At 61.2% G+C, this 57,671-nt stretch carries 50 protein-coding genes and 1 pseudogene (2 of these 51 only partly in view); 17 read left to right on the top strand and 34 right to left on the bottom strand.

Annotated elements, in window-relative coordinates; genetic code table 11:
- Nucleotides 1–191 carry the final stretch of a cyclic peptide export ABC transporter gene (locus tag NE850_RS08905; protein WP_310698648.1) on the top strand. It extends 1,576 nt beyond the left edge of the window, so 191 of the gene's 1,767 nt are visible here — the last part of the coding sequence; its start codon lies beyond the left edge, outside the window; the stop codon is at nucleotides 189–191.
- A gap of 67 nt (nucleotides 192–258) precedes the next feature.
- On the opposite strand, the gene NE850_RS08900 is transcribed toward NE850_RS08905, so the two are convergent.
- The 7 genes from NE850_RS08900 to NE850_RS08870 all read right to left on the bottom strand — a co-directional run bounded on the left by NE850_RS08900 (nucleotide 259) and on the right by NE850_RS08870 (nucleotide 7,290).
- Nucleotides 259–1,368 (bottom strand): iron-siderophore ABC transporter substrate-binding protein, encoded by a 1,110-nt coding sequence (locus NE850_RS08900; protein WP_310698647.1) that lies wholly within the window; start codon nucleotides 1,366–1,368, stop codon nucleotides 259–261.
- On the bottom strand, nucleotides 1,365–2,186 hold the full coding sequence (gene fhuF, locus NE850_RS08895; RefSeq protein WP_165189226.1) for a siderophore-iron reductase FhuF: 822 nt from the start codon (nucleotides 2,184–2,186) through the stop codon (nucleotides 1,365–1,367). The genes NE850_RS08900 and fhuF overlap by 4 nt, the downstream gene beginning before the upstream one ends.
- The gene (gene fhuB / locus NE850_RS08890; protein ID WP_007178207.1) at nucleotides 2,183–4,297 is read right to left on the bottom strand and encodes a Fe(3+)-hydroxamate ABC transporter permease FhuB; all 2,115 of its coding nucleotides are present in this window, start codon (nucleotides 4,295–4,297) and stop codon (nucleotides 2,183–2,185) included. The genes fhuF and fhuB overlap by 4 nt, the downstream gene beginning before the upstream one ends.
- Nucleotides 4,294–5,160: an ABC transporter ATP-binding protein gene (locus NE850_RS08885; protein WP_007178208.1), complete on the bottom strand. Its 867-nt coding sequence runs from the start codon at nucleotides 5,158–5,160 to the stop codon at nucleotides 4,294–4,296. Before NE850_RS08885 ends, fhuB begins: the two co-directional genes overlap by 4 nt.
- Entirely contained in the window at nucleotides 5,157–6,179 is a 1,023-nt protein-coding gene (locus NE850_RS08880; protein ID WP_007178209.1) for a TauD/TfdA family dioxygenase, read from the bottom strand. Before NE850_RS08880 ends, NE850_RS08885 begins: the two co-directional genes overlap by 4 nt.
- Nucleotides 6,180–6,252: 73 nt before the next feature.
- On the bottom strand, nucleotides 6,253–6,492 hold the full coding sequence (locus NE850_RS08875; protein ID WP_007178210.1) for an MbtH family NRPS accessory protein: 240 nt from the start codon (nucleotides 6,490–6,492) through the stop codon (nucleotides 6,253–6,255).
- Between the two features lie 126 nt (nucleotides 6,493–6,618).
- Nucleotides 6,619–7,290, bottom strand: a complete 672-nt coding sequence (locus NE850_RS08870; RefSeq protein ID WP_007178211.1) for an RNA polymerase factor sigma-70 — start codon at nucleotides 7,288–7,290, stop codon at nucleotides 6,619–6,621.
- A 409-nt stretch (nucleotides 7,291–7,699) separates the two neighbouring features.
- On the opposite strand from NE850_RS08870, the gene NE850_RS08865 reads away from it, so the two are divergent.
- Nucleotides 7,700–9,385: a collagen-like triple helix repeat-containing protein gene (locus NE850_RS08865; protein ID WP_310698646.1), complete on the top strand. Its 1,686-nt coding sequence runs from the start codon at nucleotides 7,700–7,702 to the stop codon at nucleotides 9,383–9,385.
- A gap of 79 nt (nucleotides 9,386–9,464) precedes the next feature.
- Nucleotides 9,465–10,733 carry an isoprenylcysteine carboxylmethyltransferase family protein gene (locus tag NE850_RS08860; RefSeq protein WP_165189235.1) on the top strand — a complete coding sequence of 423 codons (1,269 nt, stop codon included), beginning with the start codon at nucleotides 9,465–9,467 and terminating at the stop codon, nucleotides 10,731–10,733.
- Nucleotides 10,734–11,084: 351 nt separating this feature from the next.
- Here the strand turns inward: NE850_RS08860 and NE850_RS08855 are convergent.
- From NE850_RS08855 to NE850_RS08765, 19 genes and pseudogenes are all read right to left on the bottom strand, one after another.
- A pseudogene (locus NE850_RS08855) lies at nucleotides 11,085–11,291 on the bottom strand (IS3 family transposase); the annotation flags it as partial.
- Between the two features lie 12 nt (nucleotides 11,292–11,303).
- Nucleotides 11,304–12,497, bottom strand: a complete 1,194-nt coding sequence (locus NE850_RS39435) for a transposase (RefSeq protein WP_405044810.1) — start codon at nucleotides 12,495–12,497, stop codon at nucleotides 11,304–11,306.
- The gene (locus NE850_RS08845) at nucleotides 12,475–13,749 is read right to left on the bottom strand and encodes a polysaccharide pyruvyl transferase family protein (RefSeq protein WP_165189249.1); all 1,275 of its coding nucleotides are present in this window, start codon (nucleotides 13,747–13,749) and stop codon (nucleotides 12,475–12,477) included. The genes NE850_RS39435 and NE850_RS08845 overlap by 23 nt, the downstream gene beginning before the upstream one ends.
- An 81-nt stretch (nucleotides 13,750–13,830) precedes the next feature.
- Complete coding sequence (locus NE850_RS08840) at nucleotides 13,831–15,609, bottom strand: ABC transporter ATP-binding protein (protein WP_232064387.1); 1,779 nt, start codon at nucleotides 15,607–15,609, stop codon at nucleotides 13,831–13,833.
- Between the two features lie 121 nt (nucleotides 15,610–15,730).
- Entirely contained in the window at nucleotides 15,731–16,969 is a 1,239-nt protein-coding gene (locus NE850_RS08835) for a glycosyltransferase family 4 protein (RefSeq protein WP_165189255.1), read from the bottom strand.
- Nucleotides 16,966–19,335, bottom strand: a complete 2,370-nt coding sequence (locus tag NE850_RS08830) for a DUF4838 domain-containing protein (protein ID WP_232064388.1) — start codon at nucleotides 19,333–19,335, stop codon at nucleotides 16,966–16,968. The genes NE850_RS08835 and NE850_RS08830 overlap by 4 nt, the downstream gene beginning before the upstream one ends.
- Nucleotides 19,332–20,141 (bottom strand): glycosyltransferase family 2 protein, encoded by an 810-nt coding sequence (locus NE850_RS08825; RefSeq protein WP_232064389.1) that lies wholly within the window; start codon nucleotides 20,139–20,141, stop codon nucleotides 19,332–19,334. Before NE850_RS08825 ends, NE850_RS08830 begins: the two co-directional genes overlap by 4 nt.
- A 61-nt stretch (nucleotides 20,142–20,202) precedes the next feature.
- Nucleotides 20,203–21,288, bottom strand: coding sequence for a glycosyltransferase family 1 protein (locus NE850_RS08820; RefSeq protein WP_165189261.1), 1,086 nt, complete (start codon nucleotides 21,286–21,288; stop codon nucleotides 20,203–20,205).
- A gap of 3 nt (nucleotides 21,289–21,291) precedes the next feature.
- Nucleotides 21,292–22,128 carry a glycosyltransferase family 2 protein gene (locus NE850_RS08815; protein WP_165189264.1) on the bottom strand — a complete coding sequence of 279 codons (837 nt, stop codon included), beginning with the start codon at nucleotides 22,126–22,128 and terminating at the stop codon, nucleotides 21,292–21,294.
- Complete coding sequence (locus tag NE850_RS08810; RefSeq protein ID WP_165189267.1) at nucleotides 22,125–23,387, bottom strand: hypothetical protein; 1,263 nt, start codon at nucleotides 23,385–23,387, stop codon at nucleotides 22,125–22,127. The genes NE850_RS08815 and NE850_RS08810 overlap by 4 nt, the downstream gene beginning before the upstream one ends.
- A gap of 104 nt (nucleotides 23,388–23,491) precedes the next feature.
- Nucleotides 23,492–25,720 (bottom strand): polysaccharide biosynthesis tyrosine autokinase, encoded by a 2,229-nt coding sequence (locus NE850_RS08805; RefSeq protein WP_165189719.1) that lies wholly within the window; start codon nucleotides 25,718–25,720, stop codon nucleotides 23,492–23,494.
- Nucleotides 25,721–25,755: 35 nt separating this feature from the next.
- Nucleotides 25,756–26,808: a polysaccharide biosynthesis/export family protein gene (locus NE850_RS08800; protein ID WP_232064391.1), complete on the bottom strand. Its 1,053-nt coding sequence runs from the start codon at nucleotides 26,806–26,808 to the stop codon at nucleotides 25,756–25,758.
- Between the two features lie 654 nt (nucleotides 26,809–27,462).
- Nucleotides 27,463–27,918 (bottom strand): protein tyrosine phosphatase, encoded by a 456-nt coding sequence (locus tag NE850_RS08795; protein WP_165189272.1) that lies wholly within the window; start codon nucleotides 27,916–27,918, stop codon nucleotides 27,463–27,465.
- 143 nt (nucleotides 27,919–28,061) lie between these two features.
- Complete coding sequence (locus NE850_RS08790) at nucleotides 28,062–29,594, bottom strand: mannose-1-phosphate guanylyltransferase/mannose-6-phosphate isomerase (protein WP_165189275.1); 1,533 nt, start codon at nucleotides 29,592–29,594, stop codon at nucleotides 28,062–28,064.
- A gap of 549 nt (nucleotides 29,595–30,143) precedes the next feature.
- Complete coding sequence (locus tag NE850_RS08785; RefSeq protein ID WP_310698645.1) at nucleotides 30,144–31,556, bottom strand: hypothetical protein; 1,413 nt, start codon at nucleotides 31,554–31,556, stop codon at nucleotides 30,144–30,146.
- A gap of 63 nt (nucleotides 31,557–31,619) precedes the next feature.
- Nucleotides 31,620–32,336, bottom strand: a complete 717-nt coding sequence (locus NE850_RS08780; RefSeq protein WP_165189281.1) for a carboxypeptidase regulatory-like domain-containing protein — start codon at nucleotides 32,334–32,336, stop codon at nucleotides 31,620–31,622.
- 18 nt (nucleotides 32,337–32,354) lie between these two features.
- The gene (locus tag NE850_RS08775) at nucleotides 32,355–34,733 is read right to left on the bottom strand and encodes a YjbH domain-containing protein (protein WP_165189284.1); all 2,379 of its coding nucleotides are present in this window, start codon (nucleotides 34,731–34,733) and stop codon (nucleotides 32,355–32,357) included.
- 20 nt (nucleotides 34,734–34,753) lie between these two features.
- Nucleotides 34,754–36,133: an undecaprenyl-phosphate glucose phosphotransferase gene (locus NE850_RS08770; RefSeq protein WP_310698701.1), complete on the bottom strand. Its 1,380-nt coding sequence runs from the start codon at nucleotides 36,131–36,133 to the stop codon at nucleotides 34,754–34,756.
- 600 nt (nucleotides 36,134–36,733) lie between these two features.
- Nucleotides 36,734–37,606: an EAL domain-containing protein gene (locus tag NE850_RS08765; RefSeq protein ID WP_232292849.1), complete on the bottom strand. Its 873-nt coding sequence runs from the start codon at nucleotides 37,604–37,606 to the stop codon at nucleotides 36,734–36,736.
- Between the two features lie 432 nt (nucleotides 37,607–38,038).
- Here NE850_RS08765 and NE850_RS39430 point away from each other — a divergent pair, with 432 nt between their 5' ends.
- Nucleotides 38,039–38,317 (top strand): transposase, encoded by a 279-nt coding sequence (locus NE850_RS39430; RefSeq protein WP_165189287.1) that lies wholly within the window; start codon nucleotides 38,039–38,041, stop codon nucleotides 38,315–38,317.
- 145 nt (nucleotides 38,318–38,462) lie between these two features.
- Here NE850_RS39430 and NE850_RS08760 read toward each other — a convergent pair whose 3' ends face one another.
- On the bottom strand, nucleotides 38,463–39,857 hold the full coding sequence (locus tag NE850_RS08760; RefSeq protein WP_310698644.1) for a sensor histidine kinase: 1,395 nt from the start codon (nucleotides 39,855–39,857) through the stop codon (nucleotides 38,463–38,465).
- On the bottom strand, nucleotides 39,847–40,524 hold the full coding sequence (locus NE850_RS08755; RefSeq protein ID WP_310698643.1) for a response regulator: 678 nt from the start codon (nucleotides 40,522–40,524) through the stop codon (nucleotides 39,847–39,849). Before NE850_RS08755 ends, NE850_RS08760 begins: the two co-directional genes overlap by 11 nt.
- Before the next feature lie 272 nt (nucleotides 40,525–40,796).
- Here NE850_RS08755 and NE850_RS08750 point away from each other — a divergent pair, with 272 nt between their 5' ends.
- From NE850_RS08750 to NE850_RS08720, 7 genes are all read left to right on the top strand, one after another.
- Nucleotides 40,797–41,816 carry an ABC transporter substrate-binding protein gene (locus tag NE850_RS08750; RefSeq protein WP_007178236.1) on the top strand — a complete coding sequence of 340 codons (1,020 nt, stop codon included), beginning with the start codon at nucleotides 40,797–40,799 and terminating at the stop codon, nucleotides 41,814–41,816.
- Between the two features lie 42 nt (nucleotides 41,817–41,858).
- On the top strand, nucleotides 41,859–42,653 hold the full coding sequence (locus NE850_RS08745) for an ABC transporter ATP-binding protein (RefSeq protein WP_007178237.1): 795 nt from the start codon (nucleotides 41,859–41,861) through the stop codon (nucleotides 42,651–42,653).
- Nucleotides 42,654–42,669: 16 nt separating this feature from the next.
- Nucleotides 42,670–43,533: an ABC transporter permease gene (locus tag NE850_RS08740; RefSeq protein ID WP_007178238.1), complete on the top strand. Its 864-nt coding sequence runs from the start codon at nucleotides 42,670–42,672 to the stop codon at nucleotides 43,531–43,533.
- 359 nt (nucleotides 43,534–43,892) lie between these two features.
- A complete protein-coding gene (locus NE850_RS08735; RefSeq protein WP_007178239.1) occupies nucleotides 43,893–45,326 on the top strand; it encodes a tetratricopeptide repeat protein in 1,434 nt (477 codons plus the stop codon).
- A 98-nt stretch (nucleotides 45,327–45,424) separates the two neighbouring features.
- Nucleotides 45,425–45,907 (top strand): glycoside hydrolase family 108 protein, encoded by a 483-nt coding sequence (locus NE850_RS08730; protein WP_007178240.1) that lies wholly within the window; start codon nucleotides 45,425–45,427, stop codon nucleotides 45,905–45,907.
- Nucleotides 45,907–46,596 carry a hypothetical protein gene (locus tag NE850_RS08725; RefSeq protein WP_007178241.1) on the top strand — a complete coding sequence of 230 codons (690 nt, stop codon included), beginning with the start codon at nucleotides 45,907–45,909 and terminating at the stop codon, nucleotides 46,594–46,596. The genes NE850_RS08730 and NE850_RS08725 overlap by 1 nt, the downstream gene beginning before the upstream one ends.
- Before the next feature lie 217 nt (nucleotides 46,597–46,813).
- Nucleotides 46,814–47,131 carry a DUF4148 domain-containing protein gene (locus NE850_RS08720; protein WP_007178242.1) on the top strand — a complete coding sequence of 106 codons (318 nt, stop codon included), beginning with the start codon at nucleotides 46,814–46,816 and terminating at the stop codon, nucleotides 47,129–47,131.
- A gap of 380 nt (nucleotides 47,132–47,511) precedes the next feature.
- Here the strand turns inward: NE850_RS08720 and NE850_RS08715 are convergent, their stop codons facing one another.
- The 3 genes from NE850_RS08715 to NE850_RS08705 form a co-directional block, all read right to left on the bottom strand.
- On the bottom strand, nucleotides 47,512–47,760 hold the full coding sequence (locus tag NE850_RS08715; protein WP_007178243.1) for a hypothetical protein: 249 nt from the start codon (nucleotides 47,758–47,760) through the stop codon (nucleotides 47,512–47,514).
- Between the two features lie 94 nt (nucleotides 47,761–47,854).
- Nucleotides 47,855–49,027 carry an acyltransferase gene (locus NE850_RS08710; RefSeq protein ID WP_007178244.1) on the bottom strand — a complete coding sequence of 391 codons (1,173 nt, stop codon included), beginning with the start codon at nucleotides 49,025–49,027 and terminating at the stop codon, nucleotides 47,855–47,857.
- Between the two features lie 151 nt (nucleotides 49,028–49,178).
- Nucleotides 49,179–50,225, bottom strand: coding sequence for a phytoene/squalene synthase family protein (locus tag NE850_RS08705; protein WP_007178245.1), 1,047 nt, complete (start codon nucleotides 50,223–50,225; stop codon nucleotides 49,179–49,181).
- Nucleotides 50,226–50,580: 355 nt separating this feature from the next.
- On the opposite strand from NE850_RS08705, the gene NE850_RS08700 reads away from it, so the two are divergent.
- From NE850_RS08700 to NE850_RS08685, 4 genes are all read left to right on the top strand, one after another.
- Entirely contained in the window at nucleotides 50,581–52,056 is a 1,476-nt protein-coding gene (locus tag NE850_RS08700) for an ATPase domain-containing protein (RefSeq protein WP_165189305.1), read from the top strand.
- A 6-nt stretch (nucleotides 52,057–52,062) separates the two neighbouring features.
- On the top strand, nucleotides 52,063–52,413 hold the full coding sequence (locus NE850_RS08695; RefSeq protein WP_007178247.1) for a response regulator: 351 nt from the start codon (nucleotides 52,063–52,065) through the stop codon (nucleotides 52,411–52,413).
- A gap of 282 nt (nucleotides 52,414–52,695) precedes the next feature.
- Complete coding sequence (tehA, locus tag NE850_RS08690; RefSeq protein WP_007178248.1) at nucleotides 52,696–53,718, top strand: dicarboxylate transporter/tellurite-resistance protein TehA; 1,023 nt, start codon at nucleotides 52,696–52,698, stop codon at nucleotides 53,716–53,718.
- 98 nt (nucleotides 53,719–53,816) lie between these two features.
- Entirely contained in the window at nucleotides 53,817–54,695 is an 879-nt protein-coding gene (locus NE850_RS08685; RefSeq protein ID WP_007178249.1) for a LysR family transcriptional regulator, read from the top strand.
- A gap of 4 nt (nucleotides 54,696–54,699) precedes the next feature.
- Here NE850_RS08685 and NE850_RS08680 read toward each other — a convergent pair whose 3' ends face one another.
- Both NE850_RS08680 and NE850_RS08675 read right to left on the bottom strand, forming a co-directional pair.
- Nucleotides 54,700–54,954, bottom strand: a complete 255-nt coding sequence (locus tag NE850_RS08680) for a hypothetical protein (RefSeq protein ID WP_007178250.1) — start codon at nucleotides 54,952–54,954, stop codon at nucleotides 54,700–54,702.
- Between the two features lie 47 nt (nucleotides 54,955–55,001).
- Nucleotides 55,002–55,505 (bottom strand): lecithin retinol acyltransferase family protein, encoded by a 504-nt coding sequence (locus NE850_RS08675; RefSeq protein ID WP_007178251.1) that lies wholly within the window; start codon nucleotides 55,503–55,505, stop codon nucleotides 55,002–55,004.
- A 469-nt stretch (nucleotides 55,506–55,974) separates the two neighbouring features.
- On the opposite strand from NE850_RS08675, the gene NE850_RS08670 reads away from it, so the two are divergent.
- Both NE850_RS08670 and NE850_RS08665 read left to right on the top strand, forming a co-directional pair.
- Nucleotides 55,975–56,262, top strand: coding sequence for a hypothetical protein (locus NE850_RS08670; RefSeq protein WP_007178252.1), 288 nt, complete (start codon nucleotides 55,975–55,977; stop codon nucleotides 56,260–56,262).
- A 5-nt stretch (nucleotides 56,263–56,267) separates the two neighbouring features.
- On the top strand, nucleotides 56,268–57,038 hold the full coding sequence (locus NE850_RS08665) for a PP2C family serine/threonine-protein phosphatase (protein WP_007178253.1): 771 nt from the start codon (nucleotides 56,268–56,270) through the stop codon (nucleotides 57,036–57,038).
- Nucleotides 57,039–57,062: 24 nt separating this feature from the next.
- Here NE850_RS08665 and NE850_RS08660 read toward each other — a convergent pair whose 3' ends face one another.
- Nucleotides 57,063–57,671, bottom strand: the 3' portion of a protein-coding gene (locus NE850_RS08660; RefSeq protein WP_007178254.1) for a sigma-54-dependent Fis family transcriptional regulator. It continues 747 nt past the right edge of the window; 609 of the gene's 1,356 nt are visible here — the last part of the coding sequence; its start codon lies off the right edge, out of view; it ends in the stop codon at nucleotides 57,063–57,065.

Genomic DNA, 57,671 nt, shown 5'->3' with positions numbered 1-57,671 from the left:
TGTTCTACGAACAACTGTTGCCGGAGCTGCGTTCGCGCGGCAAGACGGTGCTCGTGATCAGTCACGACGACCGCTATTTCCATCTCGCGGATCGTGTGCTGAAGCTGGAGAACGGCAGCATCGTCAGCGAGACGCATGGCTCGGCACAAGTGGTGCAGAACCCGTCGGCGGCCAACGGTACGATGGGTTGATGAGGTGAGCGCTCCGCATGCTGGGCGCCGTTTGTTCCGGCGCTCGGCTTGTTGAAGCGAGACTCGCCTACTTCTTTACTGCAGGCGCCGGCAGGGACAGCAACGTATCCGTCATCGTGTCGGCGAGTCGCAATGCGGACATCGGGCCGCCGAAACCCCAGATATTCCGTTCGACAAGTCCGACGCGCCCCGAACTACGAGCCGGCACGAAACGCCAGATCGGCGAATCGAGTTTGGTGGCGAGCGGAACGTTCTTGTCCGTCGCGCTGACGAACAGCACGGTCAGCTTCGGCTTCTTCAACAGATCTTCAGAACTGACGTACGCGGTGCCTTCGCGAGTCGCTTCTGCCGGCCACAGGTTGAGCCCGAGCGCATGCGCGACACCCGCCGCCGTGCTGTTGCCGGTGAATGCCCAGTAGCGGTCCGGCAAACCCAATTCCTGCAGCCACGCGACCTGTTCGCCGCGGTGGCCCGCTTCGGCGAGGCGCTGGGCGTTGCGGGCAAAACCTGCATCGACTTGGGCCTCGACGGCAGTTGCCGCCTCTTCGCGTCCCGTCAGGCAGCCGATGGTGCGCAGAATCTTGCGACTCCAATCGAGTTGTGTAACGTGGGCGCCGTCTTCGGTAAAGTTCGGGCCGTATTTAAACAGCACGGTCGGCGCAATGCGTTCGAGCGCTGCAAAAATCGGCGCATGCCGCAAGCCGACGCCGAGAATCAGATCGGGCCTCGCCGCCGCGATTGCTTCGAGACTCGGTTCCTGCCGTGTGCCGACATCGGGCACCGACGCGAGACGCGCGTTGTCGTAGCCGATCCACACCGGGTAATACTCGGGATCGGCCATGCCGACCGGCGTGAGGCCGACCGCCGCGAGATCTTCAGCGAACATGAATTCGAGCACGACGATGCGCTTGTGCTGTGCGCGTAGCGATGGACTCGCTTGCGAGACGATCGGGTTGTCTGCGAGCGGTGTGCAGGTTTGCTGCTGTGCTTGTGTGATGCGGGCGCGAGATGGATTACTTGTACCCGCTGCGGGTGCAACGCTTTGACTGCCTTGCGCGAACGCATACGAACCGGAGAACAGTGCGGCCGCCACCGCAACGCTAACGCAAAGCTGCCTGAAACATAGGGGTTTCCTGGTCCGGCGCGACCGTGGCGCTGATATTCGCAATCTCGTCATTGCGGCGCAGCCTGCAATGCGATTTCCGCATCGCTCATCGTCAATAGCAAGGGGCAGCGTCCACACAGTTGCGTCTCTCCAGGAATTTCATAACGTACGCAGCACACCCGCCGTACGCTGAACGGGTTCGGCAAGCTCGCGGCGCGCGGCTTCGCCTGACGCACCGGCAGACGCAGCGGATTCGCCTCGCCATTGGCGGCAAGCGGACCAAACAGCCACGCGATGTCTTCGCTCAGATCGAATTGCGGCGCGCATTGTTCGAACAGGTAGTCCAGCAGATTGCCGGCGTTGCTCCACAACACGCGCGGCGCGATTCGGGTCATTGTGCACAGCGTTTCGATCACCGTATTCAGGTGATCGACGAGCGGTGCATAGCGGCGTGCCGGGTCGCATTCAACCGGCTGCAACGCGGCACGCGCGAAATATGCGGCGATGGGAAGACCGTCGCGCAGCACGATATGCGTGTTATCCGGCGACATGGCAAGCGGACGGCGCAGCAACGCTGCGGCGACGAATCCGGCGGTCGCCGCGAAGCCGAAGTAGTACTTGGTCCATTGCGACAGCAATGCGCGTGCATGCGTTTCGCGCTCGCCGCCGTAGAGCGTGACCATAGCATCGAGCAATTCGGTGCGACGGCCAGCCAGTTCGCTAGCGGGGATCACGGCTAGCGAAGCAGTCCGGTCATCGGCGAGGATCGGTTCCTCTACGGGGTTCGGCGTGCCGAGCCACACGTGCTCGAGATAATGCGCGATCGACTCCGGCGCAAAACCCGCGAAGCATTGCGCTCGCTCGTCGTCGTGGTGGGGTTGCCGCGTCACCGTTTGCCCCGCTTCTCGCGCCGAGCCTCCACGATCAGCAGTGCCAGCAGATAGGGCGCGCCGATCAGCGCGGTCAGCACGCCAGCCGGAATCTCACGCGGCGCCAGCAACGTGCGCGCCGCGATATCGGCCACCACCAGCACCAGCGCTCCACACGCCGCCGCCAGCCACAAGCGTGTGCGATGAGCACGCGCACCGAGCATCGACGCCAGATGCGGTGCCATCAAGCCGATAAAGCCGACCGGCCCCACGGCGGCCACCGCGGCGCATGCCGCCAGCGTCGCCACGCTCAGCACCAGCGGACGCAACACGCTGATCGGCAAACCCAGCGACGCGGCCTGGTCGTCGCCTAGGGCAAGCAGATCGAGCGGCCGCGCGAGCAACGCGAACACCGGCACGGCCAGCACGCACCACGGCAGCAGCGTCGTCACTTCGCCCCAACTGCGCCCATAGGTACCGCCGACCAGCCACACCACGAAGCGCGCGGGCTGCACGCTTTGCTGGGTGATGAGCCATTGCGACAGGGTCGTCCACAGCGTGCCGATCACGATGCCCGTCAACGCAACCGCGAGCGGCGCATAGCGATGGCGGCGATTCAGCAGGAGCGTCAAGGCCAACGTGATGCCGCCGCCCGCGAGCGACGCGGCGGCCAGCGTCGAATGTGCGGCGAGCGGCCACATCACGAGCGCCGCGAGCGTCGCGAGGCCCGCGCCTTGCGTCACGCCCAGCACTTCCGGACCGGCGAGCGGATTGCGCACGATGCTTTGCATCAGCACACCGCTCGCGGCGAGCAACGCGCCCGCCAGCAGTGCGCAAATGAGACGCGGCAGACGCAGATCGAGCAGCATTCCCGCAAGCTCGTCGCGGTGATCGAATGCGGCGAGCCAGCGCTGCACGCCGATCGTCGTCGGACCGAACGAGGCGCCCGCGCACACGATCACGATACCGAGCAGCACCAGCGCGCTTGCCGTCAGCGGCCAGGGCCAGGCATCGGCCATGCGCACGAAGCGCGTGCCCGCGCGCGCAGCAGCTCGCTCCTGGCCGGCGTGCAATGCGCCCGACCACGCGGCGCCGCTGCGGATCATCGCGAGCATCAGCGGTGTGCCGACGAAGGCAATCGCCACGCCGGTCGAAAGTGTCGCGTCGAGATCGAGCGCCTGCACGGCACTGTCGGTGACGAGCACCAGCGCGCCGCCGACGAGCGCGGACAATGGCACGAGCGCGGCCAGCCGCGATGCCTTCGCGCCGCGCATCTGACGCAGCAGGTTCGGTGCGATCAGGCCGACATACGAGAGCGGCCCAGCCACACTCACAGCGACGCTCGCGAAGCCCACCGCCACCACCATCGCCGCGAGCCGCGTGGCATCCACGCGAACGCCGGCCGCTGCTGCGGCGTCGTCGCCGAGCGCGAGCGGATCGAGCGGGCGAATCACGAAGGGCAACGCGACCAGCGGCAACACGAGCCACGACGCGGCGGTCTTCAAGCCGGCCGCGCCGGGTTGATAAAGGCTGCCGCTCGCCCACAACGACACACCGACGATGCTCTGCTCGAAGAACGCGAGAATCAGCGTGGTCAGCGCGGAAAACAGCAGCATGCAAACGCTGCCAGCGAGGATGAGCCGCAACGGCGTCGCGCGCCAGCCGCCGGCGGCCGCGGCCACGCACGCTGCCGCGCCGAGACCGCACACGAACAGCAGCGGCACGGACGCCGCGCCGGCCAGCGAAGGCACCAGCATCGCGGCAAGCAAGCCGAGCTGCGCACCGCCGGTAATGCCGAGCAGATCCGGCGAAGCCAAAGGATTGCGCGTCAGCGACTGGAATAAGGTGCCGGCCACCGCGAGGCAGGCGCCCGCCGCCAATGCCGCCAGAATGCGCGGCACGCTCAGGTCGAAGAGCAGAATGCCGGCGAGTTGCGCGGCGTCGCTGCCTGCGGGCGCGGCGAGCCAGGCACGAAAACCGGGTGCAAGACGCATCACGGCCACGACCACGATCAACGCCGACAGCGCGGCGCCGATTGTCGTAACGCGGCTTTTGACGGGCGCACGGTAGCTGTCGCTGTCCACCGACGGCGCATTACGGCGCAGGCGTTTGCGCGCTGCAAGCGTCGTCATGCGGCGAGGTCCTTGCTCGTGGCTTCTTCGTGAAGCGAGGCGGAAGCCGTGTCGAGATCCGCCGCTTCGCCTTCATAGGCCGGCACGCACATCGGCGCGCCTGTTTGCGGGTGCGCGATCTTGAGCATCGGCACGCCGAAGGTCTCGCTCAGGTGACGCGGGTCGAGCATCGCATCGGGCGAGCCTTGCGCGACGATGCGGCCGGCGCGCATCAGCACGATGTCGTCGCTGTAGGCCGCTGCCTGGTTCAGCTCGTGCAGCACCCACACGATCGTGAGGCCGCGCTCACGATTCAGGCGCCGCAACTCGCGCAGTATGTCCAGTTGATGATGGATGTCGAGGTAGGTAGTCGGCTCGTCGAGCAGCACGATCGGCGCCTGCTGCGCGAGCGCCATTGCGATCCACGCGCGTTGCCGTTCGCCGCCCGAAAGCGCGGCGACGTCGCGCGCGGCATCGGCGGCAAGGCCGCTGGTGGCGAGCGCTTCGTCGATTGCCGCATGGTCGGCGCGCGACAGTCCGCGAAGCCAGCCGCCGTGCGCGTAACGACCGTACGCGACCAGTTCGCGCACGGTGAGTCCCGAAGGAATCTGGTTGAACTGCGCGAGCATGGTCAGCGTGCGCGCCAACACGCGCCGCCGGTGCGAAGCGAGCGGCACGCCGTTGACTTCGACACTGCCGGACAGCGCCGGTTGCAAACCGGCGAGCGTGCGCAACAACGTGCTTTTGCCGCAGCCGTTCGGTCCGCACAAGGCCGTGACGCGGCCGGCTGCGATGTTCAGGTTCAGACCGTGGAGCACGACGTGATCGCGATAACCGACCGTCAGCGAATGCGCCGCGAGCGCCGCGCCCTGCGATTTCGTCATGGCGCGGCCGTCCGTTTTTCGCCTTCGGCTTCGCTGTAGCTTCGCGCCATCGCCACCACGACCTTGCGCGGCCCTTCGAACGGGTCGCGTGCATGTGCGCTCAGCATGTTGTCGAGCATAAGCACGTCGCCGGTCAGCCACGGAAACACGATACGCTGCTGATCGAGCACGCCGCGGATTTCCGCGAGTGCGTCCGCTTCGAGCGGTTCGCCGTCGCCGTAATAGACGTTGCGCGGCACGTTTTCGAGGCCGACCGAATCGATCAGCGCTTCCTGCATGTCTTCATCGAGCGACGAAAGGTGGAACAGGTTCGCCTGATTGAACCAGACGTGCTCGCCCGTGCGCGGATGGCGTGCCACCGCCTGGCAGCGCTCGCGCGTACGCAGCAGCAGTTCGCCGTCCTCGCTATCGCGCCATTCGCATTCGATGCCACGCGCGCGGCAAATCCGCTCGACCGTGCGCGGGTCCGCCGAGCCGAACGCCTGCTCCCACGGAAGATCGAGCCCTTGCCCGAAGTTGCGTACGTACAGCAGCTCACGCTTCGCGAAGCGATCGACCAGCGCCGGATCGAGCGCACGGTAGATCGCGCGGCTATCGGCAATCGGCGTCGCGCCGCCTGAACGCGCGGCCAGTGCGCAGTGGAACCAGATACGTAACGGCCATTCGCGCGTGTACGATTGTTCGTTATGCAAAGGAATCGAGCGATGCGGCGGATATTCCGTCGAGGTGTACACCGCGCCTTCCACCTGGCTGCGCGGCGTCGAGGCGAACTCGTAGCCGATCAGCGGATAACCGAACGAGCCCGCGAAGCTTTGAAACGCGTCGATCGAGGCTACCTGGAAACCGGTGAACAGCACACCGCCCGCGCGTTCGAGCGTGTCGTCGACGATCGCGCGCAGCAGCGGTGCCGCTTCTTCCAATGAAATCGCCGCGCCCGCGCGCGGCGAGACGACAGTCGGCAGGCCCGGTTCGATCGTCAGATCGGCGAGCGTGGGCTGCGGCGTCGAAAGCATGGTCATACTCTGGATCCTTTTGCTGAAGCGGCGTGGCCGGGCGCATGCCCCGAGGCCGCCGGATTGCACGGCACGCGCTTCAGGCCGTCCCGTCCATATGCCGGCGCAAGCTGGCCGGGCGCATATCGGTCCAGACCGTCTCGATGTGCGCGAGGCATTCGGCCTTCGGGCCGCGCACGCCCACTTCGCGCCAGCCGGCCGGCACGTCGCGGAAGGACGGCCAGATCGAATACTGTTCTTCGTCGTTGATGACGACCGTGTAGGCGAGATCGTCCGCCTCGCCGGCTGCCGTGCTGGAACTCTGCTGTGCTTGCGTCATGATGAAAGGCTCTGTCGATGAAAGGTCAGGAAGCGCCGGGACAGCGCGCTCGCCGGTCCGGCACGGCGGCGCCCGCATTCCGCGCGCACCGCTTCTATTCAGTTGACGTTTGATGCGCGCGCTTTTTTACCGCCGACGCGCGCGGCCGTTGCAGAACGCGGGACCGGCGACGCCACGATTGCAGGCGTCGAGGCAATCGGCGCAATGCTTCTCGGCGTCGCGCACCATGAAGTGCACCAGCGTTTGCGAGACGTCGAGCGCGCGTGCCGTGCTTTGCAGCGTTTCCTCGCGCAGCCGCACCATTTCGAATGCGGCGCGGCTGCGCGGCGGCAACTGGTCGAGCGCGTTGTAGACGTGCCGGAGCGTGTCCCGCACGAGCAGCGCGGCTTCCGGCGAAGGTTCCGGCGATGGCACGTGCAGGCCGTCGTCTTCGTCGGCGTGATAGGTGTTTTCCAGGCTCTGGCGGCGAAAGGCGTCGATCGACGCGTTGCGCACCATGCGCGTTACGTAGGCTACGGGTTGGCGCACCGCGTCCTGATCCGGAAAGTCGATCAGCTTGATGAAGACGTCGTGCACCACGTCTTCGGCGAGGCTCGCACAACCCACGAAACCGCGCGCCAGATTGACAAGCATCGGGCGATTGTCGATCAGCACGTCGAGCAGCGTGCCCTTCTGCCAATCGCCCGAATGTGAGTGGGCGCGGGCGCGCCGCGAAACGGGTGGACAGGCGCCGCCGGTGCTGAGAACCGATATCGGCATCGCTGTTGAAGGCTCTCGCTGGACGAGCACCTCAGCCATAGATTCGCTCCGTTTTCTCAAAGGACAGGGCGCCAATCTAACGTAAACGCGAATCATTCTCAATCAAGATTTGGAATAACCTTACAATTTCCAATAGCTTTGTCTGATGATTCGGAAGGCATCGAGGAGGTGGGCTGCACCGAGGTGTTCGTGGGCGGCGCCGGCTGCTTGTCATGTGCTGACTTGGCCAGGCTCTTGCACTGTTACGTTGGACGCCGGCGTTACGTAGCACGTGAGTGGAACACGGCCTCTACCGTTGTGACAAAATTGGTGTTTTTTCGCGGTAAATTTAATTTCTGGCCAGTTCATTCGATATATCTGCGATTAGGCTTCCCCGCCTCGCCATAACCTGCATTTGGCGTGCAACTTGCGTTGACGTCCCCATCAATAGTCGTTCAACGGGGATACCATGAAGAAATTTGCCAGTCGGACAGCCATCGCTGTTGCGACATCCACATTGCTCGCGCTCTACGGTTGCGGGTCGACTCTTAACACTCCAAGTATCGGCGGGGGCGGATTGGGTGGTACTTCGGGGTCGGGGACTTCGGGGACTTCCGGCACTTCAGGTACTTCTGGCACTTCTGGCACCTCTGGCACCTCTGGCACTTCTGGCACTTCTGGCACCTCTGGCACCTCTGGCACCTCTGGCACCTCTGGCACCTCTGGCACCTCTGGCACCTCTGGCACCTCCGGCACCTCCGGCACCTCCGGCACCTCCGGCACCTCCGGCACTTCTGGCACTTCCGGCACTTCCGGCACTTCCGGTACTTCTGGCACCTCTGGCACTTCCGGCACTTCCGGCACTTCCGGTACTTCCGGTACTTCCGGTACTTCCGGTACTTCCGGTACTTCCGGTACTTCCGGTACTTCCGGTACTTCCGGTACTTCCGGTACTTCGGGTACTTCGGGCACCTCTTCCACCCCCATCGGCAACATCATCACTCAGGCCAGTAATCTCATCACAGCCATCGGCACGACAGCCGCCGATACCGGCACCAAGATCAGCGGCACCTCGGTTCCCGGCGTCAACGGCGCAACGACCTCGAACCTCGGCAACGCGCTCACTGACCTCGGCAACGGCGTAAAGGTGCTGGGTAACGGCACCGCCGCGGGCCTCGGCACCGTCGGCAGCGCGGCCAATCCGCTCGGTCCGACGCTGACTTCGACTTCCGGCGTCGTCGCTAATACCGGTGCCGCCGTGACCGCGCTGGGCGGCGTGGTGAACAGTCTCGGCAGCGGCCCGTTGAAACCGCTTTCCCCAGTGACGTCGACGCTGGGCAGCGTCGTCGGCGGTGTGGGCAGCGGCGTCACGGCTGTGGGCTCGGGATTGAATACCGCGCTCACCAGCGCGCCAGTCCAGCAGATCGAAACACGGCTCAGTTCGGCGATCAACCCGATCACCACCGCCGTCTCCAACACGACGCAGACGCTCGGCAACGCGACAGGTCTCGGTGCACCGCTCAACAACCTGCTCGGCACGCTCGGCAACGGACTCAACGTGGCGGGCATCAAAGTGTCGGGCGCCACCGGCGATCAGGTCGGCAAGGACGTCGGCGGCGTCGGGAGCCAATTGGGCAAAACCCTGACGAGCACGGGCGGCCTGTTCACCGGCGCGACCACCAATCCGCTCGCGCCGATCACGGGCTTGCTCGGGCCGCTCGGCGGACTCGGCGGCGCAAGTGGCTCGGGCGGCGTCTCCATCCCGCCGTTGACCGGCCTGATCGGCAACCTCGGATCGCTGGGCGGCGCAGCGGGCGGCACGGGTGGCGCCGGCGGCGCGGCCGGCCTACTCGCGCCGCTGACCGGCCTTCTCGGCAAGGTCGGCTCGCTAGGCGGGACATCGGACACGGGCGGTCCGCTGGCACCCGTCGCCAACGTGGTCGGCTCGTTGACGGTCAACGTCACAGGCGGTGTCAGCGCCGGCGGTTCGTCGGGCGGCACGGCTGCCAATCCGGTGACGGGCCTCATCAGCGGCTTGACTGGCGGCTCGGCCGGCGCCGCAGGCAGCAGCGGCTCGGGTAACAAGAATCCGCTCGCGCCGGTGACCAACCTGGTCGGCGGACTGCTCGGCGGCGTCGCGGCGGCCGGCAAATAAGCGTTACGCAAGCACGGCGGCCGGGCACCAAAAAATCAACAACCCGGCCGCCTTCGATGTCATGACGACGAGGGATGACATGAACTCCACATTCGATACCGTCGCGCGCGTGCACGACCCGCGGCCCCGCTCGGCGACACCTTTTTCGATCGGCCTGCTCGGGATCGCCGTCGGATTGCTCACTCTCTGGTTGCTGCGCGACAGCAGCTCGCTCGATGGCGCGACGCGCAGCACCGTCGCCTGTCTGGCCATCATCGCCACAATTGCCGCTTACGAGCTGTTCGTCGCGCGCGTCTATTTGCGCCCGAGCGCCGGCCTCGCGAGCCGGGCGGTGCGGCCGCTGAGCATCGTGCGCGTCGAATTGCGCCTCGCGGCTCTGGCCTCGGTGTATGCGGGCATCGGCGCGCTTTACTGGCTGCTGCCCGAATATCACGGCGCCTTCTACAACCCGTTCTGGTCGCTGCTCGGTACGCTCGCGCCTTATGCGCTCATCGCGGCGCCCTTCTATTTTGCGTGGATGGACCGGCATCAGCGCGAAACCGATGACGCGTACCTGCTATGGGCGCGCTACCTATTCCGCGGCGGGCGTCCCGCGAACTGGCGCCCGGTGCGCGAGATGTTGGCGGGCTGGATGGTGAAGGCGTTCTTCCTTCCGCTGATGATCGTCTACCTGTCCACCAATGCGGATCACCTCAACGCGTCGTTGACCACCGCGCTGAACGCGCCGTTTTCGCTCGCGACATTCCGATTCGTGTACGACCTGTCGTTCGCAATGGACCTGATGTTCGGCACCGTGGGTTACATCTGCACGTTGCGCATACTCGACAGTCACGTGCGCAGCGCGGAGCCGACGACGTTGGGTTGGCTCGTTGCACTGATCTGCTATCAGCCGTTCTGGTCGCTCATCTCGAACCAGTACATTCACTACGAAGGCTCGGTGTTCTGGGACAACTGGCTTATTTCGATGCCGGTTGTGCGAATCGTGTGGGGCGCGGTCATCGTCGCTTTGCTGCTGTGCTATGCGCTTGCGACTATCTCGTTCGGTTTGCGGTTTTCGAATTTGACGAATCGCGGGATCATTACTTCGGGACCTTATCGGTTCACCAAGCATCCCGCTTATATCGCGAAGAATCTGTCTTACTGGATGGTGACGGTGCCGTTTATCGAGCCGCTGGGATGGCGAGCGGCGGTGACACATTGCGCGGCGCTACTGGCTGTGAATATGCTTTATTTCTTGCGGGCTAAGACAGAAGAAAAGCATTTGATGAATGATCCGGAGTATCGGGAGTACGCGGAGTGGATTGCGCGGAATGGGGTGTTTGCTAGGTTAGTGCGAGTGTTTGATTGAGCGACGAAGTCTTAGAGAAAAGCCTGCGTTTCAATACCCTTTCAGATCAAACAATGTCGACGCGCCAATTTATTGAGTTAGAAATTGACTGTATAGTTTAACCATCAATCTTCACCCAAACGATGCGTTTTACTAGGAAGAGCACGAGCTGTGGTCTTTAGGAATCTCATAGGAACTTCTTAAAACTCTTAATTGAGCATCTATTGTATTTAGTGAAGAGGATCGAGGCTTAAGGTGAAACTGACCGCGGACACCGGGCGATCGAAAAGGAGATACACGCAGGAGAAGAAGCGCGGGCCAGGAGTGCTACCTGACCTTGCCCCTGTTTAGCGAATCCCATAGCTGAGGGATTTATGCGGCTCGTCCCTGTTGAGCGGCGAACCAGTTTTTCTCGAACGTCATGGGGCTGACGTAGTCGAGCGTCGAGTGTAGCCGGCGTGAATTATAAAAGCCAAGCCAGTCGACGATTTCATCCATTGCTGCACGCCGGGTCGCGAAGTGCCGGCCATGCAGGCGTGCAACTTTCAACGAACCCCACAGGCTTTCGGTCGGTGTATTGACGCTCCTATGTCAAGCGACGGCCGTCGAATCGGCCAGATCGGCCAGAATGAGCGGGTACAGCTCCCGAACGATATAGCGTTTCAGGCAGCGGTGGATTTCCTTGTTCGACATGCCTTCTTTTGTCCGGCGATCAACGTAGGCTCGAGTACGCGGATCACTGCGCATGCGTACCATTGCAATAGTCCATAGGGCATTGTTTGCAGACCGGTCGCCGCCCCTGTTCAAGCGATGGCGGACCGTCTTGCCGGACGACGCCTGTAACGGACTTGTGCCGCAGAGTGCCGCCAGCGCCGCCTCACTTTTCAGGCGTTCAGGATTGTCACCCGCCACAGCAACCAATACTGCCGCGGTCTGCGGGCCGACGCCGAATCTTTCACGTAGGCGGCGGGCATGCTGGCTTGTCAGGCTTTCAAGCATTGCATCGAGCGCTTTGAGTTCTTCTGCCAGCGTCAACCAGCGCTTCGCCAGCAGTCGCAGCGTCGCCGTCAGCGTTTGCAGCATTGGCGTTTTGCCCAACGAGCGCACTCGGGCACAACTCTCAACGCATTCTGCCGTCTTTGCTTTCAGAAGACGGTCACGGATTTCCTGAGGGGCACTCACGAGCAAAGCGCGTAACTGGTTGATAGCCTGCGTCTTTGCCTTGCCGAGTGCCCAGAGTTCCGACTTCCAGAAGAAAATCCGCAGGTCTTCAAAACCGTTGATGGCGTCAGCCGACGCTTCACGTTCGTGCACATCATCGACCATGGCCTTTTCCATGATCTCAAACCGGTCGTTCAGTTTGACGATGAAATTACGCGTGTCGTGGCTTTGCCCTTCCACGATAAACCAGCCGTTGCGAACCAGACGATAATTCACCGTTCTGACGGTGGCGACATAAGAGTTGCCGTCGGCGACAATCGACGGATTGCACGAATAGTATTTCCCGCCGAGGTCGACCTGCTGGGAATACAGGCCGAAATCTTTTAAGACGAGCGGCTCTGAGCAACGAACTTTGTAGCGATGCAAAATTTTTGAGCGCGTCCAATAGAATCCGGACCGATCAAGAACATTCAGTTTTATTTTCGCAAGAAGCTTGTGGGTCTTGCTATTCTTGTTCAAGTTCAACATTTTTATTTGAAGTCTCGGATTGGCAACAGCGGCGAATTGGTTGTAAGCAACACATAGAGTCGCATCGCCCAGATCAACCTTGCTGGTCGTGCTCATCAAAAAGCATTGATTGAACTTCGCGTGCTCGAGTACTCTGAAGCCGGCGAAATCGATCGCAAGCAACGGCAATCTCTGCCTCGACGGAATCCTGATGCGCAAGCAACCAGTCATATCGTTCGATGAGCGCGCCGCCGCTAACTCCGACCGTATCTATAGCAAGCTTGGATTGTCCAATCGATTCAAGAAAATCGAAGCATTTCGGTTGATACGACAGTGACAAATTTGCCACGCCTTGCGCGCAGGCCAATACGGTTGCGTGGAGCCGCTGTCCCACGACCAGATCACACCTTGCAAGCTGAGAGCACACGCGACTCACATCCTCATTGCAGGGCAACAACCGAAAGCGGTCCGGCTTACCCAATGCAAAATACAGGCGTTTCCCCAGTTCCGCGTCAATGGCGTGAAGGCATACATACATGATTTCCGCCCCCTGTTTCAGGACGTGACGAGCCAAATCAAGCGCCGCGTCAAAAACCGCAGGGGCGCCGCCGTCGACCGGATCGTGACTACCCAAGTTAAGTCCTAGAACAAACTTCTCACTGTTCCTTCGCCGGGGCAGCTTCGGCAGTGACAATGCGGGATCACCGATAATTTCCACATTGCGAATGCCTTGACGATCAAGCGACTCGGCCGAGCGCGGTCCGCGCACGCCAATGTAGCGCGCTTCCCTTAACAGATCAGGCCAAAGTGCCGCGCCGCCTCTCAGCTTATGCTCGGGGAAACGCGACCAGAACGTCGAATCAGAGACGCCCGTTCCGAACACTGCGAATGGAGCACCCTTGCTGTGCGCACGAACGAGTGCGTCGTAATAGGGCATGACGTTAATCAGCGTGCCGCCACCGAGCAGAGTTGGCGCGACTTCCTGCCTGCGTCTCGCCACCCATGACAGAGCTGAAACGTCGTCCTCCAGCGTCATGAGCAGTTTCGGAAAAAGCACGTCGCGAAAAGCCTCATACAACGCGTCATCACCAACGTTACCGTGCCCGACCCAACCGATGTAACTGCAAACAGCTGTTTCGCCAGTCATCGCACGTTGATAGTCTTGCCAGCGACGCACTCCATGAAGCCGCCGCCAACGTCCCAAACGTCTTCTGAGCGCCAGACCCAGCTGCAACGGTTTCAACACCGCGTCTGTCATTTTCGCACCCGTTCCCCGAATATTCTGGTTATCCACGGAAACGCCGGTCGATGGCGAAGGCCCGCTTGCGTCGTCAAGCTGCAAAACCGGCTTCCTTATTGAATCTTTCATTGCTATCGAACCCCTTCGACCAAATTTATTTAGTTTTTCTACGTGCCATATGCGACGTTTGCGTGTCCATACGCTAGCTCTCTACACTCTTGAAACCTCGCTCTCTGCATGCCGCATATCACCATATCCGCCAACAAACATAATCCGCCCACCGTCCAGCTCAAAAATCTTCGTACAGCCCGCGAGCGTACTGGTTCGATGCGCGATGGCGATAATCGTGATATCCGGATCCAGGCTTTCGATGCCTTTGATGACCGCTTCCTCTGTTTCGCTATCGAGCGCGCTCGTCGCTTCGTCGAGGACAATCACACTCGCCTTTTTATAAAGCGCCCGGGCGATGCCTAGACGTTGCCGCTGCCCCCCCGACAACCGAATCCCGCGTTCGCCCACCGGGGTGTCATACGCCAACGGCCAGCCGTCTATCAGGTCGGAGATCTGCGCCAGCCTCGCAGCCCGGCGAACCTCATCGACGTTGATCTCGCCCCTGCGAACGCCAAAGGCGATGTTCTCCATGACAGACTGATCGGAAAGGTAAATATCCTGCGGCACGTGCGCGATGTTGGCTCGCCACCGCTGGTGATTCTCCTGGCAAACCCCGACCCCATCGACTTGAATGATCCCGCGACTCGGTTCGAGCAGGCCCATCAGAATATCCATGAGCGTCGACTTGCCACTTCCCGTTTTGCCAACAAAACCGATTCGCGCGCCCTTTCTGATCTCGAGATTGATGTCTGACAGCACGCTCGGTGCATCATTGGCGTATTTGAATTCGACGTCGCGAAACACAATGCTTTGCGTGAAAGGCAAAGGAGTGACCTTGGCGCGCGGCGCAGCACACGTGCGCTCTTCGCTGAGAAAGTCGAGTGTCTCCCGTGAGCTCGCCGCCGCGGACTGCATTGCCGACACCGCGTAATACGCCTGATGCAGAACCGGCAGAAGGCGCTGAGCGCCAAGTGCCAACGCGCCGAGTGTCGGCACGACCGCGGCGATGCCGCCATGTCCCCTTGCCAGCACCAGAGCCAGAAGCGCGATGAGCGCCATACCCAACGACTCCATTGCAAAGCGTGGGCTCTGCGAGAGAAACGCGTAACGGCCCTGAGCGTCGCGCAGTTTCTTATCGGCCTGGCGATAGCATTCCACGTACTCGCCGTGCGTTCCGTCCAGAATGACGTCGCGAATACCTCCCAGTCCTTCCTGCACCGCCTTCACGACGAGTGCCTTCTGCGACGAAATCTCGCGCCCGCATTTTTTCAAGCGTTTCTTCGAGACGATGAACGCCAGGACATACAGCAGTCCAAATCCTGTCACCGACAGCAACGTGGCCAGAGGACTGACATAGAACATTGCCAGGGAAATCACGGCCGCCATGAAGACAGCGCTCATCAAAAGCAGCGCGGGCATTAGGATGCCATCGATCACGAGGCCCGTCTTGTAAGACACCGTATTGATCAATTCGCTACTTTTCGAAGCAATGTGTCGCGAATAAGGAAGCCCGAGAATGCGATCGTAGACGTCGACGCTCAAATCCGAGCCCAGCGAAAAAGCAAAGTGATTACTGGCCCACAGCAACAGTACACGCATTGCGCCCGCGAAAATTGCTGCGGCCGCAAAAACAATCGCGAGCGGTGCGAGCAGGTCTTGCGCGGTCGTCACGCCGAACGCGCCCGCGGCAGCGCGCACGAACCCGTACTTCATGACTTTTTCAGGGTCGGCAAGCAACGCGAGAAAGGGGAAGATCGCCCCGACGCTCAGCACCTCCGAGCATGAAACCACTATCATCAGCACAAGCAGCGACAGGAGTTTCATGCGATGGCTTCTGCTCAAGCATCGCCACAACATCAAATAGATTTCGCGGTCCATTGCAATTCCTCAAAAGGCCATTCTAATTATTGAAAAGTATTGAAGGCTTGGTCTTTCGACGTCCAGAATACAGGTGAATCACTTTAAATCGCCCGGTCGAACCATCGTCGCCCGAGCTTATTCAAACTTCCGATACGGCACATTCCTCGAGCGAAATCGGCACGGAATTTCCGTTCAATGTGTCACGCAGCACCTGAAGTTGCGCCTCATGCCAGGCGTGCGCGGACTGGCGAGAGGCCACTCCTTGGGACGCTCTGAGCTCGGCATCACGCACGAGTCGTATCACCACATCGGCAAAACCCTGTGCGTCGCGATCGTCCACTATCGTGACACCACGCAGGTAGTTGGACGACAGACCACGGGCACCGAGACGGGTTGTCACAACCGGCAAACCATACTGCATGCTTTCGAGCAACTTGATGTTGATGCCCGTACCAAGCAACATCGGATTGACCGAGATCGGCGCAACCGAGAAGGCTTCGGCCAGATCCTTGACCCGTCCACGCCGGAGGAGGTTGGGATGGGCGTCGATCGCGGTGGCAATGCTGCCCAACAGATGCAACTTGAATTGGGGCACCTCAGCCGTAATGCGCGGCATCACGTCGTTCATGAAGTAAGCCAATGCGTCGCGGTTAGGCTGAGTGTCGCTGCCGAGAAATGCCGCATCGGCATAGGCCCTGCTATCTGTACCCGTGGCCGGTTCAAGCAGATGACTAATCACCGCAACATTCGGTCCCCCATCTGCGAGGCGCGCGGACAGCACCGCACCTTCTTCCGATTGAATCGCCACGACGACATGTGCCCGCCGGAGCCCTCTTTCCTCGTGGCGTGGAGAAATCGAGAACATGTAGTTCTTCGCTCCGGGGCGTCCAATGAAAGGAATATGCCGGTCGGCAAAAATGTCGTGCGTATCGAGTACCTTGATCACGGAGTCGGGAAACGCATCGAGCGCCCGCGAGTAAAAGACATACTCGACGAATACCGCGTCGAACCCGTGCTCATCCTGCAGGTGGCGCAACTGGTTCGAAAACGTCACGCTGTACAGTTCGTCGAGACCCGTGTAATAAGCCTCCTGACGAGCTAATAAGCGCTCTGCCGCGCGCTTCAGCAACCATGCGACGCGCTTGACCCGGTACGCCCAGAGTGCAGACCCACTGCGTCGCAAGACCGTCACGCCAGCAGTCTCAAATTCGTTGAGGTGCGCCTCCATGTCGAAAGGTTCGGGCTGACGGCTCTCCAGATAAATGAAATGCACCTCGTGGCCTAGCGAGCGGATCGTCCGCGCAAGATTCAGGACACGGCTTCGATTTCCCGCGTTAAGCGGAAAGAGAGGAATTGGAGAAACAATAGCAACTTTCACGGTGCATTCCCGTTGAGCATGGCCGAAGTAGCGGCAGTGGCCGCGTCGTGACGAACAGCGACGAAGCGATCGATCAGGAAACGTTGTCCTTTAGCGAAACCAAGGCCGTGCACATAGACGCCACGTTCATGGTCGGTACTGTATGAAAACGGGCCCCCGGGCGCCGCCAACCAGCCATATGCCGTGCCGGAAAGCGTCGATACAGGCGTGTCGATGCGGCGCGTCATCGGCGGATAGGCACCGACGCGAATCGCCGCGGCCGGTGGCACGAGAGCCGCGTCCGGCGTGCGGACTTCGACGAAGAGATCCCAGTTGCCCTCTCGCGGCAACTTGTCGAATTTGAGTTGGACGCCCCACGCCTGTGAATCTCCGCCTAGCGACACCGCGCCACCGCGTACCGCTTCGGAATCGGCCACGATGCGCGCGCTATCGTAGAGGTTCAACTTGAGCGCGCCGATCTCCCTCCAGTCAGCTTCCTTCAATTTGGCGACCAGGCTTGGAGCCGTGCCCGGCCCCTCACGCCACGCCACATCGAGTAAATCCCGAAGCGCGCTCAAATCGCCGCTCTGCCGGTATTTCGTCACGTGCGCCGCGGCGAGCGCGCTAGATAGACGAGCCCTGCGCGCGGCGATATCCATGTCCCAACCATCGCGCTGCGCACGCTCGGCGTAGTGCGAGCGCAGCGCGAGAATGACGAAATCGAGCGACATGCGCGTCTGGCGGACCCGCGCGAGCTTCGTCGAGTCACCGGCCACCGCGCGCTCAGCCGAATCGAAGTCCTGATCGGATCGCCGAACGAACTCATACGTGTACATCGGGGCGTCGACAGGCGTTTGCTCCGCGAGCACGTCGCCGGTGGTCCGCGCGGCCTCATGCATCCGGTCGATATAGCGGACGATGTCCTGCCCGGCCGCGCCGTAGTACGCGTCGCAATACTGCCGCACGAGCCCTCGCACATCGTCGGAAGGCGACCAGAGTTGCCGCGCGACAAGCCAGACGCGCAGGCTCGAAAACTCGCCGCCGCGCGATTGCCAGTCGCCTTCGCCGAAATAACCTTCGACATGGGGAAGCGTCGCCAGCCACGCAATGCTGCGGCCGATAGGGTAGAGATTCGGCGTGGGTTGCAAATACCCGCCAAAATTGACGATATGGTCCCAGACGAGCACATGCTTCGCAATCTCGTTCCATCGCCGGATGCCTTGACCGAGCGGCACGTTTCGCCCTTCGTTCAACGCAGTGCTGTAATCGACCTGAATCGTCATCGGATAAACCAGAACGTCGTCAGGCACGGTCATGCCTTCCGGCGGCATGAAGCCCCAGTGGTAGGCTGGCATCGCAAAGCGTGCGTCAGGAATGGACTGCCGCACGCGCGATGCCACGTCCGTGACCATGTCGAGAAACGCGGCCGAGGGTGCGCCGCCGTGCGCGTCGGCGAACGCGCGGCTCGCCGCGTCCATGTCCCATCCCCAGTCCATATCGTGAATGCCAAACCAGATTGGCGAGAGGGCGTTGAGTGCTTGCAGTCGCTGAACGATCTCCTGCGCCATGACACGCCGCACGTCGGGCGACATCATGGCGAGCTGCCCGCCGCCAAACCAGTCGGGATGCGCCGCTGCGTATCGCGAGCGCGGCACGAGCGACCAGAAATCGAAGTCGCCGCCGCGCGCGAGCCAACGGCGGTCCCACATATCGATTCCTGGCGGCGACGGCCGGAACGATGTGCCATGCGACTCGCCATTCAGCAAGTTATGCGCGCGAAACGGTTTGTCCTCGCCCTCGGCGCTGAGCACTTCCCGATAGGCAAAGCGCGGTTTCTCGCTAATAGTGCGACTCGAAACGCGCAACGTCCGCGTGACCGGCACCTCCTCGGCGTCCGGCGCGAGCCACTTCACGCCGAGTTCACGGTCCAGCCACCAGTCGACGCCAAACAACGTACCGCGCGGCGTATTGCCGGAAATAATCAGATTTCCCGACCATTGGCAGATGACAAAGCCATCGTCCCCCAGCTCGGCATCGCGTCCGTTGCCGCAATGTTGCACTGCGCCCTGACCGCCGACGACGATCGCCGGCAGGTCGCCCGTATCCTCTTCCACCACGGTGAACCGCGCGGTCGAGATGCGGGACAGGTAGTCACCAAGCTCGGCCGCCGCGTGCCGCGTCACGGCATCCGCCGCACCGGCGCGGATCACATAATGCGCATGGCCATTGTCGGCGAGCGTGATGAAATCCTGGCGCGCGGGGACTGCCGCGCTTCCCGCCAATGGCGCCGGCGGCGACGTGCCGGCGGCGACCGCGCAAATGGTTGCGAGTACCGCCAGCGTGGCGAGCTTCATCATCTGCAAGCGGAATCGAATCGACGTATTCACCGCGAGATTCCCGAGATGCCCGGCGGCAGCGAGAAAGGCACCTGGAATTTGCGCCGGAACCGTAACAGGCTGCGCAAATGATGCCGGCCGGCGCCCGACAACGGACCTGCCGCGGACTGTCGCTGATGCAAATGGACCAGCTTCACCCCGGGCATGCACAGAACCCGATAGCCGGCTAGCCATGTGCGCGCGCACAGATCGACGTCTTCCATGTACAGGAAATACGCCTCGTCCATGCCACCGAGCGATTCGTACATTTCACGGCGCACAACGAATCCCGTGCCCATGACCCATTCGGCGTCGAAGGCATCGTCGCGTCCCCATGCCTCGACCATGAGGTGATTCTGCAGACGCGCCCTGAAGGGCGCCATGCGGCCAAGCGCGGTGCGTCGCCCCAGGATGTCGAGCCAGCTGTAGAAGCGCCGTGCGGAATACTGGCGGCGTCCGTCGGGGTATTGCAGATCGAGACCGACCAGACCGGCTTCCGGCCGCGTGTCGAGCAGTTCGAGTACCGCCGCTAAACGATTCTCCGTGAATCGCGTGTCGGGATTAACAACCAGGACATAGTCCCGCCGGCACGCCGCCATTCCGAAGTTCACCCCCGATCCGAATCCACGATTCGAAGCGGCCCGAAGCAGGCGGATGCCTGCGGGCAAACTGGCACGGAAACGGGCGTATGAGTCGTCCGGTGATGCGTTGTCGACTACGACCACGTCCTCGGGAAGCGCGACATTCAGTTCGAGCAATGATGCCACGCAGTCTTGCGTCAATTCCGGCGTACCGTAGTTGACGATAATGACGTTCAAGCGTCCTTGTGTATTCACCCTTCACCCCGGATCGTATGTTTTATTTCTTCCACTCGCACAACTAACGCGATTTCCCGCATGCACTGCCAACGTCGTCGACGAGCGACCACAGCTTCGCCGCCGACTCATCCCAATCGAAGTGCCTAACGCGTTCATATCCGCGCGCGATCAACTTCGCACGCCACACGTGGTCCCGGCCGAGCTCCTTCATGGCTGTCGCGACGTCGTCCACCGACAGCGGATCGACGAGAACCGCTGCCTGCCCCGCCACTTCGGGCATCGCCGACAGGTTCGACGTCAGCACCGGCACACCCGAGGCCATGGCCTCCAGAATCGGAAGGCCAAATCCTTCGTATAGCGACACGAACGCCAGGAAAAGCGCACCGCGATAGAGCTTCGGCATTGCTTCGTTCGGCAGCACGCCGGTGAACGCAAGCGCCGCCTCGCAGCCGCAACGGCGCGCATGATCAACGAGAGAGGAGTCGGGATTGCCTGTGAGAAGCAAACGAATACCCGATCGCTCCAACCCGCTGGCACCAAACGCCTCGATCAACCGATTCAGGTTTTTGTACGAGCGGCGATTGCCCGGATAGAGCACGTAGGGAAAGGGATAGTCGAGCGTCTCGCGATTACGCGCATACGCAGCGTCAACACCGTTGACGATCACGTGCACTCGGTCCGATGGCATGCCTGACCATTCGAGGAACTCGTTGCGGGTGAATTCAGACACACAAACCACTGCCGCGCATTGGCGGTAAAGCGCCCGGAACACCAGGTCGTAATAGATCCGGTGCGTGCGGCCGTAGAAATGACGATGCGTCAGGTCGTGCACTGTCACTACCGACTGCAAACGCTCAGGCAACGAACCCGCCGGGGGTACGAACCCGGGATTCCAGAACACGCCTTCGTGCGACGAATGGGCACGCAGTGCACGTCTCAACGCGAGCGGCGTCAACGGACGCGCGACTCCGCCTGCAACGGAGAGCGACTCGATTTCGATCTCCGACGGCGCGCGGGAGATGTACGCCTCCATGACGTTGTAGATCCCCGTGCCAATCGGCCAACGCAGATCGGCGTACACGGCCAACGTCTCGCGGCGGCGCGGCTGGGCGGCCATGGCGGGATGGCGTGCTTCGGCAACGTGCATGGTTCAGTCCATCCAGCCAAGTAGTCGTTGAGATGCCGCAATCCAGTAGTACCGTGCTTGTGCCGGGCAATATCGAATGCATGAAAGCAGGCACCCGGCGACCGGGCGGCCAACCATGTAGGCCACGTAATGCGCGGGGTAACGGTTCAGCCTCAACACCCGGCCAAAGCCGCGGTTGTAGCGGCGACCGCGATTGAATGCCTGCTCGTCCAGAACGGCGAGCGGCTCGGGGTGATGGATCCGAAGGTCCGCTTCGTAACGCACCCGGTGTCCACGCGCCAGAACGCGCAGCAGGTAGTCGACTTCCTCTCCCGATCCCCAGCGCGAATGGGTTCCCACACCGAGTTCGATGTCGAAGTCTCCTGCGGCCTCCACTGCGGCGCGGCGCAAGAAAATCGTGTACGCCGTCGCGCATGTCCAGATGTTGAACCGGTCGACATCCTGCGCGTGGATCGCCCAGCGGCCTTGCGATGGCGTGCCGTCAGCGGCAACGCTATTGCCCGTCAAACCGTCGATGCCGGGATTGGCCGCGAACTGCTCCGCGATGTACTTCAGCGTGCCCGGTTTGTACCAGCAGTCGTCGTCAGGAAATGCCACGATCGACCCCGTCACCGCCCGTAGACCAACATTGAGTGCGCGTGATTTGCCCTTTTCGCACCGCAGATGCACGATAGAAAGCTGATCTTTGTACCGATCGATCACCCTCTCCACACGGTCGTCGAGATTCTGGTCGACGACGATCACTTCGAGATCCGAATAATCCTGGAGCACGATCGAATCGAACAATCGCACGATCTCGTCGCTACGTCCGAGCGTCGCCATGATGAGAGAAAATTTCATAGGAAAGAGCCCCGAATGGAAGACTGGCGGCGAGAAGGCATGACCTCCTGAACCGGCGCGAGGCCGGGTCGCCGGCTCAAGCTTGCGGACATCGCAAACGACACCAGTACGCCAAGGAACAGGTAGGAGGTTTCACTCTCGTGCATGGGATTGACGAGTGACCACGCAGCGAGCGGAATCATCATCAGCGTGGCCCGCCGGCCCAGCCCGAGGCCTGCGAAGAAGACCGCCCACGCGAACAGGCCGAACGGTCCGGCGACCAGCATCAGATCCAGCGGCGAACAGAACACCGCGTTGGTTCCTTCGCCCAGCCCTCTGACGTCCACGGCCGAGTGCGCAAAGTGATACTCGACAAAGCCGAGCCCGTGCCCGAGCCAGTCGTGCGCGAGCAGCTTGACCGACTCGATGAAGGCGAGTCCGCGCTCCTCCTGGAGCTTGACCTGCAACAGGTCACCCGATAATTCGCGCGAGAACTCATACACGTAAAAGGCCGCACCCGTCGCAATCAGCAAGGCCTTTTGCACCATGTATCCACGAACTTGAAGCAGCAACACGATTCCGCACGGAATCAGGACCGTTTTCGATTCGCTGAGCAAAGTCACGGCAAGCCCCAGCGAGAGGAACCACAAAATATCCGGTATGCGCCGCGGCGATTGAAGAAAGCACAGGTAGCTCGCCAGGAAGAATGTGGCGGCGAGCCAGTTGCGTTCCTTGAACGAGCCATGCAGTGCGCCCTGCATAAAGTCGACTTGCTGATACAGCACCGGCACGTTCAGGTATTGCAGGCACACCTGATAAAGCAGAAAGCCCCACAGCACCAAATAGCCATACGGCAGCAACCGCGTCAGATAACGCTGGCCGAAATAACGCCCAATCAGATAGAACGCTGGAAATACGAGCGAGAACTTGATGATCTGCTCGGGCGCCTTGATATGCGAATAGCCAGAGAACCAGGTAAGCGCGAGCGTCACAGAGAGGAACAGGCCATAGCTCCATAGTTCCCAGCCGCTCACCGTAACGCGCCGTTGCACGAGCAGAAGCGGCAGCGCCACCACGGCGAATAGTTGCGCCAACTGTGCGCCGCCAACCTGAACGAACTGGATCGTCAACAGGAAAAGCAGCACGATAAAAACCCAATCCGCGGCGTCGCGTCGTGCGCGGACACGCGGCAACGGTGCACGCGGTCGGCGCGCCGGTTCACGAGGATGTCCGCTCGCGGCCACAGGCCTTAACGGAGGGATGCGCAGGTCAGCGTTCATCGCAGGCTCCCTGCTGCACACGAACACCTCGCGGTATGTCGAGCAACGCATGCGAGGACACGGCGATCCATGTCGATGTAGCGGAAAGAGTACTCATCCCGGCCTCAGACCTCGGTCTCATACGCGTATGCGCCTTCGCCATACGAGCCGTACACGGCCTGACGACGCGGCACATCGTTGAGCACCACACCGCCGATCTGGATGCCGGCATTACGCAGGCGCCGTTCAGCCTCGCGGATCTCCGGCATCGAACTGCGGCCGTGACGCACGCACAGCAGGGTCGTTGCACCGAGCCGGCCGATGGCGGCGGCATCGTGCAATGCCAGGATAGGCGGTGTGTCGACCACGACGATGTCGTAACAACGCGAGGCGGCCTCCAGTACGGCCTTGAAGCGTCCGTCGTTCAGCAATTCCGCCGAGCGCGCCACGACACCTCGCGGCAGCACGTCGACGCCCGCGACCGAGGTACGGTTGACCGCCCGCTCGAGCGACCCGCTCGTAATCGCGTCCGGCAGGCCCGGCGTGGCTGACACACCAAAGTAACGATGCACCTGACCGCGCCGCATATCGGCATCGATCAGCAGCACGCGCTTGCCACCCGAAGCGAACACCGCAGCCAGGTTGGCGCTCAGGAACGACTTGCCGGCGCCGGGCTGGGAACTCGTCACCATGATGACGTTGTTGTCCGCCTGGGCCATCGTGAAATGCAGCGTCGTGCGCAGACTGCGCACTGCGTCGACGGTCAGATCCTCGGGAATATCGAGGGCGAGCACGTGCAAACCTTGATCGTCAGCGCGCTGGCGCCGTGCGATACGCCCCTGCTGACGGCTGTTCGGAATGACCGCATAGACCGGCACACCCAGCGCCTGCTCGAGTTGCTCGGAGTGTTCGACACGTCCCCACACCGCGCGCAGCGAGAACGGCGCAGCAATACCCAGCGCCAGCCCCACGCATAAGGACAGCGCCAGAACGAGAGCCTGCCTCGGTTTCACCGGCTTGACAGGCAACTCGGGCACATCGACGATGCGCACGCTGCCGATCTGGCCTTCCTCGACGACCTTCAGTTGCTGCCCGGTGTTCAGCAGGTTCGTATAAAGTTCTGTATTGACCCGGACCTCGCGCAGCAAACCGAGCCCTTCACGCTCGGTCTGGGGCAGTTTTTCGGCTCTCGCCTTCAGCGCGCCGTCCTGCCCTTCGAGTGCCGACAGGCTCTGCTGCAGCGAAATGACGGCCGGGTGAGTATCGGAGTAACGCGCAACCAGATCGATCTGTTTCTGCTTCAGATCGAGGATGCGGGTCTGCACATCGACTTCCTGGCCGAGCAGCAGACGACCCTGCTCGTCGAGATCGACTGTTCCGGAGCGCTGCCGGAATGCCGTGTAAGCCGCCTCGGCGCGTTCGAGAATGGCGCGCACTTCCGGCATACTGCGCCCGAGCGAGTTCAGCGTCGCATGCGCTTCCTCGTTGCGGTAGTCCTTGTTTTGCTGCACATACGCATGGACCACCGCCGAGAGGATCATTTCGATACGAGACTTATCGTCGCCTTCGAGCGTCACGGAGATGATGCCTGACTGCTTGGCTTTCTCTTCGACGTTGAGCTGGCTTTGAAGCTGCGTCACCGCTTCGAGACGTGGAATGCGCACAAGGCTGAATTGGGTTTCCGGTCGCGCCTCGAGCGTCGTCACATGCAAGGAGATCGGCTGCCGGTGGTACATGCCCGTGGCCTCTTCTCCCGCGCGGCCGTGCAGCACGACCTCATCGTGCTCGTCGGTCAGGACATAACGGCCATCGCCCTGGGCCGTCAGGGTGAACTTCTCCCCCATCAGCCGGCCGTTGTCGGCCTCGCCCTGCGTCCCGCTCAGCATCGTGAAGCGATCGACCTCGATGCGCTCGCCACCCCACGCGAAGTGCGGCAACCCAAAGCGTGCGTCCGCCACTCCGCCGTCTTTGTACATGCGCGCAATCCAGCGACCGATGCCAAGGAAGTAGCGCGGTCCGGCAACGATATTCAGATGCAGACGGTCCACCACCGCATCGATCACCTTACGCGAGCGAACCAGTTCAAGTTCCGCGGCGGCGCTGCTCTGCGTGTCGAGCAAGGCGCCGATGTCGCGAAGCGGCGTCTTGCTGACGTTGCTCGGGTCGTCGACCTGGATAGTCGAATCCACCTGATAAATCGGTGTGCCGAATACGACGTATGCAAGGCCGATCGAGAATGTACACAGCGTGATGGTCAGCACGAGGCGCCAGCGAGTCAGGACGATATCCACGTAACTCGACAGAGGAACATCGTCAGAGGCCGGCTCAGTCACGCGTGAATCCGCGAAATCCATCGTGACTCGTCCGTTGTGTCTTAAGTTGGTATCGTTCATTTCGCCAGCACCACTCCGGTCATCCCAGCGTTGATTGCCGGCAGCAACAATGACAGCACGCGATTGAAGCGAACCAGTCCGTTGCCGTCGACATAGACGACGTCTTTTGGCTGAAGCATGAATTCATTGGCCAACACCATCGCGACCGGCGACTTCGCGTCGAGATGGAAAACGTCCGGCTTACTCGCGCCGTGCCCGCGGATCACGAAGACCTGAGCGGCATCGGCGGTATTGCTGTTGATGCTGCCGGCTTGCGAGAGCGCATCGCCTAGCGACAGCGAACCGTTGCGCAGCGGCAGCGCGAGCGTCGGCCTGGTGACCTCTCCCATCACGTAGACACCGCTATCCTCGCGCGACATCACACGCAGTACGTCACGGTTTTCCAGAACGATGTGCGCGGGATTGATGCCTTTGTCGAGCAGGCTCGTCAGACTGAGTACGTAGCGCGCCGATCCGCGCATGAGTTCGATACGGCTGCTGTCCGCCGTGGGTTGCAGGCCGCCGGCGCGGTCGACCGCGTCGACCAGGGTCATCGGCACGTCGTTAATCGGCTGAATACCTGGGCTGCGTACTTCGCCCTCGACATAGACCTGCTGGCTGCGAAACGACGCAATGCGAACCGTCACCTGCGGATTGTGAAATGCTGTCAGCGCGCGGGTCACCGCTACTTGCGCGTCGGCGGGCGTCATATCGCTCACGTGAATCGATCCCGCGTATGGAAACTGTACGTTTCCCTTCTGGTCGACCACGAAACCGCTCGCAGGGTCGCTGGCGCGCGGCGCACCGCCTGTTTGACCAGCCGGATTGGCCGCGGCCAGCTCCGGATGGTCCCACAGGGTGATTTGCAGGACATCGCCCGGGCCGATACGGTACGCGGCGTTCTGGTTTGCGGCGGCAAGCAGTTCGGCGCTTCGCAACGAGGTGCTCCCATCGAACTCGCGCATGCGGTTGACGAGATCGACGTCGACTTCCTGAATGGGTACGTTCAGCGCCTGGGCCGGCGCGCCATCACGCGGAGCCGACAGCGGCAGGGTCTGTTTGTCAGTCATGCGCATCCCCGGCGATGCCGCGCACGCAGCCAGTGACAGACAGAACCCCGCAAGCGAGAGACGGCGCCATAGCGGCGACTGAAACCTGACTAGCTCGTTGTTTGGCCGAATATTCATTTTTTTTCCTTGCATTGTTGTTTCTCTTCGACTGCTGCCGCTAGGAGTGAATGCTCACGTTATTCGGTATCCTTATGATTAAAAGTCACTATGGGTGAGAGAAATCGTCATGCCTCGCTACTCAATGGGGTGACGCTGTCCAAGGCGAACCCGCCCACGGCGAATTGTTCCAAGGTGGCGCGGTCTCTGCCAGATCGCGTGCTTTTGCTGCAAAATCGCTGCCTACCAAGCTTGCGTGCCCGGACGAGCCGTGGCGCCGCGCAACCTGCCGCGACGATTTCGCGCCGGGAGTCATCAAGCTGCGCTCTGTCGGGAGCAACGCGTAATCGTCGCGCCAGGCGGACTGGCTGCTTCCCATCGAAGGCACGAGAGGCAGTACGGACGTGCCCTTGACTCCCGCACTTGACGTTGCGCCTGCCCACCGCGAGCTTGGACCCGATTGCCTGGTCTGATCAGCGACGCCCGCCTGAACCGTCGCTGAAGCAATGGCGATAAGCAGCGACACCACTGCCCGGTTGCGCATGAGCCGATCCATTTTCAATTCACCGCTCCGCGCGTTTCGGTTACGCCCACGCGGGCCACCCAGTGTTCGAGCGCATGTTCGATGTGCTGTGCGACCATCTCGAACACCGCTTCCGGTTTGCCGAACGGATCGGGAATGTCCTGCTTCGTCGTTTGATCGAGTTGAAACACGCGGCCTCGAGCAAACGGATAGCGACGCTCCAATTCCCGGCATTGCGCATTCGTCATCGCGAGAATCAACGCGGATTCACGCACGTGACCCAAATGAACTTGCTGTGCCACATGACCGCCGAGAGCGATACCGCGCCGGGTCATCACGTCGATGGCAAGGCGTGCTGCGGGCCGTCCCGCGAGCGCCACCAAACCCGCGGAGCGCACCGCCAGATTCGGTACTGCCCGCGACAGCAGCGCACCGGCCATCGGACTGCGGCAGACGTTGCCGTCGCAGATAATCAGAGCCTGTTCGATCATGTGCGTGGTAGATCCGAGTTCATTTGAACAAGACCACGGACTATCGTCGTGAACACGTTTTGCATATCGCGTACGCTTGCGCACATCGATTGAAAACCGAACATCGTCCCTCTCCCCGGAGTAAGCATCACCGCGTGAACTGATCAGACGCGGCCGTAGGTATCGTCGAAGCGGACGATGTCGTCTTCGCCGAGATAGCTTCCGGACTGCACCTCAATCATCTCGAGCGGCAACCGGCCGGGGTTTTCAAGTCGATGCGTCACGCCGACGGGGATATAGGTCGACTCGTTCTCGCTGAGCAAAAAGCGCTCGTCGCCGCGCGTGACCATGGCGGTGCCACGCACGACGGTCCAGTGCTCGGCGCGGTGGTGATGCATCTGCAACGAGAGGCTCGCGCCCGGATCCACCAGGATCCGCTTGACCTGAAAGCGCTCGCCCCGGTCGATCGAGTCATACCAGCCCCACGGGCGGCGCACCAGCCGATGCGACGTAGCTTCCGGCGCTCGCGAAGACGCGATCCGGCCGACTACGGATTTGACTGCCTGAACATGCGCACGATCGACCACCAACACGGCATCGGCGGTCTCGACCACGGCCACATTCGTCACGCCGACACACGCTACAAGACGACCCTCCGAGTGCGCGTAGCATCCCGTGGCACCTTCGAACATGACGCGGCCGCGTCCCGCGTTACCGTCCGTGTCCTTATCGAGTGCTTCCCACACGGCGCTCCACGAGCCGAGATCTGACCAGCCCGCATCGAGGGGAACGGCGAGCGCGACCGGCGCTTCCGGCCAGTCGGCGAGCTTCTCCATCACCGCGTAGTCGATCGAGTCGCTCGGGCAAGCATCGAACGCATCGCGCGCGGGGCGAAAACATGTGCCTTCACGCGTGCCTGCCGTCACGGAACGCTCGCAAGCCGAGTGGATGTCCGGGGCGAACTGCGCGATTGCAGCGAGCCACACGCTCGCTCGCACCACGTAAATGCCGCTGTTCCAGAGATAGTTGCCGGCCTCGATATATTGCGAGGCGATTTCCGGAGCCGGCTTCTCGACGAAGCCGTCGAGCCGCATGCCGCCTTCCACGCCTTCTGCTCGCACCGATTCGCCCAACCGCAGATAGCCGAAGCCGGGATCCGCGCGGCTCGGCACGATCCCTAGCGTCGCGACGCAACCGAGCTGCGCGTAAGCGATCGCGAGATCGAGTGCACGATGGAACGACTCGACGTTGTCGATGGTGTGATCAGCGGGCATTACGACGAGTACGGCATCCCCGTGCTCAACGCGCACCAACTCGGCGGCGATGGAAAGCGCGGGTGCCGTGTCACGTCGAGCGGGCTCGAGTACGATCGAGGCTTGCAGTCCGCTCAGCGTCAATTGGCGAGTTGTAACGTGACGATGCTCTTCGCCACAGACCACGAGCGGTGTTGCAACCGTCCGCTTGGCGGCGATGGCCGAGGCGCGGCGCAAGGTTGCGGCGAGCAGCGTCTCATCGCCGATCACGCTCGCTAATTGCTTCGGATGGTGTTCGCGCGAAATCGGCCAAAGGCGCGTTCCCGCCCCTCCGGCGAGCACCACTGGCACGACTGTCGTCACCCCGCGATCCAGCGATTCCTGAACGTGCGCGCCGGAGAACAACCGAGCGAGATCACTCGTGACATCATTTTTTGTATTCATCGTTCACAACCCCCGGAACCATAATCCGACAACACTTGGAGAAAGCGCATCGAGACGCTTTTCTTTTTCTGAATTCGAGCCGAATCCGCTGCACTCCCTCACACTCGAACGACGTCGAAGTTGCTTGGGTTGGTCTGGACAGTGGATCTGGGCAGCGCCTCTCTCAGACAGACGCTTATCGCACGTGTATAAATGCAAGCTCCATGCCAACGCATCGGCAGCGCGAGTCAGTTCGTTTAACGTTGCTAACGAGAACGATAGTGCCGGTTGAGAGCCTGATTCGGAGGGGCTTTACAGTGCTTGACACGATGCAGGCGCCGCGCTCTGACGTCCTAAGACATCCGGCATCAAAGCGGCCCGAGAGAAAACGTGACGTAACACCGGGGTAACGCGCACGGCGCTGTAACGTGACACGGCATTGCCCGAAGCAATCGGCAAGCCGGCACGACCGGATTGGCATGGGTGCCGAACGGCGAGTGTGTATTTGACGGGAGGCCGCGCAGTCGTCGCGTTTAAAAAGGGGACTGTTTTAAACCGCGGCACACTCGCTCAATCGATACGCTGTCTCCAACGGAAGATGTCCATCGTTTGCGCTTCGTCGAGGATCTGGCGGGCAGCGTCCGATTGTTGCTGGGTGTACCACGCTTCCGTCACGAGCGGCGCGACGTATTGCCGGTAATGAGCGACATGGACAGGCAGGTAGATCAACGATGTCAGCCAGTACAGCATCGCGCATCCAGCGAGTACTCCGCTCAGCGAGACACGACCGGGATGACGCTGGGTGAATTGTGCCGCGGACAATGCGACGACACTGCAAGCGTATAGACATGAGATCAGCTTGTAACGCACGGGCACCCAATCGTCGACACTCGCACTCACGCGAACGACTGTGATGGCGAGAAAAGCAGCCAGCAGAAAGAGCATGAATGCGGCGAGCGCCGGGCGTTCAGCTAATGCGCCCTCGCGAACCAGCCGGTAATGCACCCACACCAACCCGATGCCCGTGAAAAAAGGAATCGCCACGAACGCGACTGGCAAATGCATTGCGCGATTGTTCAACATGGCAAGCGAGCCGATCTGAACGAACAGATAGACAACCCGAAGCGGTATCGAGGTGTGCGCGCCGAGACTTGCATCGGCGGGTGGGGACAGCATGGGCGACATGGTCGCGTGCAAATCGTAGTGCCTGAAATACAGTCCGATCACGATCGCACTGGAGACAGCGGCCCATGCCGCGCGACGCCAGTCGCGCTGACGCAGCAAAAACACCGTGGCCAGCGGCAGGCCGATGAGTCCGTTAGCCTGCGAAGCCGCACTCGCGAGCAGCGCGGCAAACCCCGCCCAGGTTCGCCCGGAGAACAGCGCCCAGAAACCGAGGATCGCGAAGGCATAGACACCGACATTGGACACGGCAGCCATCGGAAAAGACAGCAGGCGAAAAAAAGAGAAGTTGAATAGCAGGCAAGCAATAATGAGGACGCTCGCTGCGGCACTTCGACCAAGATGACGTGCGTTGTCCGGAGCGTCTATGGATGCCTTGATGGAACCCGCAGCCAGCAGCAAAAGAAGATTGCCAAAGAGGTTGAGTCCCCAGAAGGAGACATGCCCCAGCAGCATCCAACTGGCGACGGCGCTCAGATGGGTCGTAATGACGCGATGCTGATTGTTTTGGCTGATCAGCACCGCGATCCAGTCCGATACGCCGGGCCGCCTTGCCAGATTGACCACGGGCTCCAAGATTGAAAAGAAGTCGTCAAAGTACGGGCCGTTTGGGCAGAAAGCGGCCACCACTGCGTAATAGACAATTACGACGCATCCGGCGAGCATTGCAGACGCCGTCAGCTTAGGTGCGCGCTTCGCGGCCATACGGATCGAGCCAATGCTCGTACTTCGCAAATCCATGGTTATCATCCATCTGTTTGGCGTTATAGACTCGCCACGCGCCCTACCGGCCGAACGCATCCGGACCCGCTGCGGATCCGGACTGCACGCAAGGTCTTTCCCCGCGGTTTCGCGGCAATCTGCTTACTGCGACGAACTTCCCGTGCCGCCTGTCGCCCCGTTGCTCCCGCCCGAAAGAGGTGCCAACGCCCCAGCCGCCAACGCTGCAGCTGCCAGCGATGCAGCCGGTTGTCCATCACTCGTGATTGCCCCGGCTGCGAGCAACGTTTCTAGATCCGCGTCCGCACCCGGCGCGCCGGGCGTGAAAGAAACTGTCAGGAACGAAGATGAGGAAAGCGTTATTCCGTACAGCTTCTGGATCAGCGCGGCAACCGCAGACTCAGCATTCGCGATCACCGCACTATTCGTCAGTGCATTCTGGATCGACGCGTTGGTCGAGATGCCCGCAAGCAACCCGTTCACGTTCGTCCCCAGTTGGCCTGCGAGATAGCTCAACAGCAATTGCGTCAATGGCGTCACGTTGAACGTTCCCGCGCCGGCCGCAAACGAGTTGATCTTGATTGCGCCGTTAGTCGCAGAAATGGCGCAAGGCCCGTCGAACGCAAACGTTGCCGAATACGCTCCATTGGAATTCGCCGTCGCGCTCCCTGATCCATTCTTGCAGGTCAGCGTCACGCTCGCGTTAGCGAGTGCCGCGCCGACAGCGGCTGTGCCGCTTACCGTCGCACCCGGCGCATTGCCGCTATCGTGGCCGCCTCCGCACGCGACCAGCGCACTAGTCGCAAGCATCATCGATGCGAACTGCAGCGTGCGCAGCGTGGCGCCGTTAAGAAGCTTCATCGCTATCTCCAAAGAAGATCATTCACAATTGACTGGCACAACTACCGGTGCATCGCTAACGCCTTTCAACCCGTTCCCGTAGGTATCGCGACAAAGTGCGATGCGCGTCGAAAGAACCCTTGCGTCCGCCTGAGGTTGCGTTCTATTCGCGTCGCCATCACGCCGCCCATACCGCAAATACGCATCTCGCATCCGATAAAGCTGCATGGAGAAGTACTCTCCACTAAAGCGCCCTTGATTCAACAAGAACTGCTGCGTGCTATACGGGAAGCTCATGCTCTCTGCCCCGTTCGCCGACAGATAATTCGTCGATCCAACCCGCGTACGGAAATCCAGTTCGAACTGCCCCGTCCCGTCCACCTGACTAATCCCCGGCTTCATGCCCTGCCGCAGCGTGAGCGGAAAGCTCACCGCAGCGCCCACAAACGTGCCTTGCCCGCTATGCTCGCCGTGCACGCTGACGGACACGTCGTCGAACCAGCGCGTGAACGTCGCGACCGGACCTTTGTCCCCACCGACAAAGCGCGCGACGCCTGCCTCGATCCACAGCTTCCACGACGGCTGCACCCAGCGGTACGTCAGTTGCGCGTTCTTCTCACTCAGCAAGGTGTCGTGGCCGGATTCACGATGCAAATAAGCGAGGCGCAAACGGATCAAGTCAGGCCGACCGGGCACGGACACAGTCGTTTCGTTTTGCACGCCGACATACGAGTAGTCGAACTTGCCCACCGACGCCACGTTGAAAACCCCCGGCATGATCCAGAAGCTCTGCGCCAACGCAACCGCATTCAGCCCTCCACGCAAGCGGTAGTCGCTAAAGACATGACCCTCATCCATATTCTTCGTGTTGTAGAGCGGCGCGATATAGCTCGCGTATAACTCCGCACCGCGCCAGAGTGGGACAAATCCCTCGATGTTGGCACCGAGAGATACATCAAAAACGCCGTACTCAGTACCGTACAGATAGCTCACTATCGGTTCGATCTGAATGCGCGTCAGCCCATGCGTGTGCTCATTGCCATGCCACGCAATAGAGTCCGGGTCATATGTCGGCCGCGTGCTCATGGTCAGCGAGGCGCTGGCGGCTGATGCCGCACCGCCTGCAATGAACTGCGCAAACGCGGCCCGATCGACAACGACTTCGCCCAACGGCTCATTCGCCTTCTTGATGACCACGTGAATCTTCTCTGTGCCGTGCGGCGCATTCACGCTTGCCACACCGAGCGCGATGCCAATCGCGTCGACCTCGTTCTGGTTGTAACGATGGTTTTCATATTCGACGACCAGGTCACGCCCACTCACGCCGACACGTACACGCTCCAGACCGGCTGCAAAAAGTTGCGCGGCAATTTCGTCGAGTGCGGATGTATCGAGCGCATCCGGCATGGCAGGAGCCGGCGAATCCAACGATCTGGCGGGCGCGATTTCACTCAGCATTACCGACGCATACGACTGCAGTGGCGGCACGTACGCGATCGGCGCACCGGCAAGAGCGTTCACGCTGCTTGCCGAGTTCCGCACGTCGATCGGCCTTAGACTTGCGAGCCTGATCGACACTTGCTCGTCATCCTCTGCCGCTTGCACCGGCAACGCTTGCGGCCCCTCGCACAATCCATCGGTACAACGCTGCGCGCTAAAGCGCTTGCCCAGCGGAATCTGAATACCCACGGAAAACGACGTGCGCGGCGAAACGCCGGTTGTCGAACGGATCGAGCGCATCAGTGTGCCGATCACGTTTGCATCGGCGAGCCAGCTAATTCGAGGCGACTGGTAACGGACGCCCGCGTAAGGCGTTCTCGAATCGTCTTCCGCCAACAGCGACAAGCCGGTATTCCAGAGCGATAACTGCGCACCGCCGAAAAATCCGTCAAGCCGATCTCCTTGTCCATAACCGGCAGTCAACGTCACCGGTCCAAACGCCTGTGACACCACGCCGTATTTCGAGCGGAAAAAATGCGTCTGTCCGCCTATGTCCGTCAAACCGAATGCGATGCTCGGCTGATATTTAAAGAACTTCGGCACTTCGATTTTTATGTCACCGATCAAGTGACGAAAAAAAAAGTGGTCCGCATTCGTAAAGGGCGCGTGAACATTGCCCGGATAATTCGCAAGCCCGCCGGAAAGCTCGACATACGGCAACATCCCGACGGCGCCCCAATACATCTGCGCGTCCGTCGCCTGTTTCCCGTAGCGCGGATCGATATAGTTGTTGTACTGCACTTCCACCGTACCTTCCGGCAATGCAAACGCATACGGAATGGCGAGCCCACCCGCCTGACCCAACGCGTTTAGCGCGGGTTCCACAGCGAATGCAGAGGCCGGGAATGTCAGGGAAACTGCCAAGGCCACTGCTCTCCGAGCCGATAGTGGTGTTTGTCCGCGCAATGTCGTGGCCATGTTTTGTTGTTGTGGGTCCGTCAATACGCGTTGCTATGGACGAAGCCCTTCGCAATCGTCGCGACGACAATCCTCATGTCGAGGCCGAATGACCAGTTACGCAGGTAATACAGATCGTGTTCGACGCGCCCTTGCATCTTCTCGATCTGATCCGTTTCCCCGCGGAATCCGTTGATCTGCGCCCATCCAGTGATGCCCGGCTTGATGCGGTAACGGTGGATATATCCGTTGACCACTTTCTGGTAGAGCTCGTCGTGTTCGAGCGCATGCGGCCGCGGGCCGACGACCGACATGTGGCCGCACAGCACATTGAAGAACTGCGGAAGCTCGTCGAGACTCGTACGCCTAAGAAATGCTCCGACTCGCGTAATACGCGGATCGCCTTTCGTGGCCTGCCTGATGACCCCGGATTCAACAGCATGGGCGCGCATCGAACGAAACTTGTAGATCCTGAAGATGCGTCCGTCCGCACCCTTGCGCTTCTGCGTGAAAAACACCGGTCCGCGCGACGACAACTTGACGGCGGCCGCGATGGTAATCAGCAAAGGAGCGAGTGCAATAAGCGCCAGTGCGGCGAATGCGCGATCGAATATCTCCTTCTTCAACAAGGCGCGTGCCGGCACTGGCGATGCCACCAGATTGATCGCGGGCATACCGATCAAATCGATCACATCGCTGTCGAAAAGCGCGACGCTGCGCATGTCCGGCACGAAGCGCACGTTCACGAGATCGTCGCGGAACTCACTCACGAAACGCGAGATGACCTGCTCTTCCGACAATGGCAGTGCGAGCCACAGTTCCTGCACGCCCTGGGATCTGACGTAGGCAGCAAATTTATTTACGTCGTCAAAAACCGGCACTCCTGATCCGACAATGCCCATAACCGGCCGCAGATCGAATGCCACTACCGCGCGAAAGCCGCTGGCCGACGCGCTTTCGATATTGCGTACCACCTGCTGACAATGCGCGCCACATCCGACCACAGCGACCCGGCGCAGATTGAGTCCGGCATGCCGGACGCGTTCCAGCACGATACGCACGGCCACGCGCGAAACGATCAGCGCGCCGCCACTCAGCGCGGTCCAATACGCGAACCAGAGACGGGACACATAATCCGTACGATGCAGCGAGAACATCAGCACGAGCCCGCTGCCCTGAACAATGAGCCAGGCAAACGACACCTGTCCCACCAACCGCAACATGGCACGTCCACGCCATGAGCCATAAACGCCGAGCACTGGAAAAAGAACCAGCGTAAAAGCCGCTGCAAACGTTACGAACGCGCTGTCAATTCGATTCTGCGCAAGATCCCCAAACCTCACTTGCGCCGCAGCCAATGCGCCCGACACGACAAGCATCACGTCGAGCAAACGCGCAATCGGGCTCTGCAACCCCGATATCGCCCCTATCTGCGGTCTAAAGTTTGCCGTGTCCATTTTTACCCCCACGCTGGTCTCTCGCGCCAAACGTTTATGTAGAGCTGTTGAACCTGTGTCGGCTTCAACAGTTCTTATCTCGTGTTTCCATCACCTCGTTATTCGCGACAACAACACCCCGGCGCGAAAACCTGTTTTTGCTCATCCAGTCGCAAGACATGCCGGCCTGATGAACACAACAAATGGGCGATCTTTTTTCGACATGCCACGCGTGTCCAACTCACATGGGCACCGCAGCCACTATGTCGACACAGCGCGATCTTGGCGGAAGATCGCGCTGCGTTGAGAAGACTGGCCTGATGCCCCCCGACCAGGCCGGTCGTTTGAAACGGCGTCCACTGCTACATATGTTTATGCTTCTACGTCTTGTGCTATTTGCGCAGCGCGCCACCTTTAAAGCACCAAGCGTGCCAATCATTTTCATTCTTGCGGACGTCAGCTTGTATGCTGCCGAGAGGTGCTTGCCAGCGTGGTCGGCGAGAAAAACCCGGAGTAGCGAACTGCCTGCGGACCCTGACTCCATCGCAGCGGACCATCCGCGTTACGTAACGTCGCGGTTCGTTGTCACGGCTCGCGACGTAGCGCGAGCATGCTGGCCAACCCGGCTTGCGGACGCGGGAACAGAGTTCCCTGTGCCAACGCGTCAGGCCATCGGCTCAGCCACTGGAGTTGTTCTTTGGTATCGACACCGCTCACCACGACTCGCACATCGAGTGCGTGAAGCAGATCCATGAGCGCCGTCATCACAGTGCCTGCACGCGCGTCACGTGGCACTGTCGCCATCAACTCACGCGCGATCGTGACGGTATCCACATCGAGGCCGCCGAGCAGCGCCATCGACGAGCCACCATTGCCCCAGTTGCCGAGCGTGATGCTGACACCAACATCCCGAAGACTCGCAGTCAACGTGCGTAGAGAGAGCAGTTTTGCCGCTTCAGCGCTGTCTGAAACTTCAATTTCAAACAGCCGGGACGGCACGTCGTAAGAGTCGGCCACGCTCGCGATCTCGTCCGCGAACGATTCGTGCAGCGCCACGTGCGCCGGCATCGCGATCGCGACCGGCTGCAACGGTAGGTTCGCAACGAGACAGCCGTGTAGCTCGCGGCATACTCCAGCCACGACGAACGAAGCCATTTCCAAGGCGGCCTGCGGATGGTCGAGCGCCGTCATGAAGAGACCCGGAAGCAGCACGCCGTAATCCGGATGCTTCCAGCGAACCTGCGCTTCCAGTCGCGCCAACGTCCCGCTGGCGGCTCGATAAGCGCCCTGAAACACGAGATGAAATTCACCCGCGCTCAATCCCCGCCGGATTCGGCTTTCGAATTCACTCAGTTCCACAGAAGCGCTGCCGGCATCATCCGGGCGGCTTTGAGCGAGGCGTACGTCACGTTTCGTAAGCGTGAGCGGTTCAGGTTCTGCATAGTCGAACGTGTGCATGACGGATTTGTCTTTTAATCCCGGCACTGTATGCACATGCCGTGCCAGGCGATTCGACCAGTGTTTGGGAAAACTGGATGAATTGCCGGAAACGCCCGTCACGCGCCGCATTGCGCGTATCCGATGCCACTTTCGCGAAGCATCATTTTTCTTTGCCAAACGTTTGCGAATCCCGACGCGTTACGTAGCGTTCCACAGCACGTTACGTTGCATCGCACGTCCACGTGACCGTGAAGAACGAACGCGAATACCTTTGACTATTTCTCGGGCGACGGATCAGGCAAGGAGCAATTAACGGCGCCGAAACACGGAACAATCTACCGCGATGCGCCGCAACAAGACAATTTGACCGCTCAAAAAAGATTTACTAGTATCGGCACAAATGCGGCAGACAACCCTGCGCATTCCTCACACTGTGTTCCGGGGCGGCCAATGCTACAAATCCCTCTCTCTGACGACGATTGGGCTCGCGTCCAGAGTCTCTTTCCCGATCTTCGGTCCACTCGCGGGCGGCCTCGCCGCAGCGATCGCGAGATTCTCAACGCGATACTCTGGGTTCAGCAAAAAAAAGAGAAATGGCACAGGCTTCCGGCCAATTTTCCGCCGCAGCAGACTTGTTATCTTCGGTACATGACCTGGAAGAAAACGGGAGTGCTGGACCAGGTGAATAAACTTCTTCCAATGTGCGGCCAGGAGTGGTCGAGCTGCTGACCGGCATTGCCGATTTGTTTCGCATGCCGTATCAATTGGACGCGAACCAATGCGTAGGAGTTCGCATCTGTCGCCGTGCACACATAGCACGCGGGTTGATAGGTCTCGCACACTCTCGCCGAGAGCTTCGATCCCGACCGTAGCGTCAAACCATCCGTGACTGCTCAACCGCAGCTCGCGGAAACGACACGCTGATATGCACGCCTTTACCACCCGCGCCGGGTTTCAGCGTGATGTCACCGTGATGAGCGTCCGCGATTTCACGAACGATAGCAAGACCTAGCCCGGTGCCTTCCGTATCCGTCGACGCCCGGAAAAACGGCTCGAATACACGGCTGCGAGATTCGGCAGGAATACCGGGACCGTCGTCCAGCACACTGACGGTGACAGTATCGCCTTCCGCATCCACGCCTACAGTGACGTGGCCACCGCTGCCGGTATAACGGATCGCATTCTCGGCGAGGTTCGCGATCAACGCCTGAAGCAGGCCACGATGTCCCGCAACCGGTGCGGGTCCGTTCAGTTCGGCCCCCAGATCGATGTCGCGGGCCTGTGCAAGCAGCGCGAGATCTTCCACTACTTCCAGGGCAAGCGGCACCAGGTCCACCGTTTCCACGGCGAGTTGGGTGGTGTCGGCGGCCTCGGCTTGCGCGAGCAATAGCAGCTTGTTCGTGAGCCCCACCATAGAACGGTTACTGCGGTGCATCGCAGCCAGTGCTTCATCGAGCGCGGAATTCAAACCGTCCTGCTGGCGCGCGAACTGCAACTGCGTGCCGAGCAGCGTAAGCGGCGTGCGCAACTGGTGCGCTGCGTCGGCGATAAAGCGGCGCTGCGCAGCCACCTGAACACCAAGCCGCGAAATGCACTGATTGATCGCTTCGACAATCGGCCGCAATTCAGTATGCAGGCGCTCGACACGAATCGGCTCGAGTTGCATAGGATCGCGGTCCGCCACATCCTCTTTCACCTTCATTAGCGGCCGCAATTCAAAGGTCAGACCGATGCAGACCAAGGCGACCGCAAGCACGATCATCTCGATCTGCCGCACGAGTTGCGGCTGCCACAACTGCTGGGCCATTGCGTCGCGCGAGCGCACCGTTTTACCGACCGTCACGCGCACGCGGCGCGTCGCGCCGTTGTCGTACATGAGACGCACGAGGCCGACCGCGCGCACGGAATGCCCCTGCAGATGCGTGTCGTAATGATCCGGTGTATCCGGTGCCTGCTCCGGACGCGCCGGGAAATCAGGCGTGCCTGCGAGCAGACGCCCTTCGTCGACACTCACGCTGTAGAACACCTGATCGCGGTAAGGCGACACGAATACTTCGAGCGCGGCGGGCGGCACATCCACGCGCAGGAAGCCGTCCACCCATTCCACTTCGCCTGCGATCATGCGCGCCGACGAGATCAACTGATTGTCCTGCACCAGATCCGCCGTGCGCCGCGCATTGTCGTATTCAGCCTTGCCGGTCACGAACACGTATAACGCGAGCGGCACCAGCAGCCACCACAACAGGCGCATGCGCAAGCTATTGGTCATCTTCTTTCTTGCGCAGCAGATAGCCGAGCCCGCGCAGCGTGACGATAGCTGCCGAACTGCCGTCGAGTTTCTTGCGCAGACGTGAAATATAGATCTCCACAGCGTCTTCGCTCGGCTCGTCTGCGAGCGTGAAGATCGCGTCGACCAGAGCTGGCTTCGTGACGGTTTTGCCCAGCCGCAGGATCAGCGTTTCGAGCACCGAACGCTCGCGCGGCGTAACGTTCAGCGGTGCGCCCTTGAGTGTGAACTGCCGCGTATCGATGTCGAACGCCAGATCGCCGCATACCACTTCGCTCGCCTTTGAGGGCGACTGCCGCCGGATCGCCACCTTGATCCGCGCGATCAGCTCGCGCACTTCGAACGGCTTGACCAGGTAATCGTCCGCGCCGGCTCCGAGCAATTCCACCTTTTCGTCGATCGAACCGCTTGCCGTCAGAATCAGCACCGGCGTCGCATCGCCGCGCTGGCGCAAACGACGCAGCACGTTCTTGCCCGACAGCTTGGGCAGATTCAGGTCGAGCAGGATCACGTCGTAGTGGTTGGTGCGCAGCAACTGGTCGGCCGCGTCGCCGTCCTGCACGGCGTCGAACGCGAACGCCTCCTGCTCCAGCATCTTCGCGAGCCAGTGCGCCAGCGTGGGGTTGTCTTCGATAAGCAGCAGCTTCATGGCGGGAGCGGCAAAAGTCAGGCCGTCGATTGTGCCGTAAAACAAGGGGTTTGCGCGCTTCCTCTGTGGTTTGCGGCATACGTTGCGGAGTTTGGGCCGGGCGTTGGGGTGAGATTTTGGCGAGGTCGCGGCGAGGTTTCGGGTTAACACCCATGATTTGCCCCCGGCCCAGAAAGCTACCAGAAGGTTTCCAATTTCTATAATCGCCGTCATTCACCCAGAAAGCGCCGCATGCATCACCCAGCGGCGACCAAACCTAAGGAGACTGCTTCATGCGTACCTTGCGCCAGATTGCCGCTGTGTCAGGTGTTGCGTTTACCCTTGCCGCCGCTTCGGCCGCCGCTCACGCGGAAAAGCTCACGATCATGGTCGGCGGCGCCACCAAGATCATCTATCTACCGGCCAAACTCACGGAGCAACTCGGCTACTTCAAGGACGAGGGCCTCGACGTCGAAATCCTCTCGCAACCGGCCGGCGTCGATGCGGAGAACGAACTGCTCGCAGGCGCGGTGCAAGGCGTGGTGGGCTTTTACGACCACACCATCGACCTGCAGAGCAAGGGCAAGGAAGTCCAGGCGCTAGTGGTGTTCGGGCAGGTGCCGGGTGAAGTGGAGATGGTCTCCACCAAGGCCGCCGATACCTTCAAAAGCATGGCCGACTCGAAGGGCAAGACGCTCGGCGTGACCGGACTCGGCTCGTCGACCAGTTTCCTTACGCAATACCTCGCACAACGTGCGGGCGTGCCGTCCACACAATACACACTGCTGCCGGTGGGCGCGGACAACAGCTTTATCGCGGCCATCAAGCAGAACCGCATCGAGGCGGGCATGACGACCGAGCCGACTATCTCGCAGTTGCTGAAAACCGGCGACGCCAAAGTGCTGGTCGACATGCGCACGCTGGAAAGCACGCGCGCCGCGCTCGGCGGCACCTATCCGGCTTCGAGCTTCTATGTGCAGCGCGCATGGGCGGAGTCGCATAAAGACGAGGCCGCGAAGCTCTCGCATGCTTTCGCGAAGACGCTGAACTTCATCGCGACCCACAGCGCGGAAGAAATCGCCGCGAAGATGCCAAAGGACTACTACGGCAACAATAAAGACCTGTACGTCGGCGCGCTGAAGGCGTCGCTGCCGATGTTCACGAAGGACGGCAAGATGCCCGCCGACGGTCCAGACACGGTGTTGAAGGTGCTGTCGGCGTTCAATCCCTCGGTGAAGGGCAAGCATATCGATCTCGCCAAGACCTACAGCAACGACTACGTGTCGGCGGCGGTCAAGACCGCAGCGAAGTAACGCTCTTTAATCAACGTCACGAGAACAGCGAGGCACCAGCCGATGAATCAACCCATGTCACGCGATACGCCAGCCATCGAGATGCGCAACGTATCGTGCCGTTTCATTTCTCCGGATGGCAAGGCGACGATCGCGTTGCGCGACTTCAGCATGTCCGTGGCACGCGGCGAATTCGTCGCGGTAGTCGGCCCCACGGGTTGCGGCAAGTCCACCACACTCAGCATGATTACCGGCCTGCTGAAGCCCACCACGGGCGAAGTGCGCGTGATGGGCGCGCCGGTGGACGGCATCGATCCGCGCATCGGCTTCGTGTTTCAGGCCGATGCCGTGTTCCCGTGGCGCTCTGTGCTCGACAACGTGGCGGCGGGCCCGCTGTATCGCGGCCGCTCGAAATCGGCCGCGTATGACGAAGCCAACGAATGGTTGCGCCGCGTGGGCCTCGACAAATTCGGCAAGCACTATCCGCATCAACTGTCCGGTGGTATGAGAAAGCGCGTGGCGCTCGCGCAAACCTTCATCAACAAGCCGGAAATCCTGTTGATGGACGAGCCGTTTTCGGCGCTCGACATGCAGACACGCACGTTGATGCAGGACGAACTTCTGCAATTGTGGGGGGGTGCCGGCTCGGTGGTATTCGTCACGCACGATCTGGAAGAAGCGATTGCACTCGCCGACCGCGTATTCGTGCTGACCGCGCGCCCGGCCACGTTGAAGAAAGTGTACGAGATCGATCTGCCGCGTCCGCGCGTGACGTCGGAGGTTCGCTACGACCCGCGTTTCATCGAAATCTCGCGTGACATCTGGCACGACCTGCGCGAAGAAGTGCAGATCGGTTAATCAAGGAACGGCAAACATGTCTACTACCTCTCAACAGATGATGCCTTCGGGCATCGACGCCGCGTCGCTCGCACAAGTCGAACGCGTGGCGCAAAAGCGTATCCGGCAACGTCACGCGCTCGTGATCACGTTGCGTATCGTCGTGCTGGTGGTCGTACTCGGCGGGTGGGAACTGTCCGCGCGCCTGAAGTGGATCGACCCGTTCTTTTTCTCGATGCCGAGTGCGATTTTCGACCAGATCGTCGACTGGTTTGTGAACGGCACCTCGCAAGGCCCGCTGCTCACCCAGGTGTGGGTCACGCTCGAAGAAACTGGGCTCGGTTTCATTATCGGTTCGGTGGCCGGTGTGTTCTGCGGCATCGTGCTTGGCCGTAACAAGCTACTGTCCGACGTTTTCAGTCTCTACATCAAGATCGCCAATTCGATTCCGCGCGTGGTGCTCGGCTCGGTGTTCGTGATTGCGCTGGGTCTGGGCATGGCGTCGAAGGTGGCGCTGGCAGTGGTGATGGTGTTCTTCGTCGTGTTCGCCAATGCCTTCCAGGGCGTGCGTGAAGCCGATCGTTACATGATCGCGAATGCGCAGATTCTCGGCGCATCGCGCCGTCAGGTCACCACCTCGGTGGTGATCCCTTCAGCGTTGAGCTGGATTCTTGCCAGCTTGCACGTGAGCTTCGGTTTTGCGTTGGTCGGTGCGGTGGTGGGCGAGTTTCTCGGTTCGAAGCAGGGTATCGGTCTGCTCATTTCCACCGCGCAGGGCGCATTCAACGCGAGTGGCGTATTCGCGGCGATGATCGTGCTGGCTGTGGTCGCACTGGCAGCGGACTATCTGTTGACCGCGGTCGAACAGCGGTTGTTGAAATGGAGGCCGGCAGCGGTTTAAGCGGATTATCCGGGCTGTGTAGAAGACGGCTTCGGGGAAAATGGAATGCCGTTCAGTCACAGGCTGAACGGCATTTTCTTTTGTACGGAACGAAGAACACGAAGTACCTTGAACGCGCAGTTCTGGTGCGCTACGCAGAAGCCGACGAATCCGCCGGTTTAATTCCCCACCGCCTGTCTCCCGCCAACAAACTGGTAGCCAGCGTTCGTTGGCCCGCACGCAACACATTTCCGCTCTCACACTCGCCGCAATAGCGTACAGCCCCGCCGCACAAGGCACTGTGCGCAGTGGCACGGTCGATGCGTAATAAGCGCCACCCAGTCGTGTACTTGCCAACATCGGGTAAATCGAGGTGCGTCATGTCGAGTGTGCAAAGTCAGCGTCGGCCAGTGAATTGGCGAAGCCGGTCTTTTCTCGCAGAAAGCGGTTCGAAGCATCGCACTCGAACCCGCCGCTTTGCGACCGGACTCGTGCCGCTCGGGTTGCGGACCGCCGGTTTCATCGGGCGAGGTCCGAAGCAATTGTGGCCGTATGTTTTGCCGTGGGTATTCGCGGTGCTTACCATCGGCTTCCTCTGCCTCGTCGTGCGCGGCGTACTCACGCGGCAATTGCTGGTGCCGCCCGTCGAAACGCCGCAGTCGCTGGTGGAGCGCGGCTATACGTCGAACTTTCTCGCGGAACGCATCATGTCTTCGATGAGAGCGATCGGCCAGGACGCCGAGTCGATTCCTCACGACACCATGACCGATAACGATGCGCAACCGGACATACAGATCCCCGGTCAGGAAATGTCGTATGCGACGACGGTGCGCTTCATCAAAGGCGTCATCAAGCGCACGGATGTTGTCGTTCACGTCGGCATCACCAAGGTGAACGACAGCGCGGACTCCTACATAGCCCATGTGCAGATAGAGGGCGGCCCCTTCAATTCCCGCGAAAGCACGGTGCCTTTCGAAGGACGCGATCTGGAAAAATTCGTGCATGACATTGCGGTCAAAGCCATGCGTCTCGCCGAGCCGAATATTCTCGCCAGCCATCTCTATTCGCAAGTGCAGAAAACCAGGTGCTCGCTCGCGCAGTGCAATTACGGCGAGATCGTCTCGATCTATGACGAGGTGCTGGCACTGCCCGCCTCCGAGCAAGGCGAATGGGCGCTGGCCGGCAAAGCGTGGTTGCTTGCCAATCAGGGCCTGTCCAAAGAGGCCGAACAGCAAACCCGAGAAGCGCTGACCGTGTACACGCATTCGGCGGTGCTGCGCGCAAGCCTCGGCATTGCGCTCGAACAGCAGCATCGCATCGACGACGCGCTCGCAGCATTACGAGCGGGTGCGAGCGAGAAGTCGAAGACGGCTGAAAATCTGCGTCTTCTCGGCGACGTGCTGTTGCATGCGAATCGCTATTCCGAAGCACTCGACGCGTTCAGGCAGGCGGGCAGCATGAAGCCGGACTCCGTCGACAACCTGCACGATTGGGGCGAAGCGCTCGTCACCGTGGGCCGCTACGACGAAGCGATCGAAAAGCTCTCCCGCGCGGTCGCACTGCGCCCCGATCTGGCGCCCTCATACGCGGAATGGGGCCGGGCACTGGATCGCAAAGGCGATCTGCTCGGCGCCTCGCGCAAATATGCGCAAGCGCAGCAACTCGACGCAGGGAGCGTCTCGGCGCGGGAAAGTCATCTGGCGCGGATCGCCAGGGCGGTTCAGGAAGGCGACCGCCCCGACACATCCACACCCGATGGACAGGTCAGACCCGTTTCAAATCCCCCCGCAGCACTTCCGTTTCAAACCGCCTGAGAGCAGTCGGCAGTATTGGATGGACCGCCACATAAATGGCCTGGCCCGAAAGCACTTTACCTTCGCAGTAGTACACACAGTGGAAGAGGAGATGGTCGATGGACAACTTCGATGATGCATTCAAGGCTCTGATCGGAAATGAAGGTGGGTACTCCTTCAATCCGCACGACCCTGGCGGTGAAACTATGTGGGGCGTGACGGCACGCGTGGCGCGCAGCCAGGGTTATACCGGCGCCATGAAAGATCTGCCTCTGGATACTGCGAAACAGATTGCCAAACAGAAGTACTGGGATCCGTTGCACCTCGACGAACTCGACGCGCGAGTGGCCTTCCAGATATTCGACGCCAATTACAACGGCGGCCTGGTGGTGTTGTGGATGCAAAAGGCGTCCGGCGCGAAAGAAGACGGCAAGTTCGGCCCGGACACACTGGACGCGGTCAAAAGCGCTGACCCGTTGAAGTTTGTCATGCGCTTTGCCGCCTATCGCTTGCGTTACCTGCGCAACCTGCATGCATGGCCCAATTTCAGCCGTGGATGGACAGACAGAATGGCCTCTAATCTTCTCCTGGGAGCAGCATGATGGACTGGTCAAAAGTAGCCTCGAACATTGGGAGCACCGCCCCGCTTCTCGCCGGGCTGGTGGGTGGTCCGGTTGGCCTGGGCGTGACAGCCGCCGCTTCGATCATTTCACATGCACTCGGAACGCCAAGCGATCCCACCTTCGTGGAGCCCGCCTTGAACGATCCCGGCGCACTCGAGAAGATCCGCCAGGCAGAGAGTGCGAACTCGTTGCAGTTGCAACAATTGATCGTCACCGCCGCCCAGGCGGGTCTCGCGCACCAAAGCGACATGGCGCGCATCCAGGCCGCCGATCGGGCCGACGCGCGCGCAATGGGAGTCTCCAACAAGGACTGGGTGCCGAAGGTGCTCGCTATGGCGGTTACCGCGGGATTCCTCGGAATTTTGCTGCTCATGGCCTTCCAGCCGCTGCCGGGGCCAAACAAGGATCTCGTCAACGTGATCGTCGGCGCGCTGGGTACGGCGTGGATCAGCATCATCGGTTACTACTTCGGCACGTCGATCGGATCGATGCGCAAGACCGAACTGCTCGCCAAGCCCAGTGTGCCCATTACGCCGGACAGCGCGGTCACGCTGCGTGAGCCCGCATCTTCGGCACCACGTTCACAAGCGGCTCCCGCGCCGTCGCATGCCGAGGTGTTCCAGCAGTTCGCGCCGGGCGCACAGGGTCCGATCTTTTCGGGTAACTGACTGGCGTTCCTGGCGTTCCGCAGTCCGGACGATGCAAGCGGCGAGGGAACGGCTCGCTGTGTGCATCGTCTGTTGAAGTCGTTTTGTCTCAGATTCAGCAACAAACATTACCTGAAACGGTGATTACTCTCTCCAAGTCGCAAAACTAGAATGCAATCACTGACTACGAACGAGAACGCTCGTAGCACGACAAAAACCGAACTGGAGGTAGTTCATCATGAAATCGCTCATTCAAGCTGTTGTTATCGCTGCTGTGCTCGCCGCTCCTGTGGCTTCGTTTGCGCAGTCCAACCAGCCGGTGACCCGCGCCCAAGTGCGTGCCGAACTGATTCAACTCGAAAAGGCAGGCTATCAACCGGGCCGCGACGACCCGTACTACCCGGCTGACATTCAGGCCGCCGAAGCTCGCGTCGCCGCTCAGAACGGCACCGCGCAGGCAGCGGAAAGTGGTTTCGGCGGTGTGGTGAGTGGCGCGTCACAAGCAGGTCGCCCGGTTCCCGCGAACGGCCCGAAATCGGTCTACTTTGGCAATTAAGCGGCAACTAAGCGGCAAAGTGGCCAAGCGGCAATGAGGCGGCGGCTATGCGGTAGTCAAGCGGTAACCCAGCCGTAACCTGCTGTTCAGCGGACTGCCCCGCGCAGGCACCAAGACTTGTGCACGGCGAGGACGCTCAGCGCGCAGATGACATGCGCGCACTGATTCAAAGAACTGGCCCGCGACCGAGTATTCCCGATCGCGGGCCAGTTGTGTATTCCTTACCTCCGTCATCGGGCTTCCGATGACTTCCGCCTGGACCTTCACGGTCCGGGCGCTTTTTCCCAGCGTGCGGTTTGGCGGCGCCTCTGTGAATATCACAACGGCCTCGGCAACAGCCGGTGACGGGTCCGTTTCAGATATTGGGCCCGCGAACCCCGTCAGTCGCGAGCGACCAGATCGCCCACTTGGCCGCGCCCGGTGACGAGACAGCTCGACAGAAAATTCTCGCCCTGACTGCTGGCGCCAGTGTCTCCAAAGCCTTTTTTCAGCGCGTCCGATTTGACCAGTTCGGCGCCCTGATGGCACGTTATCGTCCCCATCTCACCCGCTTGCGCGCGCATCAGCGCCCTATCCGCCATCAGATAGCCGAGCAGCAGCACGACGGCAATATTGAACGCTTGTCTCATGGTTAGCCTCCTCTTTTGAGCAGACTAACGCGAACCTCGGATGCATGGTCCTAGGGGTTTCCCCATCGGGCGCTATTCCATGATGCAGATTAAATCACCCAATGCTTCCGCGCGATCCGCCACGCGGAGCGACCGGACCCGGCGCTGTCCGCAGAAAACGGAACTTCTGGATGCTCCGCTGCACGCGTTTGGTGTTCCGCTCGAACAGCAGATAAACGGCATAGGCATACACATAGCACAGGGCGAGCATGCCCAGCAGCACTAGCGCGCCGCGGGCATCGAACTGGATACGCTGCCCGAATCCGACCGCGGCGACGAATAGAATGAACGAGAAATGCGTCAGATACAGTGAATACGAGAACCCGGAAAACCGTATCGCGATACGCGACAGCGGCGCCGGATGCAGCCGGACGTTTTCCCAGAGAATGCAGCGCAGGAATATGAAGCACGGCACGCCGACGATCCAGTCGTTACTCCACAGGAACAAACGCGAGCACACCAGCGCCGCGACAAACACTGCACCGCTCGCGAGCGTGAACCAGGGCAAGCCCGTACGCGCGCTGCGCGCCGGAAAGCGCTTTTCCAGCACCACCAGGACGACGCCGAGCAGCCATAGTCCGAACCCGCTCAGAAGCGACGGGAACACAATCATCGTGGCGAGTGCGAACGCCGCAGCGGCGAAGGCGCCGAAACCGCGACGCTGGCGCAATAGCACGAAACACGCTGGAAACCAGAGGTAATACCAGAACTCGTTGGCAAGGCTCCACAGCGGCCCATTGGAGCCATAAGTACCGCACGCCAAGGTCTGCAGGAACACGAGATTGCAGGCCAGCGTCGCCGCGCCGAGATGCGACGCGACGTTGATCTGCTGATCGAACGTCCCTTCGGTGCCGAGATAGAATGGTCCGCCCGCCAGCGCGATGCCCATGCGATCCCAAAACATTGTCAGCAGCAGTGCGGGAATCAGCACGATCCACAACCGCGACATGCGCTCGGTCAGATAGCGCTGCCAGTTCCATGTCCCGGCCTCGGCCTGGCGCAACACCGAACCGCCCACGAAGTATCCGCTCAGCAGAAAAAACACGATCACCGCAGTGTGGCCGTAGTTGCTGACAAAATAGAACGCCTTGCCCGCCAGCCCGATTCCGGCACTTGAACGGTAGTCGACGAACATGAGATTGCGCAGATGACTCACGCATACCGTGCCTGCCGCCAATGCGCGGATCAGGTCCAAAGTGTCGCAATGCTGTTTGCCGGTGGGCGCCATGTGAGTCTGAACTGGACAGAGAAGTTGTCCATCAAACTACGGCTCACCCTGCTTTTATTCGGTACGTTCGCCCACATTGCCTATGAGACAGGCGGGCTATCCGTCGGAATACGGCGAGGCCCCTCATCGAACCGCAAACGGTTCACGAGGTTCAGAAACGCGCTTCGATCTGCCTGATTCTCTGTTCGACCGCGTGACGCACCAGTCCATTCGAAGGCACCAGCAACAGCGACGAAGCGATGATCTGATACACCTTATTGCGCCGTACCTTGGACACTTTCTGCGGATCGAGCCAGGCGTCGTTGTCCACCAGCAGGATCAGCGTCTCCAGACCGATCAGAATCGGCCACAGGCTCGCGAGGCGCAGCCGTACGGCAGACGCGGGAATGGCCAGCGTATAGTCGAGAGCTTCGCGGAAATGATCCACGGTCTTGCGCAGAAGCTCGATCATCAACGGCCGGGCACGCACGGAGTTGCCCGGCAACAGCAGGTCTTGCGCGCTTAGACCATATCGGTCGAGCATGGTCTGCGGAAGGTAGCAGCGGCCGATCCGCAAATCCTTGCCGCAATCACGCAACACGTTGGTCATCTGCAGCGCCTTACCGAAACGCACGCCGCGCCGCGCCATGATCTCGGGCCGTTCCTTCAGCGTGCCCGGCATGTGCGCGTAAGTCATCGTGGTCCAGAATTCGCCCACGCAACCCGCCACCAGATACGTGTAGCGGTCGAGCTCGTCGTATTCGCGCAGCGCCGCGATCTGGCCGGAACGTTCGTCGGGGAAAGTGCGAAGGTCGAACTCCATGCCTTCGGTCAGCGTCGATACGATCTCGCGCACCGCCTCGCGGTCGAATTCGCTCAGTTGCGACAGCACGTCGAGCGCGGGGCCGAGCGATTTGAGCAGGACTTTCTCATCCGACTGGACCTGCTGCCCCGCCACTTCGGCGGCCATGCGCTGGAACAGCGCGGCGTCGTCTGTTGCGCCGTTCACCTGTTCGCGCAGCGATAGCAGCAGGGCAAGCCGCCGTTGGGGCGCGATCAGCGAGGTGTCCGCAATCGTGTCGGCCGCACGCGCCAACAGGTAGGCAAGTCCGATTGGATCGCGCATCCCGGCGGGCAGCACGCGCAGCGTGAGATAGAAGGAGCGTGAAACGCCTTTCAGGAGCGGGCCGAGAAGAAAGGCCCGGGTCGGATTCGGCATGGATGGGATCAGGTCAGGATTGGCGAAAAGCGGGCAAGAATCTGGCGCTGCCGAATTGTATACGGCGCGGCGCTCCCGCTCTCCTTCCCGTCATCTTGCACGGATGAAAGACTTGCCTGCATGCCGGCGCTCAGCACGGGCCGTCGCGCCCATTCGCCACACCTCCCGCATGCGCCGCCCGGTTATTGCCGTTCGCCAAGCCAGCCGCTGCCAGGTAGAATCCCCCTGCATCCATGCCGATGTGCAGCGTTGCCGTCCCGCAGCGGGAACGCGAATTGCTGGCGTATGTAGTTTGAGCAACAGACGGTTCGGGTACGAGCTGTCGCTTTTGCACACCTTGAATGACACTTCGACAATGACTATCCACGAATCTCCGACGTCTTCCCGATCCAATGTCGAAACGGGCGTCCCCGGTTTCGACGAGATCCTGGGCGGAGGTCTGGTCCGCGGCGGCGTCTACCTGCTGGAAGGCATGGCGGGCGCCGGCAAGACGATTCTGTCGAGCCAGATTGGTTTTCATCGTGTAAGCCAGGGCGAGAAGGTGCTGTATATGACCTTGATCGCCGAATCGCACGACAAGCTGCTCGGGCATCTCAAGGGACTGAGCTTCTTCGACGAGAACGCGGTCGCACAGCAGATGCTGTTCGTGTCCGGCTATCACGAACTGATGCAGGACGGTCTCGACGGCTTCCTCAAGCTGATCGCGTCGAGCATTTATGACTACCGGCCGAGCCTGATGATTATCGACGGCTTTCGCAGCGCGCGCGAATTCAGCGAAACCGAGTTGTCGCTGTCGAAGTTCATTCATGAGCTGAACGCGCTGGTCGCGGCTATGGATTGCACGACCTTGCTGCTCGCCCCGCTCTCCGGTAACGAACCGCATCCGGAACATACGCTGGTCGACGGCCTGATCGAACTGAACCGGTACAGCGACGGCATGCGCCGCGCGCGCGAAATCGAAGTCCACAAGATGCGCGCGCGCAATCACCTGATGGGCAAGCATTTCTTCCGCATTGCCGAAAGCGGCCTGTTGATGTTCCCGCGTCTCGAAGCGCAATGTGCCGTGCAGCCGGGTCCGGTGGATCTGAAAACGCGCCTCGGGTTCGGCCTGCCGCATCTCGACGCCCTGCTCGGCGGCGGCTTTGCGCGAGGCTCCACGACTACGCTGATCGGCCCGTCGGGCGTCGGCAAGACGCTGCTCTGCCTGCAATTTCTCGCCGCCGGCATCGCGCGTGGCGAACGCTGTGTGTATCTGGGCTTCTACGAAGGACCGCAGCGGTTGATCGGCAAAGCCGAGGCTGTGTCGATCGGGCTTACCGAAGCTCATGAGGACGGCCGGCTCGTGATCCAGTGGCAGCCCGCCATTGAGCTCGCCGTCGACGAACTCGCGGCCACCGCACTCGCCACGGTCAGGAAGATCGGCGCGTCGCGCATCGTCATTGACGGCGTAGAAGGATTCCGCGATTCGGCGTTGCGCACCGAGCGCTTCGGCCTCTTTCTGAATGCGCTGCTGCACCAGCTTCGCGAAGCCTGCGTCACCACCTTGCTGACAGAAGAGCTGCCGCTTTACGCCGATTCCAGCCATGCGAAAAGCGTGCGGGTCTCGGCGCTGACCGAAAATCTCCTGCTGCTGCGCTACGCCGAAACGGAGGCGGGTCTGCGGCGCATGATTTCCGTGGTCAAGCAGCGTGAAAGCGCCCACGACACTTCCTTGCGAGAGCTCGTGATTTCGTCTCAGGGTCTCGACGTGGTCGAAAACCTGGGGAACCCCGCCAGCGCGTACCCGGCAACAGGCCTGTCGGCCACGCTGCCACCGCGACGAAATACGTAGCCGCCCATGAAAACCATCCTGGTCGTGGACGACGAGTTCGACATTCTCACGGTATGGCGGCTACTGTTGGAACGGCACGGCTACACCGTGATGGTCGCGTCGAACGGGGCCGCCGCACTCGAACAGATACGCAAGACGCGGCCCGACATCATCGTGTCGGACTGCATGATGCCGGTCATGTCGGGGCTGCAATTGTGCGCGGCGCTGAACGCCGACCCCGATCTGCGCGCCATTCCGATCATTCTGTGCAGCGCGGCCGCGGATATCCCCGTGCAGCCGAATCCGACCATCGAATACGCACGCAAGCCGCTTTCGTTCGACACACTGCTGGCGATGCTTCAGCGCATGGCCGTATAAAGCGGCGCCGGACCGCTGACCTGGCGGGCTGCAGCGCTTGCTGCGAGCGCGCCCGTCCACAACCTCTTTCTCCTTGCGAGAACATCCGGGCTACACGGAAAACCGCGACGAAACGCAACGCCGCAAAAATCCTCCACCCGACCGCTTCCAGCATCTTGAGACGATCGCGCCATTTGTTGAGCGTGCCCAGCGTTCCGCGTTTTGCCACCGCCTTTTACAGTACGCCATCGATCGCGCGAAGCCGGAACAGTGGAGCGCGACGCAATTTTCGGAGGATCGGTGATGAACAGCAATCGTGGGACGATTCCAGTTGCTTTCTTCGGAATCGCAGTGGGCGCGCTGGCGTTCGCCAACTTGTGGCGCGTAGCGATCAGGCTCTGGCACCTGCCGGCCGCCATCGGCACCTTGATGACGGTGGCCGCGCTCGTCGTGTGGCTGGTGATTCTGGCGGCATACGGCCAGAAGTGGCTGACGCATGCCGCCGAAGCCCGCGCGGAAATGCAGCATCCTGTGCAATCGTCGTTTGCGGCGCTCGGCCCCGTTTCGAGTCTGCTGGCCGCGCAGCTTCTCCAGCCGTACGCGCACACTTTGGCGCTCGCGCTGTTCGGCGTGGCCGTGGTCGCGCAACTCGCGCTCGGCGTGTATTTGCATGGACGGCTCTGGCAGGGCGGGCGCAAGCCCGAACTGGTGACACCTGCCATTTATCTGCCGACCGTGGCACCGAGCTTCGTGGCGGGCACGGCTGCGGCCGCCTTCGGGTTCCATCAACTGGGCGGGCTTTTTTTCGGGGTGGGTCTGTTGTCGTGGCTCGCGATCGAATCGCTGATCCTGCACCGCGCCGCCGTGCATGAACCGCTGCCCGACGCATTGCGCCCGTTGCTGGGCGTGCAACTCGCGCCGCCGGTGGTGGGAGGCGTGACCTATCTGAGCCTGAGCAGCGGCACGCCCGACCTGTTCGCCCTGGCCCTGCTAGGTTACGGCCTGTACCAGGCGCTGTTGCTGCTGCGTCTGCTGCCGTGGATTCGCCAACAGGCTTTCGTGCCGGGTTACTGGGCCTTCAGCTTCGGCGTAGCAGCACTGCCCACGATGGTCCTTCGGATGGTCGAACGAGGCGCGACGGGTCCGGTCGAATGGGCCGCGCCGGGTCTGTTCATCGCGGCGAATCTGATCATCGCGATTCTGGTGGTGAAGACGCTGGGTTTGCTGGTGCATGGCAAGCTGATTCCCGCCACGGCCACTGCGGCCGCCGGTTCGCGGCCCGCATCGCAGGCACCGGCCGCTTCACGTATCGTACGGGCCGGCTAGCTCCCCGGAACGGATGGAGCGAGGCTATCGGAATTCGGCCGGCCGCTGACAAACGATGATAAGTTAGTCAACTCAAAAGAAAACCTTATGCCTTCGCCATGCGACCGTATCTTCCGTTGAACGCGCTGCGCGCTTTCGAATCGTCCGCGCGGCATCTGAGTTTCACGCGCGCGGCGCTCGAACTGAACGTCACCCAGGCCGCCGTCAGCCAGCAGGTCAGAACCCTGGAGGAGCGGCTCGGCACTGCACTTTTCAAGCGTCTGCCGCGCGGCCTTGCCATGACCGATGAAGGTCTCGCGCTGCGTCCCGTGTTGACCGATGCGTTCGATCGTATCGAAGCCGTACTCAAGCAATTCGAAGGTGGCCACTTTCACGAGGTGCTGACGGTCGGCGTAGTGGGCACGTTCGCGGTGGGCTGGCTGATGCCGCGCCTGAAGTCGTTTCGCGACGCGCATCCGTTCGTCGAACTGCGCCTGCTCACGAACAACAATCTGGTCGATCTCGCGACCGAAGGTCTCGACTTCGCGATCCGCTTCGGCGACGGCACGTGGCCCGGTTCGCTCGCAACCCGCCTGCTCGACGCGCCGCTCGCGCTGCTATGTACGCCGGAGATCGCCGCGCGTCTGTCGAAGCCGGAGGATCTCGCCAACGAGACCTTGCTGCGCTCCTATCGCGCCGACGACTGGATCAGCTGGTTCGCGGCCGCTGGCATTCCGCCGCGGCCGATTCGCGGACCGGTGTTCGATTCGTCGCGATTGATGGTGGAAGCGGCGATGCAGGGCGCGGGTATCGCGCTCGCACCCGCATTGATGTTCGATCACGAGATCAACACAGGCCGGCTTGTGCACCCGTTCGAGGTGGAGGTTCATGCCGGCAGTTACTGGCTGACTTGGTTGAAGGGCAAACCCATTACACCGGCGATGCTGCTGTTCAATCGGTGGATCATCAAGGAGGCGGTCGCACAGGCGCCGAATTAGCCGGCTAGCAAAGCACCGTGCGGCGATGGCCGTTCATTGCGGGCCGTTCGGCTTGCGGCGGGAACACATTCCACGAGCCGTCGTCATGACGGAAGAAGAAGATCGATAGCAGCCCGCCAGGCCGCAAAGCTTCCACGCACACATAGCGCTGATGCTGCGATGCGCGGTGGCAGAACTGCACGACGCGCGCGGGCATCGACGGGGTCGGGGCGAGCCATTTGTCCACAGCCCAATGCAAGCTCTTTTCTGCGGCAGCCATGATGTTCTCCTTGAATACCTGAATCACTGAAAATGAGGGGTGCCCGTTCACGCCATCCGCACGGAACCCTGAGCGCCCTTCGCACTGCTTTCCACGAAAGCCTTCACGAGGCACACCAGCGCATGCATGCCGGTGCGCGGATGGCGCAGGCAGCAATGCACTTGTTCGCTGCGGCTTTCACCGAGCAGGCACCACGAACAGAAGTGCTCGCAGTTGTTCGTGAGCAGGCGATAGTGGTTTTCGCCGAGACGGGAGCGCGCGCGCCGTACGGCTTCGTCGCCGACGTAGCGGGCGGACGGAGTCGAACGGATCGACAGCGGGTGGCCGGCGGCGAATTGTTCCAGTTCCACTTCCTCAACCGGGCCGCGATGCGCTGAGCTCGCAAAGCCCGCGTAATGAACCACGCGACCATTGCCCACATAGATACCGTGGTGTTCGTAACCGCGACGTTGCGTGACGAGATGCGCGCCGACCGGCAGGTCGATGGTGGACGCGGCGTCGCGGCGGTCTTCGCTGCTTTCGCTGCTCGTCTGAAGAGGGTTCGTGTTCATGGCTGGCCTCGCTTCGATTTCCAACACTGTTGCGAGGTTATTTGCATCATCCGGGCCATGCGCGCGAAAGCCTTTATTTAAAGGGTTTCGCGGGAAATCGGATCGTTGCGGATGCGACGAGTGTCCGTTGCCAGCCGACAGAATTTCGCCCAAAGTGTTGGCGTAGGGCGCTCATTCGTCACGGCTGCGCGGGGTGGAAGCGCGTCGATTAATGAGGACGGGTGAAACGCCTCGATGTGTTGGGCGCAGTATCGGTTCAATCCCGAGCTTGTTGGGCGCCAGCCGACCCATGACTACGCGCCTCACCTTGCGCGGGATATGCAAGCACGCGGAATCGCCCGGCAATCAAGGCGTTACGGCAAACCGCGTGAATCGTCCGCGAATTGGCATGGCACTTGCACCATTTCGCCCAGACTCATTCAAACCGCGCGTCACCGCGCGCGTTACACGCGGCCAACCGGAGAACGACATGGCTTCTATCACAGTGAACGACCTCTCGCTGAACCTCGCGCTAGACCGTAAAGCGATGACAGCGATTCGCGGTGGCGGCGGCGCACCGTGGGTATACGGCTGGATCCAGCCTTATGTACGCAATACGCCGAGCATTGGACCCGTCGTGAACCTGTACGACGTGACCAACAACTTCTATGCTAACCAGATGATCAACACGTTCCAGTCGATCGACGTACGCAACGCCGGCGCGAACTCGAACATCAGTGTCTCCCCCGACGCACGCAGCAGAAACGATACGGTGTAAACGTTGTGACCTGTGCCAGCCAATTTCGCTGGACGTCGTCCGCGCGTTCCGACGCCGGACGCGTCCGCGAAATCAACGAAGATGCCTGCCTCGACCAGTCCGAGCTCGGACGCTGGGCCGTCGCCGACGGCATGGGCGGGCACGCGGTCGGCGATCTGGCGAGCCGTCTGGTGATCGATGCACTCGCCCGGCTCACCTCGCCGGTCAGCATGAAAGCCTTCGTCGCCGACGCGCGCGCGCGCCTGCAAAGCGCCAATCGTCAACTGCGGGAAGAAGCCGCGCGACGCCAGGTGCAGCGTATCGGCAGTACGGTCGTCGTGCTGCTCGCCTGCGACCGCTTCTGCGGCTATGTGTGGGCCGGCGACAGTCGCCTGTATCTGCTGCGCGAAGGCAGCTTGCGGCAGCTCACACGCGATCACAGTCAGGTCGAAGCGCTCAAGTCGCTCGGCGTGATCTCCGAGGAAGAGGCACGGCATCATCCGGCGCAGCACATGATTACGCGCGCTGTAGGCGCGACAGACGTGCTCGAACTCGACGACGATGCCATCGAAGTCGTGGACGGCGACGTCTTCCTTCTCTGCAGCGACGGCCTGAGCAACGAGGTCAGCGAAGAAGACATGCTCGCCGTGCTGAGCAAGGCGGCGAGCGCGAACGCCTCTGAAGAGCTCGTCGACCTGGCGCTCGCGCGCGGCGGTCGCGACAACATCACCGCCGTGGTCGTGCGCGCAGAAGATCCCAACGCATCGGACAAAACCCTGCTTAACCCGGCCCCCTGAGCGCATCTTCGTCGCGCTGCGGGCTTACGTCTCGCCTTCTTCGTCGTCATGGTCGTCCGCGCCGTTCCTGTTCGCGGCCGGCTGATTGCGGTTGCGGAAATCCTTTGAATGCAGACCATGCTTCTTCAGCAGCATCTGCAGATGCGAACGGTTCATGTCGATACGGCGAGCCAGTTCCGCGACCGTGCCGCTCACTTCGCGAAGGCCGCGCTCGAGAAAGGCTTTTTCGGCGTCGTCGCTGGCGGCACGCTTGGCGTCGCTCAACGACATCAGGTTCGTCACGCTGATTGGTTCCTGCCCCGTGGCAGTCGCGGCGTTAAACGACGACGCCGCTCCGGGCGCCGCCGGTCGCATGTCCAGCGGCAAGTGATCGATATCGGCCATATCGCCGGCCAGACACGACACGCGATACATCACGTTGCGCAGTTCGCGGATATTGCCCGGATACGCATAGTTGAGCAGAAAGTCCCGCAGACGCGGCGTCATTCGCACGGGCCTGCGCTTCAACGTACCGGCGGCTTCATCGCCGAACCACGCAATCAGCAATGGGATTTCATCGCGACGCTCGCGCAGCGGCGGCAGCGTGACATGAATCACGCTGAGCCGGTAGAACAGATCCTCGCGAAACTTGCC

This window comes from Paraburkholderia sp. USG1 (assembly GCF_031570135.1).
Taxonomy (GTDB): Bacteria; Pseudomonadota; Gammaproteobacteria; order Burkholderiales; family Burkholderiaceae; genus Paraburkholderia; species Paraburkholderia dioscoreae.
The sequence above is the reverse complement of the archived record's forward strand: the minus strand, read 5'-3'. Positions and strand labels throughout refer to the sequence as shown.

Bases quoted from the DNA above. Each gene is read 5' to 3' on its own strand.
- NE850_RS08785 (WP_310698645.1), bottom strand. From the start codon at position 31,556: ATGCGTTCGGCCGGTAGGGCGCGTGGCGAGTCTATAACGCCAAACAGA.
- NE850_RS08735 (WP_007178239.1), top strand. From the start codon at position 43,893: ATGTCGAGTGTGCAAAGTCAGCGTCGGCCAGTGAATTGGCGAAGCCGG.
- NE850_RS08805 (WP_165189719.1), bottom strand. From the start codon at position 25,720: ATGGATTTCGCGGATTCACGCGTGACTGAGCCGGCCTCTGACGATGTT.
- NE850_RS39435 (WP_405044810.1), bottom strand. From the start codon at position 12,497: ATGAGCACGACCAGCAAGGTTGATCTGGGCGATGCGACTCTATGTGTT.
- NE850_RS08875 (WP_007178210.1), bottom strand. From the start codon at position 6,492: ATGACGCAAGCACAGCAGAGTTCCAGCACGGCAGCCGGCGAGGCGGAC.
- NE850_RS08800 (WP_232064391.1), bottom strand. From the start codon at position 26,808: ATGACTGACAAACAGACCCTGCCGCTGTCGGCTCCGCGTGATGGCGCG.
- NE850_RS08745 (WP_007178237.1), top strand. From the start codon at position 41,859: ATGAATCAACCCATGTCACGCGATACGCCAGCCATCGAGATGCGCAAC.
- NE850_RS08795 (WP_165189272.1), bottom strand. From the start codon at position 27,918: ATGATCGAACAGGCTCTGATTATCTGCGACGGCAACGTCTGCCGCAGT.
- NE850_RS08845 (WP_165189249.1), bottom strand. From the start codon at position 13,749: ATGAAAGATTCAATAAGGAAGCCGGTTTTGCAGCTTGACGACGCAAGC.
- NE850_RS39430 (WP_165189287.1), top strand. From the start codon at position 38,039: ATGCTACAAATCCCTCTCTCTGACGACGATTGGGCTCGCGTCCAGAGT.
- NE850_RS08675 (WP_007178251.1), bottom strand. From the start codon at position 55,505: ATGAACACGAACCCTCTTCAGACGAGCAGCGAAAGCAGCGAAGACCGC.
- fhuB (WP_007178207.1), bottom strand. From the start codon at position 4,297: ATGACGACGCTTGCAGCGCGCAAACGCCTGCGCCGTAATGCGCCGTCG.
- NE850_RS08720 (WP_007178242.1), top strand. From the start codon at position 46,814: ATGAAATCGCTCATTCAAGCTGTTGTTATCGCTGCTGTGCTCGCCGCT.
- NE850_RS08730 (WP_007178240.1), top strand. From the start codon at position 45,425: ATGGACAACTTCGATGATGCATTCAAGGCTCTGATCGGAAATGAAGGT.
- NE850_RS08880 (WP_007178209.1), bottom strand. From the start codon at position 6,179: ATGACCATGCTTTCGACGCCGCAGCCCACGCTCGCCGATCTGACGATC.
- NE850_RS08760 (WP_310698644.1), bottom strand. From the start codon at position 39,857: ATGACCAATAGCTTGCGCATGCGCCTGTTGTGGTGGCTGCTGGTGCCG.
- NE850_RS08695 (WP_007178247.1), top strand. From the start codon at position 52,063: ATGAAAACCATCCTGGTCGTGGACGACGAGTTCGACATTCTCACGGTA.
- NE850_RS08820 (WP_165189261.1), bottom strand. From the start codon at position 21,288: ATGCACGTTGCCGAAGCACGCCATCCCGCCATGGCCGCCCAGCCGCGC.
- NE850_RS08670 (WP_007178252.1), top strand. From the start codon at position 55,975: ATGGCTTCTATCACAGTGAACGACCTCTCGCTGAACCTCGCGCTAGAC.
- NE850_RS08865 (WP_310698646.1), top strand. From the start codon at position 7,700: ATGAAGAAATTTGCCAGTCGGACAGCCATCGCTGTTGCGACATCCACA.
- NE850_RS08810 (WP_165189267.1), bottom strand. From the start codon at position 23,387: ATGAACGCTGACCTGCGCATCCCTCCGTTAAGGCCTGTGGCCGCGAGC.
- NE850_RS08710 (WP_007178244.1), bottom strand. From the start codon at position 49,027: ATGGCGCCCACCGGCAAACAGCATTGCGACACTTTGGACCTGATCCGC.
- NE850_RS08765 (WP_232292849.1), bottom strand. From the start codon at position 37,606: ATGCACACGTTCGACTATGCAGAACCTGAACCGCTCACGCTTACGAAA.
- NE850_RS08705 (WP_007178245.1), bottom strand. From the start codon at position 50,225: ATGCCGAATCCGACCCGGGCCTTTCTTCTCGGCCCGCTCCTGAAAGGC.
- NE850_RS08900 (WP_310698647.1), bottom strand. From the start codon at position 1,368: ATGACGAGATTGCGAATATCAGCGCCACGGTCGCGCCGGACCAGGAAA.
- tehA (WP_007178248.1), top strand. From the start codon at position 52,696: ATGAACAGCAATCGTGGGACGATTCCAGTTGCTTTCTTCGGAATCGCA.
- NE850_RS08755 (WP_310698643.1), bottom strand. From the start codon at position 40,524: ATGAAGCTGCTGCTTATCGAAGACAACCCCACGCTGGCGCACTGGCTC.
- NE850_RS08775 (WP_165189284.1), bottom strand. From the start codon at position 34,733: ATGGCCACGACATTGCGCGGACAAACACCACTATCGGCTCGGAGAGCA.
- NE850_RS08790 (WP_165189275.1), bottom strand. From the start codon at position 29,594: ATGAATACAAAAAATGATGTCACGAGTGATCTCGCTCGGTTGTTCTCC.
- NE850_RS08685 (WP_007178249.1), top strand. From the start codon at position 53,817: ATGCGACCGTATCTTCCGTTGAACGCGCTGCGCGCTTTCGAATCGTCC.
- NE850_RS08725 (WP_007178241.1), top strand. From the start codon at position 45,907: ATGGACTGGTCAAAAGTAGCCTCGAACATTGGGAGCACCGCCCCGCTT.
- NE850_RS08870 (WP_007178211.1), bottom strand. From the start codon at position 7,290: ATGGCTGAGGTGCTCGTCCAGCGAGAGCCTTCAACAGCGATGCCGATA.
- NE850_RS08780 (WP_165189281.1), bottom strand. From the start codon at position 32,336: ATGAAGCTTCTTAACGGCGCCACGCTGCGCACGCTGCAGTTCGCATCG.
- NE850_RS08885 (WP_007178208.1), bottom strand. From the start codon at position 5,160: ATGACGAAATCGCAGGGCGCGGCGCTCGCGGCGCATTCGCTGACGGTC.
- NE850_RS08860 (WP_165189235.1), top strand. From the start codon at position 9,465: ATGAACTCCACATTCGATACCGTCGCGCGCGTGCACGACCCGCGGCCC.
- NE850_RS08840 (WP_232064387.1), bottom strand. From the start codon at position 15,609: ATGGACCGCGAAATCTATTTGATGTTGTGGCGATGCTTGAGCAGAAGC.
- NE850_RS08815 (WP_165189264.1), bottom strand. From the start codon at position 22,128: ATGAAATTTTCTCTCATCATGGCGACGCTCGGACGTAGCGACGAGATC.
- NE850_RS08680 (WP_007178250.1), bottom strand. From the start codon at position 54,954: ATGGCTGCCGCAGAAAAGAGCTTGCATTGGGCTGTGGACAAATGGCTC.
- NE850_RS08715 (WP_007178243.1), bottom strand. From the start codon at position 47,760: ATGAGACAAGCGTTCAATATTGCCGTCGTGCTGCTGCTCGGCTATCTG.
- NE850_RS08700 (WP_165189305.1), top strand. From the start codon at position 50,581: ATGACTATCCACGAATCTCCGACGTCTTCCCGATCCAATGTCGAAACG.
- NE850_RS08740 (WP_007178238.1), top strand. From the start codon at position 42,670: ATGTCTACTACCTCTCAACAGATGATGCCTTCGGGCATCGACGCCGCG.
- NE850_RS08750 (WP_007178236.1), top strand. From the start codon at position 40,797: ATGCGTACCTTGCGCCAGATTGCCGCTGTGTCAGGTGTTGCGTTTACC.